The 49,980-nt window shown below is 37.5% G+C and carries 50 protein-coding genes and 1 tRNA gene (1 of these 51 cut by a window edge); 14 read left to right on the top strand and 37 right to left on the bottom strand.

Annotation, left to right across the window (positions count from 1 at the left end; genetic code table 11):
* Nucleotides 1-566: 566 nt before the first annotated feature.
* The gene (locus NXS11_RS07650) at nucleotides 567-788 is read right to left on the bottom strand and encodes a hypothetical protein (protein ID WP_259200311.1); all 222 of its coding nucleotides are present in this window, start codon (nucleotides 786-788) and stop codon (nucleotides 567-569) included.
* Between the two features lie 431 nt (nucleotides 789-1,219).
* Between NXS11_RS07650 and NXS11_RS07645 the strand changes: the two genes are divergently transcribed.
* The 3 genes from NXS11_RS07645 (at nucleotide 1,220) to NXS11_RS07635 (ending at nucleotide 4,292) form a co-directional block, all read left to right on the top strand.
* Nucleotides 1,220-1,951, top strand: a complete 732-nt coding sequence (locus tag NXS11_RS07645; RefSeq protein ID WP_259200309.1) for an XRE family transcriptional regulator — start codon at nucleotides 1,220-1,222, stop codon at nucleotides 1,949-1,951.
* 22 nt (nucleotides 1,952-1,973) lie between these two features.
* Nucleotides 1,974-2,945, top strand: a complete 972-nt coding sequence (locus NXS11_RS07640) for a DUF6414 family protein (protein ID WP_259200307.1) — start codon at nucleotides 1,974-1,976, stop codon at nucleotides 2,943-2,945.
* A 297-nt stretch (nucleotides 2,946-3,242) separates the two neighbouring features.
* A complete protein-coding gene (locus NXS11_RS07635) occupies nucleotides 3,243-4,292 on the top strand; it encodes a tyrosine-type recombinase/integrase (RefSeq protein WP_259200305.1) in 1,050 nt (349 codons plus the stop codon).
* Between the two features lie 62 nt (nucleotides 4,293-4,354).
* On the opposite strand, the gene NXS11_RS07630 is transcribed toward NXS11_RS07635, so the two are convergent.
* Nucleotides 4,355-4,428: transfer RNA gene (locus NXS11_RS07630), tRNA-Arg, on the bottom strand.
* Between the two features lie 203 nt (nucleotides 4,429-4,631).
* On the opposite strand from NXS11_RS07630, the gene NXS11_RS07625 reads away from it, so the two are divergent.
* Nucleotides 4,632-5,090: a VOC family protein gene (locus tag NXS11_RS07625; RefSeq protein WP_259200303.1), complete on the top strand. Its 459-nt coding sequence runs from the start codon at nucleotides 4,632-4,634 to the stop codon at nucleotides 5,088-5,090.
* Nucleotides 5,091-5,389: 299 nt separating this feature from the next.
* On the opposite strand, the gene NXS11_RS07620 is transcribed toward NXS11_RS07625, so the two are convergent.
* The 12 genes from NXS11_RS07620 to zapA all read right to left on the bottom strand — a co-directional run bounded on the left by NXS11_RS07620 (nucleotide 5,390) and on the right by zapA (nucleotide 18,454).
* A complete protein-coding gene (locus NXS11_RS07620) occupies nucleotides 5,390-5,890 on the bottom strand; it encodes a YfcE family phosphodiesterase (RefSeq protein WP_259200302.1) in 501 nt (166 codons plus the stop codon).
* Nucleotides 5,891-5,892: 2 nt separating this feature from the next.
* Nucleotides 5,893-6,474: an XTP/dITP diphosphatase gene (locus tag NXS11_RS07615; protein ID WP_259200300.1), complete on the bottom strand. Its 582-nt coding sequence runs from the start codon at nucleotides 6,472-6,474 to the stop codon at nucleotides 5,893-5,895.
* A 12-nt stretch (nucleotides 6,475-6,486) separates the two neighbouring features.
* The gene (racE, locus tag NXS11_RS07610) at nucleotides 6,487-7,284 is read right to left on the bottom strand and encodes a glutamate racemase (RefSeq protein ID WP_259200299.1); all 798 of its coding nucleotides are present in this window, start codon (nucleotides 7,282-7,284) and stop codon (nucleotides 6,487-6,489) included.
* 360 nt (nucleotides 7,285-7,644) lie between these two features.
* Nucleotides 7,645-8,454 carry a succinate dehydrogenase iron-sulfur subunit gene (gene sdhB, locus NXS11_RS07605; protein WP_259200298.1) on the bottom strand — a complete coding sequence of 270 codons (810 nt, stop codon included), beginning with the start codon at nucleotides 8,452-8,454 and terminating at the stop codon, nucleotides 7,645-7,647.
* Entirely contained in the window at nucleotides 8,454-10,220 is a 1,767-nt protein-coding gene (sdhA, locus tag NXS11_RS07600; RefSeq protein WP_259200296.1) for a succinate dehydrogenase flavoprotein subunit, read from the bottom strand. Before sdhA ends, sdhB begins: the two co-directional genes overlap by 1 nt.
* A gap of 33 nt (nucleotides 10,221-10,253) precedes the next feature.
* On the bottom strand, nucleotides 10,254-10,865 hold the full coding sequence (locus tag NXS11_RS07595; protein WP_259200294.1) for a succinate dehydrogenase cytochrome b558 subunit: 612 nt from the start codon (nucleotides 10,863-10,865) through the stop codon (nucleotides 10,254-10,256).
* Between the two features lie 169 nt (nucleotides 10,866-11,034).
* A complete protein-coding gene (gene uvrC / locus NXS11_RS07590; protein WP_259200293.1) occupies nucleotides 11,035-12,822 on the bottom strand; it encodes an excinuclease ABC subunit UvrC in 1,788 nt (595 codons plus the stop codon).
* A gap of 188 nt (nucleotides 12,823-13,010) precedes the next feature.
* A complete protein-coding gene (gene trxA, locus NXS11_RS07585) occupies nucleotides 13,011-13,325 on the bottom strand; it encodes a thioredoxin (protein WP_259200291.1) in 315 nt (104 codons plus the stop codon).
* Between the two features lie 76 nt (nucleotides 13,326-13,401).
* A complete protein-coding gene (locus NXS11_RS07580) occupies nucleotides 13,402-15,750 on the bottom strand; it encodes an endonuclease MutS2 (RefSeq protein ID WP_259200290.1) in 2,349 nt (782 codons plus the stop codon).
* A gap of 16 nt (nucleotides 15,751-15,766) precedes the next feature.
* A complete protein-coding gene (polX, locus tag NXS11_RS07575) occupies nucleotides 15,767-17,479 on the bottom strand; it encodes a DNA polymerase/3'-5' exonuclease PolX (RefSeq protein ID WP_259200288.1) in 1,713 nt (570 codons plus the stop codon).
* Nucleotides 17,480-17,667: 188 nt separating this feature from the next.
* Nucleotides 17,668-18,186: a CvpA family protein gene (locus tag NXS11_RS07570; protein ID WP_259200286.1), complete on the bottom strand. Its 519-nt coding sequence runs from the start codon at nucleotides 18,184-18,186 to the stop codon at nucleotides 17,668-17,670.
* 1 nt (nucleotide 18,187) lies between these two features.
* The gene (gene zapA, locus NXS11_RS07565) at nucleotides 18,188-18,454 is read right to left on the bottom strand and encodes a cell division protein ZapA (RefSeq protein WP_259200285.1); all 267 of its coding nucleotides are present in this window, start codon (nucleotides 18,452-18,454) and stop codon (nucleotides 18,188-18,190) included.
* Between the two features lie 153 nt (nucleotides 18,455-18,607).
* On the opposite strand from zapA, the gene rnhC reads away from it, so the two are divergent.
* Complete coding sequence (gene rnhC / locus NXS11_RS07560) at nucleotides 18,608-19,543, top strand: ribonuclease HIII (protein ID WP_259200283.1); 936 nt, start codon at nucleotides 18,608-18,610, stop codon at nucleotides 19,541-19,543.
* Nucleotides 19,544-20,617: 1,074 nt separating this feature from the next.
* On the opposite strand, the gene pheT is transcribed toward rnhC, so the two are convergent.
* The 5 genes from pheT to NXS11_RS07535 all read right to left on the bottom strand — a co-directional run bounded on the left by pheT (nucleotide 20,618) and on the right by NXS11_RS07535 (nucleotide 26,074).
* Nucleotides 20,618-23,023 (bottom strand): phenylalanine--tRNA ligase subunit beta, encoded by a 2,406-nt coding sequence (gene pheT / locus NXS11_RS07555; protein WP_259200282.1) that lies wholly within the window; start codon nucleotides 23,021-23,023, stop codon nucleotides 20,618-20,620.
* Nucleotides 23,017-24,081, bottom strand: a complete 1,065-nt coding sequence (pheS, locus tag NXS11_RS07550) for a phenylalanine--tRNA ligase subunit alpha (protein WP_259200278.1) — start codon at nucleotides 24,079-24,081, stop codon at nucleotides 23,017-23,019. The genes pheT and pheS overlap by 7 nt, the downstream gene beginning before the upstream one ends.
* Nucleotides 24,082-24,432: 351 nt before the next feature.
* Complete coding sequence (locus NXS11_RS07545) at nucleotides 24,433-25,179, bottom strand: TrmH family RNA methyltransferase (RefSeq protein ID WP_259200277.1); 747 nt, start codon at nucleotides 25,177-25,179, stop codon at nucleotides 24,433-24,435.
* A 131-nt stretch (nucleotides 25,180-25,310) separates the two neighbouring features.
* The gene (gene rpmF / locus NXS11_RS07540; RefSeq protein ID WP_044359826.1) at nucleotides 25,311-25,484 is read right to left on the bottom strand and encodes a 50S ribosomal protein L32; all 174 of its coding nucleotides are present in this window, start codon (nucleotides 25,482-25,484) and stop codon (nucleotides 25,311-25,313) included.
* A 50-nt stretch (nucleotides 25,485-25,534) separates the two neighbouring features.
* Complete coding sequence (locus tag NXS11_RS07535; RefSeq protein WP_259200274.1) at nucleotides 25,535-26,074, bottom strand: YceD family protein; 540 nt, start codon at nucleotides 26,072-26,074, stop codon at nucleotides 25,535-25,537.
* Nucleotides 26,075-26,200: 126 nt separating this feature from the next.
* On the opposite strand from NXS11_RS07535, the gene NXS11_RS07530 reads away from it, so the two are divergent.
* Nucleotides 26,201-27,334, top strand: a complete 1,134-nt coding sequence (locus tag NXS11_RS07530) for a nucleotidyltransferase (RefSeq protein ID WP_259200317.1) — start codon at nucleotides 26,201-26,203, stop codon at nucleotides 27,332-27,334.
* A gap of 47 nt (nucleotides 27,335-27,381) precedes the next feature.
* Here NXS11_RS07530 and coaD read toward each other — a convergent pair whose 3' ends face one another.
* On the bottom strand, nucleotides 27,382-27,876 hold the full coding sequence (coaD, locus tag NXS11_RS07525; protein WP_259200271.1) for a pantetheine-phosphate adenylyltransferase: 495 nt from the start codon (nucleotides 27,874-27,876) through the stop codon (nucleotides 27,382-27,384).
* Nucleotides 27,869-28,420: a 16S rRNA (guanine(966)-N(2))-methyltransferase RsmD gene (gene rsmD / locus NXS11_RS07520; RefSeq protein ID WP_259200268.1), complete on the bottom strand. Its 552-nt coding sequence runs from the start codon at nucleotides 28,418-28,420 to the stop codon at nucleotides 27,869-27,871. Before rsmD ends, coaD begins: the two co-directional genes overlap by 8 nt.
* A gap of 60 nt (nucleotides 28,421-28,480) precedes the next feature.
* On the opposite strand from rsmD, the gene NXS11_RS07515 reads away from it, so the two are divergent.
* Nucleotides 28,481-28,870, top strand: coding sequence for a DUF7147 family protein (locus tag NXS11_RS07515; RefSeq protein WP_259200266.1), 390 nt, complete (start codon nucleotides 28,481-28,483; stop codon nucleotides 28,868-28,870).
* Here NXS11_RS07515 and NXS11_RS07510 read toward each other — a convergent pair whose 3' ends face one another.
* Nucleotides 28,871-29,122, bottom strand: coding sequence for a DUF2129 domain-containing protein (locus tag NXS11_RS07510; RefSeq protein ID WP_259200265.1), 252 nt, complete (start codon nucleotides 29,120-29,122; stop codon nucleotides 28,871-28,873).
* Nucleotides 29,123-29,219: 97 nt separating this feature from the next.
* Here NXS11_RS07510 and NXS11_RS07505 point away from each other — a divergent pair, with 97 nt between their 5' ends.
* Entirely contained in the window at nucleotides 29,220-30,146 is a 927-nt protein-coding gene (locus tag NXS11_RS07505; RefSeq protein ID WP_259200264.1) for a lysophosphatidylglycerol phospholipase D, read from the top strand.
* 46 nt (nucleotides 30,147-30,192) lie between these two features.
* Here the strand turns inward: NXS11_RS07505 and NXS11_RS07500 are convergent, their stop codons facing one another.
* The 6 genes from NXS11_RS07500 to lacA form a co-directional block, all read right to left on the bottom strand.
* Entirely contained in the window at nucleotides 30,193-30,630 is a 438-nt protein-coding gene (locus tag NXS11_RS07500) for a YlbF/YmcA family competence regulator (RefSeq protein WP_259200314.1), read from the bottom strand.
* Nucleotides 30,623-31,690 (bottom strand): CAP-associated domain-containing protein, encoded by a 1,068-nt coding sequence (locus NXS11_RS07495; protein WP_259200263.1) that lies wholly within the window; start codon nucleotides 31,688-31,690, stop codon nucleotides 30,623-30,625. Before NXS11_RS07495 ends, NXS11_RS07500 begins: the two co-directional genes overlap by 8 nt.
* 298 nt (nucleotides 31,691-31,988) lie before the next feature.
* A complete protein-coding gene (gene lacD, locus NXS11_RS07490; RefSeq protein ID WP_259200262.1) occupies nucleotides 31,989-32,966 on the bottom strand; it encodes a tagatose-bisphosphate aldolase in 978 nt (325 codons plus the stop codon).
* A gap of 15 nt (nucleotides 32,967-32,981) precedes the next feature.
* On the bottom strand, nucleotides 32,982-33,908 hold the full coding sequence (gene lacC / locus NXS11_RS07485; RefSeq protein WP_259200261.1) for a tagatose-6-phosphate kinase: 927 nt from the start codon (nucleotides 33,906-33,908) through the stop codon (nucleotides 32,982-32,984).
* A gap of 12 nt (nucleotides 33,909-33,920) precedes the next feature.
* A complete protein-coding gene (gene lacB, locus NXS11_RS07480; RefSeq protein WP_259200260.1) occupies nucleotides 33,921-34,436 on the bottom strand; it encodes a galactose-6-phosphate isomerase subunit LacB in 516 nt (171 codons plus the stop codon).
* Between the two features lie 20 nt (nucleotides 34,437-34,456).
* Nucleotides 34,457-34,885: a galactose-6-phosphate isomerase subunit LacA gene (gene lacA / locus NXS11_RS07475; RefSeq protein ID WP_259200258.1), complete on the bottom strand. Its 429-nt coding sequence runs from the start codon at nucleotides 34,883-34,885 to the stop codon at nucleotides 34,457-34,459.
* Between the two features lie 246 nt (nucleotides 34,886-35,131).
* On the opposite strand from lacA, the gene NXS11_RS07470 reads away from it, so the two are divergent.
* Genes NXS11_RS07470 through NXS11_RS07460 form a run of 3 tightly spaced genes read left to right on the top strand, consistent with a single transcriptional unit; the run spans nucleotide 35,132 to nucleotide 37,412 of the window.
* Nucleotides 35,132-35,623, top strand: coding sequence for a PTS sugar transporter subunit IIA (locus NXS11_RS07470; protein ID WP_259200257.1), 492 nt, complete (start codon nucleotides 35,132-35,134; stop codon nucleotides 35,621-35,623).
* 42 nt (nucleotides 35,624-35,665) lie between these two features.
* A complete protein-coding gene (locus tag NXS11_RS07465) occupies nucleotides 35,666-35,968 on the top strand; it encodes a PTS sugar transporter subunit IIB (RefSeq protein ID WP_259200256.1) in 303 nt (100 codons plus the stop codon).
* Between the two features lie 43 nt (nucleotides 35,969-36,011).
* Nucleotides 36,012-37,412 (top strand): PTS galactitol transporter subunit IIC, encoded by a 1,401-nt coding sequence (locus tag NXS11_RS07460; protein ID WP_259200255.1) that lies wholly within the window; start codon nucleotides 36,012-36,014, stop codon nucleotides 37,410-37,412.
* Nucleotides 37,413-37,683: 271 nt separating this feature from the next.
* On the opposite strand, the gene NXS11_RS07455 is transcribed toward NXS11_RS07460, so the two are convergent.
* From NXS11_RS07455 to cyoE, 3 genes are all read right to left on the bottom strand, one after another.
* Nucleotides 37,684-38,436: a DeoR/GlpR family DNA-binding transcription regulator gene (locus tag NXS11_RS07455; RefSeq protein ID WP_259200253.1), complete on the bottom strand. Its 753-nt coding sequence runs from the start codon at nucleotides 38,434-38,436 to the stop codon at nucleotides 37,684-37,686.
* A gap of 145 nt (nucleotides 38,437-38,581) precedes the next feature.
* Entirely contained in the window at nucleotides 38,582-39,043 is a 462-nt protein-coding gene (locus tag NXS11_RS07450) for a DUF420 domain-containing protein (protein ID WP_259200252.1), read from the bottom strand.
* A 25-nt stretch (nucleotides 39,044-39,068) separates the two neighbouring features.
* Entirely contained in the window at nucleotides 39,069-39,980 is a 912-nt protein-coding gene (cyoE, locus tag NXS11_RS07445) for a heme o synthase (protein ID WP_259200251.1), read from the bottom strand.
* Between the two features lie 257 nt (nucleotides 39,981-40,237).
* Between cyoE and NXS11_RS07440 the strand changes: the two genes are divergently transcribed.
* Entirely contained in the window at nucleotides 40,238-41,146 is a 909-nt protein-coding gene (locus NXS11_RS07440; protein ID WP_259200250.1) for a COX15/CtaA family protein, read from the top strand.
* A gap of 188 nt (nucleotides 41,147-41,334) precedes the next feature.
* On the opposite strand, the gene NXS11_RS07435 is transcribed toward NXS11_RS07440, so the two are convergent.
* The 5 genes from NXS11_RS07435 to NXS11_RS07415 form a co-directional block, all read right to left on the bottom strand.
* Nucleotides 41,335-41,700, bottom strand: coding sequence for a hypothetical protein (locus NXS11_RS07435; RefSeq protein WP_259200249.1), 366 nt, complete (start codon nucleotides 41,698-41,700; stop codon nucleotides 41,335-41,337).
* Between the two features lie 128 nt (nucleotides 41,701-41,828).
* The gene (locus NXS11_RS07430; protein ID WP_259200247.1) at nucleotides 41,829-42,230 is read right to left on the bottom strand and encodes a methyltransferase domain-containing protein; all 402 of its coding nucleotides are present in this window, start codon (nucleotides 42,228-42,230) and stop codon (nucleotides 41,829-41,831) included.
* 250 nt (nucleotides 42,231-42,480) lie between these two features.
* Nucleotides 42,481-45,933 carry a pyruvate carboxylase gene (locus NXS11_RS07425; RefSeq protein WP_259200246.1) on the bottom strand — a complete coding sequence of 1,151 codons (3,453 nt, stop codon included), beginning with the start codon at nucleotides 45,931-45,933 and terminating at the stop codon, nucleotides 42,481-42,483.
* Nucleotides 45,934-46,538: 605 nt separating this feature from the next.
* Nucleotides 46,539-47,762: an FtsW/RodA/SpoVE family cell cycle protein gene (locus tag NXS11_RS07420; protein ID WP_259200244.1), complete on the bottom strand. Its 1,224-nt coding sequence runs from the start codon at nucleotides 47,760-47,762 to the stop codon at nucleotides 46,539-46,541.
* Nucleotides 47,763-47,869: 107 nt separating this feature from the next.
* Nucleotides 47,870-48,145: an Fpa/YlaN family protein gene (locus NXS11_RS07415; protein ID WP_259200242.1), complete on the bottom strand. Its 276-nt coding sequence runs from the start codon at nucleotides 48,143-48,145 to the stop codon at nucleotides 47,870-47,872.
* Between the two features lie 136 nt (nucleotides 48,146-48,281).
* Between NXS11_RS07415 and NXS11_RS07410 the strand changes: the two genes are divergently transcribed.
* Nucleotides 48,282-48,764, top strand: a complete 483-nt coding sequence (locus tag NXS11_RS07410) for a hypothetical protein (protein ID WP_259200240.1) — start codon at nucleotides 48,282-48,284, stop codon at nucleotides 48,762-48,764.
* A 3-nt stretch (nucleotides 48,765-48,767) separates the two neighbouring features.
* A complete protein-coding gene (locus NXS11_RS07405; protein WP_259200238.1) occupies nucleotides 48,768-48,956 on the top strand; it encodes a DUF2197 domain-containing protein in 189 nt (62 codons plus the stop codon).
* A gap of 25 nt (nucleotides 48,957-48,981) precedes the next feature.
* On the opposite strand, the gene NXS11_RS07400 is transcribed toward NXS11_RS07405, so the two are convergent.
* Nucleotides 48,982-49,980 carry the 3' portion of an NADH-dependent flavin oxidoreductase gene (locus NXS11_RS07400; protein ID WP_259200236.1) on the bottom strand. Its footprint extends 126 nt past the window's final position, so the window shows 999 of its 1,125 coding nt (coding positions 127-1,125); its start codon lies beyond the right edge, outside the window; its stop codon occupies nucleotides 48,982-48,984.

The following is a 49,980-nucleotide window of genomic DNA, read 5'->3' as shown; positions in this document are numbered from 1 at the left end:
TGTTACTTGGTCTTACAACAAGCTCCATTAATGTTGGAGACTCACGATACATTTCTTTCATTTCACCTAAGATTTACTGTACACACTTATATATCCTTTTTCGTTCCACTACTTATCTTTCTATAAGCTGCCGGGTATACCCGTTTTCTGTACATCGTAAATCTATAACCTCCATTCTTTACTTTGTATGAATATTGTTCAGTCCTTCAGTATTTCTACCTATTATGACCTCTGCTGACTTCTCATCATTCGTTGTTACTACGACTTCCATCGCTGATGAGACCTCCCCGGGTAAGCGTAATCACTTTCCACTCACGTCACTGCATCATTTACTATATAGAACTCGGGTAGTATCGGACTTTATCTTGTTAAGCAGATTCGTCCATTCTACATAGCCTTATATGATATTTCTGTTCGTCAGTGCGAGTGTTTGCGTCCGACTTCCTTCAGATTCCACTTCACAATGGACACCCTTGTCTTTCGCTAACAGTTCCTACTACCAAGCCTGTAACAGACTTTCACCGTCAAGTTATTACCCATGCCGGGAGCACTTATATAAACCCCACCTATTCACCAGGTGGGGCTGTGTTTTCTTCCAGGTGTTTTTGATACTCATAAAGTGTTTTGGCATTCTTCAAAGTCAAATTCTCTATGCTTCTTTCACCACGACGCATAGCATTTATATTGCCATAACTTACTCCAGTATCTTTATTTATTTGATAACTGGATATTTCTTTGCTATCAATGAGTTTTTTTATTGCATTGTATAATTCATTGTAACTGTTCATATTTTCGGAATGAGGCTGTAATTTTATAAAGTCAGTAATAATATAAGATTAATTACTGATAATATCAAAGTCAATATGAATATTACAAAAATAACTTTCTCTTTTTTTATGTTTGCCATCTTTAGTACCTCCATTTATAATGAGGTAAAGGGCTTACGCCCTTACCTAGTTAGTATGAGTGTTGCAATGAGTGTTAGTATTTGTATGATGAGCCCTGCGACGGCTATCATCAACATTTTTTCATTGTAACGCTCTTTTTTTCAACCTTTTCACTTATCATCTAGCCTCCTCCTTTGTTTCGTTTGCGATAACTTAGGTTAAGAATACAATATAAAAGTTTCGATGTCAACAACTTTATTTAGAAAAATTTCTTGTGTTTCGAAAACGAAACTCATATAATAAAAGTATCTTATAATATGGGGGTTTTTGACATGGGAATTGGCAAAGGTCTTAAAATGTTGAGAAACAGCAATAACCTAACTATGGAAGAGTTAGCCAATGATTTAAACAAAAAATATCCTGAATCTATGAAACTAACTAAAGGAAAAATATCCAAATGGGAAAATGAAAAAGAAGAACCTCGTTTATCCACTGCGAAAATATTAGCAGAGTATTTTGATGTTATGATAAATGATTTATATGATGATAAGCACAAAGAAGAACACACCAAGTCAATCACTACTATATATAATCAATTAACACCCTATCGTCAAAAACACGTTCTCACATACGCTAAACATCAATTGGAAATACAGAACGAGCGCACAAATGATGTAATCGACCTAGACGATTATAAAGGAGACATTATCCAAGAAACATCTATTAACGGTTATGCTTCCGCTGGTATTGGAGAACAACTCTTTGATGAACCAAGATTTAAAGTTAATGTCAAAGGTTATATACCACCACACGACTTAGCACTTCAAGTTAATGGAGATTCGATGGAACCAATGTTTGAAAACGGAGAGATTATCTTTGTTGAAAAAACACACGACATCAAAAATGGGCAAATTGGGGTTTTCATCATTAATGGAGAATCCTTTGTAAAAAAAGTGCGTGTTGAAGATGATAGACTCACTTTAATATCATTGAACAAAAAATACAAAGACCTTCACTTTTATGAAAATGAAGGTGTGAAACTTGTTGGCAAAGTGATTTTATAGCAAATAAAAAGGAGTGATCGTGATGAAAGATTTTCTATATTTAGATACTGATTCTATTTCAAGTATCTCAGCTCAATTATTTGAAGGTAATATACTTGAAATAATTGATGAGAAAGCAGAAGTTAGAGGTGAAAATATAACTGATAACTATGGTAGCAATGAAAAGAAAAGTAACTCTGCGAAATTAGGAATCAGTGCTACAAATGTTAGTGGAACTGCTGAAAATTCTACGTTTGAAAATAAAACTGTTCAATTCATGAATAATGACACTTTCAAAATGGGGATAAAAAAAGCTTACGATGACTTCTTATACAATAAAGTACATGATGAATTGAAATCAAAAAAAGCAATAAAAAAATTAAAAGATAGCAATCAATTTGATTTTGTTGCTATTGACGATAGTTACAGCGTATTAGATCTACACACTTCTTCTAAAATATTTGACACAGATTTACTTCGACAACTCCCATACATTAATGATCGACTTGAATTACCGAGTATTAAATCTTTAGAAGATAAATTTAAAAGCGCAGAAAAGTACCTTTCAAATCCAGGATCAAATAAAATTCCACGCCACTTTCAAAACTCAACCGAGTTAAAAAGTTTTTATAATAGCTTTAAGGAACTGTATGCAATGAAAACTTTTAATGAGATGACCAAACATTTAAATGTCACTTTGGGTCATAAAATAATTTTAAACAAAGATAATACCATACTGATTGGAGACAGAGAACATTTGCGTATTCCAGGTGAAACCATATCTTTAGCAAACAAAATAAATTTAAAAGGTTTTGGTAGAAAGATAACTATAACAGAAAAAATATCTAGTGTAACTGACTTTCAAAACAAAAGTTCTGATAAACAAGGTTTTCTTTCAGAAGGAACTCAAGGTATGTTAATGATATACCTTAGCTCAATATTAAACTTAAACGAAAAGGACACCTTTGATATAATCCAACCAATTGGTTTAGAATTCTCAAAAGTGCCTGAATAGTTCTTTTTCAACATGTTTCTGAAGATTGCTTTTGTTCTCATATAACCTATGCTTTAAGTTTCTTTGTTTCATAGTTTCATAGTTTGTTCGGTGACTTTTTGACATACTTATGCGTTCTTTTTCAATTAGATTGATTTTACTTTTAACTAATTTAATCATAATTAGCACCACCTGTCTTTAGTACGATTATAACACAATTACTGTCGATATGTAATTTTAGATATACTGGGTAGCCCGCCTACCCTATATATTTTTTACAAATAAACAGAACATACGTTCTTAAAAGGAGTGATACGAATGACTTCATTCACAGTATCAAAAAGGAAAAACAAAAAATCGACTAGCTGGCAGTATGACGTAAAGCACCCCTCTTTCAAATCAGGCAAAAAGAGAAAGTCTGGTTTTAAAACTAAAGCAGAAGCAATCAATGCTGCACAACAACTTATTCGCGACTTAGCAGATGGTAATTTTGTAGAAGATAATAAGACATTTTCTGAGTATTATACTGACTGGTTAGAAATAAAAAATAAAAAACAAGTTTCGTCCAAACAGTACTATTGGTATGAGCGCTCTCTAAAGCTATTCAATGAATACTTCGGTTATGATTTTTTAATCAAGAATATCAAACGTTCTGAATACCAAAAATTTTTGAACGAATTTGGTCAGGGAAGAACGACAGAAACAGTGAGAAAAGTACACGGATGTTTATCACGTTGTATAAAAGACGCAGTATATGACGGTTATTTAAGAAAAGACCCGACTTATCAAATAGATTTGAAAGGCACAAAACAACCTAAACGAGAAGAAAAAAAGTATATAAGTACTAAAAATTATTTAGATTTAATCCAATACTTTAAAAACCGTGATGAAGAAAGTTATATTTTTCTTTTTATTTTAGCGATAACAGGCGCTAGATTTAGCGACGCAATCAATATGGTTCCTATAGATTTAAATGAAAAAGACGGGCTCATTCATTTGAGAGGCACTAAAACCAATAATGCGGATCGATTCGTGGAAGTTCCTAAAAAAGATATTAAAACTATAAAGTCTAAATTAGCTAAACTCCCTAAACAGGTTGATGGTAAAATTTTCAAACTTAGCCATACCGCAGTGAGTAAATCATTTAATTATGCTAAGAAAAGCGTAGGGCTAAATGATGACGGCATAACACCTTACTCACTAAGACACACTCACACCTCTTACCTACTTTCTAAAGGAATACCGATTGAATATATCAGTAAAAGGTTAGGGCACTACAACATCTCAATAACTTTAGACGTGTACTCACATTTGTTAGAAGAACATAAAAAAGAGCAAGGTCAACGTGTCAGAGAAATTTTTTCTTGACACTTTTTTGACACTTGCAAATACAAAAACCTTTAACATCAAGGGGTTTCGGTTTTAAATAACGTCCTGGGAGGGATTCGAACCCCCGACCGATGGCTTAGAAGGCCATTGCTCTATCCAGCTGAGCTACCAGGACTTTTAACACAAAGTTAATTATAACTAACTCTCATAAATAAATCAACAACACACTTTGGAAATTTATTTTCTTTTAACCTATATCAAGGAATTTTACAATGATTTGCATTCAATGAGTTTCAGCAATGCATTAAATACAAAAATATATCAATTAATCCTCAAATCAGTTATAGTATAAAAGAATTCAAAAAAAGGAGATTGATTATGACAAACTTATATCCATATTTAGCTTTTGAAAATACAAAAGAAGCATTAACGTATTATGAAGATGTTTTTGGTGCAACAGATGTAATACGTTTACCAGTTACTAAAGAACAAGCTAGTCAATTTGGTTTAGATGAAACACAAGCAGAATCAGCAACGATGCATGCCGTATTTGTAATCGGTGGTACACAACTGTATGCTGCCGATTCATTTGGTAAAACAGGACAATTGAATGGTGCAATTTCTTTGATGTTAGATTATGATATTACAAATGAAGCGGACGCAAAAGAGATTCAAGCTTTGTACGACCGTGTGAAAGACCATGAAAGTATTAATATTGAACTGCCATTTGAAGAACAATTCTGGGGTGGCAAAATGGGTGTGTTCACTGACAAATATGGCGTTCGTTGGATGTTACATGGTACAGATTATGAAAAAATGGCACAACAACATCAATAGTATTCATTTGCTATCGCTATGCACATATCAGTTAAATAAATAATATTGCTTTTATTTTCTTATTATTTTTTTAAATAAAAACGCAGTAAAAAATAGCCATCAAAATGGATTAAAGTAAATGATGGCTATTTTTGTGCACTTTTTTAGGCTGTTCAGCTTCTACAGTAAAAAGGCAGAATGGCTTATCATGCCACCCCACCACAAAAGATATAGCGCCTGATTTTGTTAGTTCAACTACTGATGTACATAGTCTTTGGGCAGTTTCTTTGTTGTATTCGATGCCTATTTTTAATGACCTTCTATTTTAACTCTATACTTTGTAAAATCTGATGGTCACGATTTCTAAAATTCACTACACCATGTGCATCATCGTATTTGATTTCTGCATAGGTTTCCTCTACATGACTACGTGATTGTGAAATACTTCCTGGATTGATGACGTGGATTCCATTTATTTTTTCATAGCGCGCCACATGCGTATGACCATACAATGCAAATTGTGCGCCTTGTTGATGTGCTTGGTCAGCAATCATTTCTCTAGAACGGTTCACCCCAAATAGATGACCGTGTGTTAAAAATAATGTTACATCATCAAATTGTGCAACTGCTGTTTCTGGAAATTCGGGATAAAAGTCCATATTCCCTTTCACACGTTGATAAAGTGCTAACTCAGTATCATCATATTTAAATTCTGAATCACCGAGATGAAAGAAAGCATCTGCATCATCATGATGTTCATAGATATTATATAAAATGCCAGTTTCTGAGTGGTTATCACTCACTGCTATATACTTTTTCATACTTACTCATCACCTTGAATAAATGCTTGTAGTTTGTCGATAGCTTTGCGTCTATGGCTGATTTCTGCTTTCTCTTCCGCAGTTAATTGTGCCATTGTTTTATTTTTGCTTGGCACATAGAAAACAGGATCATACCCAAAGCCATTGTCTCCATTGCGTTGTAGTGTAATTTCTCCATCAACTGTCCCTTTAAATGTGTGTGTCTCACCTTCAGCCGTCGTCATACTAATCACACACACAAAACGTGCAGAGCGCTGTGTTTCTGAGCCTAACTTTTCCAGCAACTTATCGATATTGGCATCATCATCCTTTGCTTCGCCTGCATAACGCGCCGAATAGATACCAGGTTCACCATTCAATGCAACTACTTCCAGACCGCTATCATCAGCGATTACTGTTTTGCCAAGTTCTTTGGCAGCTGCTTCAGACTTTAAACGTGCATTTTCTTCAAATGTTGTCCCTGTTTCTTCGACGTCAAAACCAGTGATAAGTGAATCGATACCCACCACTTCATCATCACGAAATATCATTTTAAAATCATTAATTTTTCCTTGATTTGATGATGCAATGACAATTTGTGCCATTGTGCATCCCTCCTATTTCAATGTTATTTTTTGAACTTCTGCATCGATTTTTAACCATTCTTTAATAATATACGTCATATGTGTCACATCACCATTTGCAAAGAAGCGATGTTGAGGATTTGGATGATAATGTGCATGCTCATGACTAAATGTCAATAAAGCACTCACTTCACGCGCAGTTTCAAGCCCTGAGGAAATGACAACTTTACACTTACCAAAATAATCATAAATCGGCTGATACAACAATGGATAATGCGTACATCCAAGAATGACCGTATCCGCATCATACTGACGCCAGCGTTTCAAAGTTTGGTGCATAATAATACTTGTTATCGTCGGATCTTTATATTTCATCTCTTCAACCAGAGGCACAAACCCGGGGCATGCAACACCACGTACTTCTACATGTGGATTGATACGATTAATCTGATGACGATATGCTTCTGACTTAATCGTCCCTTCTGTTCCTAAGACTAATACTTTTTGATTTTTAGTAGTCATAATAGCTGTACGTGCACCTGGTTCTATCACGCCAATTACTGGTATTTTTAATTGCTTTTGTAATGGTTCTAGTGCGACAGCTGTTGCTGTATTACAAGCAATAACCAACAGCTTGATATTGTACTGGGTAAGAAATTCTGCCATTTGTATCGTGAAATCTCTCACTTCATCCGCACTTCTTGGACCATATGGGCAACGTCCTACATCCCCAAGATAATAAATCGTTTCATTAGGAAGCTGACGTATGATTTCCTTTGCAACAGTTAATCCACCCACACCTGAATCCATGACACCAATTGGTCTTTCCATGGCTATTCCCTCTTCTCTACATGTCTTAATGACCATTTTATCATTGATGTTACATGTATGCTAGAAAGTCAAACCTTGAAATAGCGCTCTATTAACACCTTTTCATTACTTGTCTGTCCGTGATAAAAAAATACAAGCCGGAATATTAATAGAAAACAATATCAAAAGTAAGGAGCATGTTATAAAAAGCAGTAGCTGACTGGCATGAAAGTACGTTTTTTACTCTTTCTTAGTCTAGCTAGATAAGATAGCAAAAGCTTTTTAACAAATACGATGCCTATGCTCGTAAAATTTGACCAAAATCCATAAAGTAAGGCTGGAACAGCGCTATGCTCCAGCCTTACTCATCTATTCTTTCTATTAATCCACTAAATGATCAGAACCAAAGAATGATTTGAACATGTGGAAAGTTGTTTCTCTATTAAGTGCTGCGATTGATGTTGTCAATGGAATGCCTTTTGGACAAGCTTGTACACAGTTTTGTGAGTTACCACAAGCTTGCAGACCTCCCATATCCATTAGTGCATTCAAGCGCTCATCTTTTGTCATAGAGCCTGTTGGATGCAAGTTGAACAAACGCACTTGTGAAATCGCTTGTCCGCCAACAAAGCTGTTATTACGTGTAACGTTCGGACATACTTCCAAGCAGACACCGCATGTCATACATTTTGACAATTCATATGCTGTTTGACGTTTCTTCTCAGGCATACGTGGCCCTGGACCCAAATCATACGTACCATCAATAGGTACCCAAGCTTTCATGCGTTTCAAGTTATCGAACATGCGCGTACGATCCACTTGTAAGTCGCGAATAACAGGGAACGTACTCATTGGTTCCAAACGAATAGGCTGTTCAAGTTGATCAACGATTGCTGAACATGATTGACGTGCACGACCGTTAATCACCATTGAACATGCGCCACATACTTCTTCTAAACAGTTCATATCCCAAGTTACAGGCGTTGTTTTTTCCCCTTTATCGTTATATGGGTTACGTTGAATTTCCATCAAGCAAGCGATGACATTCATGTTATCGCGATAAGGAATCACGAATGTCTCTTCATAAGGTTGTGAGTGCTCATCTTTTTGACGCTTGATGATTAATGTTACCGTTCTATTCGTATTTTGGTTGGGTTGTTGTGCTGTAACTTGTTCTTTTGTGTTAGTCATTATTTTTTACCCCCTTTTGACTTACTTGTGTAGTCACGTTTACGAGGTGGGATTAAGCTAACATCAACAGGCTTATACGTAAAGGCTGGTTTTTCGTGCGGACCTTGGTATTGCGCCAATGTATGCTTCAACCACTCTTCATCGTTACGCTCTGGGAATTCTGGTTTGTAGTGTGCACCACGAGATTCGTTACGGTTGTATGCACCGATTGTGATAACACGTGCCAACACAAGCATGTTCCACAATTGACGTGTGAAGAAAACAGCTTGGTTACTCCATTGTGATGTATCTTCCATATCGATATCTTCATATCGTTTCATCAATTCAACAATTTTCTTGTCTGTTTCTAACAAACGCTTATTATCACGAACAACTGTTACGTTAGCTGTCATGATTTCACCCAGTTCACGGTGTAATTTATATGCGTTCTCTGTCCCTTTCATATTCAAAAGCTTATCAAAGCGTGCTTGTTCTTCATCAACACGTTGTTGATACATTTTATCATCCATATCAACATAAGACTTTTCAACGTTTTGAATATACTTCACAGCATTTGGTCCTGCAACTGTTCCACCGTAGATTGCTGATAGTAATGAGTTTGCACCCAATCGGTTACCGCCGTGTTGTGAGAAATCACATTCCCCAGCTGCAAATAGACCGTCGATATTAGTCATTTGGTCATAATCTACATATAAACCACCCATTGAGTAGTGAACTGCTGGGAAGATTTTCATTGGTACTTTGCGTGGATCATCACCTGTGAATTTTTCATAAATTTCAATGATACCACCAAGTTTGACGTCCAACTCATGTGGATCTTTGTGTGATAAGTCAAGGTATACCATGTTTTCACCGTTGATACCGAGTTTTTGGTTCACACAGACGTCAAATATTTCACGTGTTGCAATATCACGTGGCACCAAGTTACCATAGTCAGGATATTTTTCCTCTAAGAAATACCATGGCTTACCGTCTTTATATGTCCAAATACGTCCACCTTCACCACGAGCTGATTCTGACATAAGACGTAGTTTGTCATCGCCAGGAATTGCTGTTGGGTGGATTTGGATAAACTCACCGTTCGCATATTGTACCCCTTGTTGATAAACAATAGATGCAGCTGAACCTGTATTAATCATTGAGTTCGTTGTTCTGCCGAAGATAATTCCTGGGCCTCCAGTTGCCATAATAACTGCATCAGAGCCAAATGACTTAATCTCAGATGTTGTAATATTTTGTGCAACGATTCCACGCGCTGCATTGTCGTCATCTTTAACAACACCTAGGAATTCCCATCCTTCATATTTCGTTACAAGTCCGTCTACCTCAAAGCTACGCACTTGCTCATCTAATGCATACAATAATTGTTGTCCTGTCGTCGCACCTGCAAATGCCGTTCTGTGATGAAGTGTCCCACCAAAACGACGGAAATCTAATAAACCTTCACTCGTTCTATTAAACATAACACCCATGCGATCAAGTAAATGGATAATCTTAGGTGCAGCTTCTGTCATCTTCTGAACAGGTGGCTGGTCAGCTAAGAAATCGCCACCATATACCGTATCATCAAAATGAATCCATGGTGAATCTCCTTCACCCTTTGTGTTGACTGCCCCGTTGATACCGCCTTGTGCACAAACTGAGTGAGAGCGTTTAACTGGAACGATTGAGAACAAGTCAACGTGTGCACCTTGTTCTGCTGCTTTAATTGTTGACATGAGCCCTGCAAGGCCACCACCGACAACAATAATTTTCTTCTCTGCCATAAAATAGTCACTCCCCTGAAATGATTAAACCGCTTATAAGAACGCTAAGATCGCACTTACACCGATGTATGATACTACTAAGAAAATCACTAATGATACCCATGTAAAAATACGTTGTGACTTTGGTGACTGTAGAATACCCCAAGTCACTAAGAATGACCATAAGCCATTCGCAAAGTGAAATACTACTGCTACGATACACACGATATAGAAAACTAACCACAATGGATTTGTCACAATATCATGAATCATATCGAAGTTTACTTCATGTCCCATTAACTTTTGGATACGTGTTTGCCACATATGAACCATAACGAAGATGAACGTTAACAATCCAGATAAACGTTGGAATAAGAACATCCAGTTACGCATATATGAATAATGGCCAATATTATGGCTCGCGGTAAATGCAATATGCACACCGTACACCGCATGATATAAGATTGGAATATAAATCATAATAATCTCCAAAGCATACAAAAACGGTAATGAGTCCATAAAGCCTGCCGCTTTGTTAAATGCTTCTACCCCCTGAGTAGCTTGATGGTTAACCATTAAATGTACTAATAAGAATGCACCTAGTGGCACAACACCAAGCAACGAGTGTAGACGTCTAAGGTAGAATTGGTTCTTTGATTGTGTCAAAGGAAGTCCCCCCTGCGATACTATTAATTTTTGACTTCTTTTTTGGCGAATGCCCTTGCCTTTAGAAAACGTTTGCATAAACGTGTAAAAAAAAGAAATCAATTCACTATTATTGTAACACTAAATGTGACAAAATTGGGTATGAGAATGATTCTCACACCCGATTTTGTCATGATGTACTGTGCAATGCATGAAACACATTCTCCGCTGCTTGTTTAGGGAGCCCTGCCCCTTGCAATTCTTCAATACTTGCTTCTCGCATTGTCTTTATCGAACCGAACTTACGCAATAAGTTGGCTTTGCGTTTTGGACCGATGCCTTCTATATTATCTAACACCGATTGCATACCTGTTTTACGACGTGTTTGACGATGAAACGTAATTGCAAAACGATGGACTTCATCTTGTATTCGCTGAAGTAAATAAAAAGCTTGACTGTTCTTTTTAAGAGCAATTATTTCGGCTTCATGGCCATACAATAATTCTGCTGTTTGATGTCTGTCGTTCTTCGCTAAGCCCGCAACGGGTATATCTAATCCCAGTTCATTTTCCAATACATCTATGACACCAGACATATGTCCCTTACCACCATCGACAATAATCAAGTCAGGTAATGGAAGCCCTTCACTCAAGACCCGTGTATAGCGTCGTCTCACAATCTCTCGCATTGTCTTATAATCATCCGGACCTTCAACTGTTTTGACTTTGTATTTACGATAACCTTTTTTGTCTGGTTTACCATCCACGAATGTAACCATAGCAGAAACAGGATCCACACCTTGAATATTAGAGTTATCAAAAGCTTCGATACGAATCGGCGTTTGAATCCCCATCGCTTCACCAAGACCTTCAATCGCTTTAATTGTTCGAGATTCATCTCGTGCAATAAGTTCAAACTTGTTGTCGAGTGCGATATGTGCATTTTTATTCGCCAAGTCTACTAGTTGTTTCTTCTGACCACGCTGTGGCATCAATATCGTAGTATCAACAACTGAGCGGATCATTTCTGTATCCAGTCCTTTTGGTACATGTACCTCTTTCGGTACAAAGTGCTGGTTTATTTGATAGAACTGCCCAATAAATGTATAAAATTCTTCTTCTGGCGTTTGTTGTAATGGAAACATCGTTGCTTCTCGTTCAATGAGATTGCCTTGACGCACAAAAAAGACTTGAATACACATCCATCCTTTATCTACACTATAACCAAAAACATCACGAATCGTTTGATCTGTGGATATGACTTTTTGCTTATTCGTTAAGTTTTGAATATGCTGTATCAAATCGCGATACTCTTTCGCTTGCTCAAATGCCATCTGTTCACTAGCTTCTTGCATACGTGTCTCTAAATGACGCAATATCGTCTTATCTTCTCCATTCAAAAAGTCCGATATTTCACGTGACATGCGCTCGTATTCTTCATTTGCTACAGGATAAACGCAAGGACCGAGACACTGACCAATATGATAATATAGACACAAACGATTCGGCATATGATCACATTTGCGAAATGGATAGATGCGATCAAGCAACTTCTTCGTTTCATGTGCTGAATAGGCATTGGGATAAGGGCCAAAATATTTCCCGCTTCCTTTGCGCACTGTGCGTGTTACAATCAATTTCGGATGCCGCTCTTTTGTAATTTTAATAAACGGATAACTTTTACCATCTTTTAATAAAATATTATACCGTGGTTGATACTTTTTGATTAAGTTCAATTCAAGCAATAGTGACTCCGTTTCACTCGATGTGACAATATATTCAAAATCGACAATCTCACTCACAAGACGTGTCGTTTTCGTGTCATGTGACCCTGTAAAATATGACCGCACACGATTCCGCAGGCGTTTTGCCTTACCGACATATATCACTTGATTCTGACGATCTCGCATCAGATAACACCCTGGCTCCATAGGTAATACACTTAACTTTTTCTTAATATTCTCTTTAACATCTTCCAAAAATTATCACCTTCTTACTTGAACAGCAAAGTCCTCAGATATTCTTTACCCTCTTGAACGTGTTTTTTGCAGTCAACCACTAAAAATATACGTATGAAAAGCCTACTCGTATTGTATTACGAATAGGCTTAATGCGTGTGCTGTCATAATGTACAATTGATTATTGTTACACGATCGACTTTAACATCTTATAAATGTTTATCTAAAACTTGTGCTAAGTTTTCTTTAGGTTGAAATCCAACAACTTTATCTACTGGTTGACCGTCCTTGAAAACGATAAGTGTTGGGATACTCATTACTTCAAATTTTGCAGCTGTTGCTTGGTTTTGGTCAACATCTAGTTTTAAGATGTCTGCTTTACCTTCATAGTCTGCTGCTAAGTCTTCTAATACTGGTGCAATCATTTTACAAGGTCCACACCAAGTTGCCCAGAAATCTACTAATTTAACGCCTTCATTTATTTGTTGATCGAATTTTGCATCTGTTGCTTCAATAATAGCCATAATATACAGCCTCCTCGATATTTAATGATGAACAAATTATAACAAATAGGTATATGCCTTTCACTTTTAATGCTCATTAACGTAAAGTGGCGACTGTAACACCGAATCCACCTTCACTTGGCATACCACCGCGATAGTCAGCAACACTTTTATGGCGTTTGAGATGTTGTTGTACACCTTTCTGCAAGGCGCCTGTTCCTTTACCATGAATAATATAAACATCTTCATAGTTACTCAATACAGCTTGATCTAAATATTGATCAAGTGCCACCATTGCTTCGTCATAACGATAGCCACGCAAATCCAATTCCATTTTAACAGTGGAACGATTCGTTCGTGAAATCATCTTGCTAGGTTGTTGCTTGGTCTTCTCTTTCTTTTCTAAGTCTTTCAATGGTAGCTTCATCTTAATAATCCCCATTTGGACAACTGCTTCCTCATCGTCAAGCAGCTCTAAGACTTCACCTTTTTGACCGTATGATAAGACTTTCACTTCATCGCCAGCTTTAATTTCATCCCAACGCTGTTTCTTCACATCTTGTTTAATAGACTTCGCTTCGTATTGATTTTCAAGTTGTTTTTTCTTATCAATCAATTCATGTTCTTTCACTTCTGCACCTTTTTGGTCACGCATTTGACGCAAGGACTTCACAATATCATCCGCTTCTTGTGTTGCTGCTTTAACATGTTGGTTCGCTTTCTCTTTTGCTTCTTCCATCAAGCGTGCCTCGAAGTTTTGATACTTGTCATACTGTTTTGTTAAGTCGCGATGAATCGTTTCTGCTTCACGTACAAGGCGATCCAATTCAATACGTTGGTCATCAACGCGTTTTGCATTGTATTCTAACGATGCAATCATCTCATTAATTTCTTGCTCATCTTGTCCAATCATCGTTTTGGCATGATTAATAATCTTCAAACCGAGTCCTAAACGTTTTGAAATATCAAAGGCATTCGAGCGCCCTGGTACACCCATCAATAATTTGTATGTTGGGCTCAACGTATCCACATCAAATTCTACACTGGCATTCATCACACCTTCTCGATTGTAGCTATATGCTTTCAATTCTGGATAGTGCGTCGTTGCCATCACTAAAGCACCTAATGAATGTACATGGTCTAAAATACTCATCGCTAGCGCAGCACCTTCACTCGGATCTGTACCAGCACCCAATTCATCAAATAAAATTAAACTATTCGCATTAGCTTCGTCTAAAATACCAACAATTGTTTTCATATGAGATGAGAATGTTGACAGTGACTGTTCAATCGATTGTTCATCTCCAATATCACAGAACACATTGTCAAATACACTCAATTGACTGCCATCTAAAGTGGGAATGAGTAGACCAGACTGCGCCATTACAATGATGAGCCCCAGTGTTTTGAGCGTAACTGTTTTCCCGCCTGTATTGGGACCAGTAATAATAACCGTTTGAATATTATCTTCAAATTCAATTGTATTGGCAACGACTGTTTCTCTATCTAATAACGGATGAAATGCCTTTGGTAAATATACTTTGCGCGTTTCTGAAAATGTCGGCTTCGTGCCTTTAATTTTAGCTGCATAACGTGCTTTGGCGATTAAAAAATCCAAATGCCCCATAATCTCTTCAGCAATCAGACACCCTTCTGCTTCTACGGCAACTTCCGCTGTCAGTGCCATCAAAATACGATTGATTTCTGTCGCTTCTTCACTGCGCAAACGACTGACTTGGTTATTCATCTCAACAACCGATGACGGTTCGATATACAGTGTTTGACCAGAGGCAGATTGGTCATGCACAATCCCATTGAAGTCTTGTCGGTACTCGGCTTTTACAGGAATAACGTGACGCTCATTGCGCACAGTTACTAACGTGTCAGAAAGTTTCTTTTGATTTCCTGTTGATTTTACAATGCGATCTAGTTGCGCTTTGACACGTTGATTCGTCTTAGAAATGCGACTGCGAATTGCTTGTAGTTCTGTGCTCGCTGAGTCAAACAAGTCATGACTATCACACGTTTGATGAATCGATTGATAAAGTGGTGTTAATACCGGTAATCGTTGCATTTGTCCATCTAGAATCTCATAATAAACCGCTTCCTCATCTTCAACAATCTGATTATAAAATGTTTTAAATTGGTTCTGTACTTGTATAAGACGTTTAATCGCATTCAACTCTTGGACATTCAATGTACCACCTATTTGAGCACGCTTAATATAAGTTTCTACAGCTGATAAACCACTCAAACTCGGAATGCGGTATTGATTATAAATTCGAGAAATTTCATCCATCTCATCCATTTGAAATGTAACCGTCTCATAATCAGTCGCCGGTGTGAGTGCTCGAACCTTCTCACGACCTAGATCACTGACCACTTCTTGTGCGATGCTGTCTTTGACCTTATCGAACTCTAATATTTCTAAAGTTTTTGTTTTCATAAAAACCCCTCAATCTCTATTTGCCTTGCTTTGGTTGCGTTATAAACGTTTGAAATGCTTCTCGAGACATCGCATTTAAGACATGTTGCCGCTTCACCCATCCTTTTTGTGCTGTTGCGACACCATACTTCATAAAATCTAAATGCGCTCGATGGTGGGCATCGGTATTAATCGTTACCATTAAATCAGGATTTTGACGTAGTACATCTGCGCTCAAATCCAGGCGTTTCGGATTAGCGTTAATTTCTAATACCGTGCCTGTTTCACGACAGAGGGCTATTAATTGTTCCATATTCGGTTCATACCCTTTACGCTTACCAATGATTCTCCCCGTTGGATGCGCGATGTGTCGCACATACGGATTACGGCATGCGACTTCCAAACGTTTCATAATCTCTGCTTCACTTTGATTAAAACTTTGATGAATTGCCGCAATCACATAGTCTAATTGGGCGAGTACTTCATCATCATAATCTAAAGTGCCATCTGGTAAAATATCCATTTCTATACCCGAATAAATGTCGATTTCATCATATTCTGCATTCAAAGTATGAATTTCATCACGCTGTTTTAAAAGGCGTTCGACAGATAAACCATTTGCGACACGCAGACTTTGGGAATGGTCAGTAATACACATATAGTCGTAACCTTTTGCGATATTCGCTTCAACCATTTCGCGCAAACTGAATGCCCCATCACTTGCTGTTGTATGCATGTGAATATCACCACGCATATCTTCTAACGTAATAATAGCTGACAAGTCTCTATCGAATTCTGAACCATCTTCGCGCATGCTTGGTGCAATCCATGGTGTATTAAAATGTCTATAAATCGCTTCTTCACTCTCTAATTGCAACAATGAACCATCTGGTTGTTCAATACCATACTCACTGACCTTTTCACCTTTATCTTTTGCAAGTTGACGAATGCGAATATTGTGATCTTTAGAACCGGTAAAATGTTGTAGTGTATGATAGAACGCATCAGGCGCAATCATGCGAAAATCGACACCGATTGTTTCATCATCATATGACAATGTTAATGAGACTTTTGTTTCACCCACTGCTACTTTTTCAACAAGCTGCGGGATTTCTAACAGTTGTGCTTGAACTTTTAAAGGCGCTTCTGTACTAATAATGTAATCCAAATCTTTGCTCATTTCTTTCATACGTCGGAAACTACCAGCCACTTCAAAACGTTCAATATCAGGAATTTGCATTAAATAATCGCTAATCACTTTATTTAAACCAATCATTTGATCAATTGGATAACGGTCTTTTTTCGCACCTAGTTCTTTAACCGCTACTAAATATTTTTCTTCCGTCTTTTTACCAAACCCGCTCAGTTCTGACACTTTACCGGCTTCACATGCTGCTTGAAATGACGCTTTATCGGTAATATCTAGTTCTTTGTATAGACGTGCAATTCGCTTGCTACCAAGTCCAGGAATCTTCAATAGTGGGATTAAACCACTTGGGACTTCCGCTTTTAATGCGTCTAACACAGGTGCTTCTTGTGTTGCAATATACGTATTAATTACTTCACCGACCCCTTTTCCAATGTTTTTAAGCGTCGTTACATCTTCAATTTCATCAAGCGTACGCTCATCCGTTTCTAAACTTTGTGCCGCTTTTCGGTACGCAGAAATCTTGAACGCATTTTCCCCTTTTAGTTCCATATATGTCGCAATTTCTTCTAATAAACGTATAATCTCTTTTTTCGTTAACATCTTATTCACCTCAATAAAAAGGAAATGGGACAGAAACCTCTGAAGATTTCATCGTCCCACCTTGGCACAGCTAATGTGAAGTACATATACTTCAAATGATCTACTTCTGCCACTATCCTTCATTTTATATAGATTGCCTCTTGCTGATTGTACACCTTCAACTGTCAATCACACTATCATTTGCGCTATCATAAATTCAATGTCACTTCAGATAACAGTGGCACGTTAAAGACTAACCATTGTCCAATACATGACTGTGCAATGTGCGTTTGCAACTGTACGTCTGGTATTAAAACCGCAACATAGCTCGCCAAATGTAGCACCACAATTGCAGACACTACACTGACGAGAGCACCTAGCAGCCGCGTTATGACATCACGTCTTCTTGAAACAAATAGCGGCGCTAAACTATTCAATACTAAGTACATCAAAGTTTTGACGATGAGCACTATAAAGATAAAGCCACATATACGATCAAAGCGTATTTCGGGTTGATTCAGTGATAACACATAATGCACATCATATGCTAGCGTTTTAGGAAATGGTAAAAATAATCGCAAATAATCGCTGAACGGTTGGTAGAATTGTTTGGCAATCCACAAGCCAAATAGCGTGCTACTCAAGTGCAAGACACTCGTAAGCAACCCGCGATGAAAACCAACCATCATAAAGACGAATACAACGACACCTACTCCCAACGCAAACATACTAGTTACCTCGATGCTTTAAGCGCTGAATTTCTTCTCTTAAACGTGCGTTTTCTTCCTCCAACAACACCAATTCATGCATAACATTCACAGCAGTTAACACAGATTTGCGCACGGAGTCTAACCCTGCATTGCGGCTTCCTAACTCTCGAATTTTACTATCCACAAGATCTGCAACATAGCGAATGTGTTCTGGATCATCTTCGCCAACAATCGTATAGTGCTGATCATTTATCGTTACATTGATTCGGTTTTTGAACTCACCCATCTACATTCACCTAACCTATTGTCAATAATTTTGTATATCACGATACATTATACACGACTTCATTTGTTTTGTGTATGATTCCTTTATCTATTCAATTATTTTCCTAATTTATGTTAGTATGTATAAGGATACGATTAGAAAGCGGTGAAAATAATGTCAAATCTTGTACTCGAGTTGTCAAAAGAAGAAATACTTTTATTAAGAGGCACACTGAAAGCTGATCCCGGCAAATTACCACCAGGCATGATATTCCGTTCCAAATACCAAGGCGTAACCATCAGCATTTACAACTCAGGAAAAGGCATGTTTCAAGGTACAAATAATGACAAAGTGGCAAAAGAATTAATCGGCAGAAATACACCAGACTCTGAGCCAAGAATGATTATGGGATCTACTCAAAATAAAACCATCAATTATAATAACTACAGCTGTATCGGCAGTGATGAAGCTGGTAGTGGTGACTACTTTGGTCCACTAACCGTATGTGCATGTTATGTCTCAAAAGAAAACATCGCTGTCCTAAAAGCATTAGGCGTTGATGACTCTAAAAAGTTAACAGATACCAAAATTGTAGCATTGGCAGAACAACTTGTGACGTTCCTTCCCCATTCACTACTGGTATTGGATAATCCTAAATACAATGATCGTAAAGCATTGGACTGGTCGCAAGTTAAAATGAAGGCAGTATTACATAATGAATGTATTAAAAATGTCTTACAAAAAATTGATGTCGACACACTAGACTATATCGTTATTGATCAATTTACCCCGAGATCCACGTATGAGCGTTATGCGATGGGCGATGTACCTTTAAAAAACAAGACATGCTATGAAACAAAAGGTGAATCAAAATCACTCGCAATCGCTGCCGCAAGTATTATCTCACGCTATGCTTTTGTAAAACATATGGATGCCTTGTCTAAGAAATATCACACAACTATCTTGAAAGGTGCCGGTCCAAAAGTTGATCTCGCCGCAGCAAAACTTATTGTCAAACACGGAATAGATGTGGTCGATAACATCACCAAAAAAGATTTTAAAAATCGTGATAAGGCTTTGAAACTTGTAAAAGGCTACAATCGTAAATAACTATAATGTATAATGACGCAATGGAACCAGAATTCTAATGGTTCCATTGCGTCATTTTTGCATTTTACTTACCGCCCATGTGATAAAGTAGCTGCTTGAAAATGAATCAGATTGATATTACTAATCACCTTTATAATAAGTCTCTAAATATAATTACAATAAAAACTTAATTGTGATAGAATGTTAAATGAGCAAGTTGGATAGTAGTGGCTAATCCCAATCAAAGGGGTGATGCCTATGATAATTGATTATAGCTGTAGCACCCAGAAAGGAATAACAGCATGTCGGATTATGAAATACTAATGATTGTATTAACGATCATTGGTTTAGTAGTAGTTTCGCTTAATAGTCAAAAAAAATAACCTTCCAACTTTAGCAGGATGTAAGGTTATTCTAAAACTTACAAAGCTACCGTCTTTTCAACGGGCTCTGAGAGACGTGCTACCAACATGTCTCTCTTTTTTTATAATATAACATACTTATGATACTTATTCAATGTTACAGTCACAAGAACCATATTCAACAATATCTAAACAATACTCTGAGTGTCTTTTTCTAACTTTATTTTTAATTTTTCGTATGATATCGTTTTTTACACTGTAGCTTAGTATTAAGCACCACAAAACAAACGAATAAATATAATTAAAATCAAAACTTAATTGTGGCAGAATAATAACTGAGCAAGTTGGATAGATGGTGGCTAATCCCAATCAAAGGGGTGATGCCTATTATGATTATAGTTGTGATCCCCAGAAAGGAACTGCAGTATGACGGATTACGAAGTGTTGATGATCGTACTAATGGTCATTGGTCTAGTCGTAGTTTCGCGCAACAGTCATAAAAAATAACCATCTAACACATACTTTGACAAGTAATTTAGATGGTTTAATATACTCTAAACGAAAGTCACCGTCTGTTTAACGGGCTTTGAGAGGCATGCTCCAACACGTCTCTCTTTTCTTATAAAATAACACACTTATGACATCTATTTCAATATTACAGACACTAAAAAGCCCATTCAGTAAACACCTAATCAAACGTCTACCGAATGGGACTTTCATATGTCATAACACCTTATCCACGTAATGTTGCACCTTGTGCTTCAAGTGCTGATAAGATATTGTTGTGTACTTTTGTGACTTGTTCTTCTGTTAATGTTTGTTCTGTATCTAAATATGCAAGTCGGATGGCTACTGATTTTTTGCCTGCTTCCATATGTTCGCCTTCATACACGTCGAACACTGTTGCATCTTGTAAAAGTTTACCACCGTGCGCATGAATTGTTCCGACCAATGTTGCTGCTTGTACTTCGGAATCTACTACAAGCGCAATATCACGTGTTACACCCGGGAATCTTGGAATTGGTTGATAGTTGATGTAACCAACAGCTTGTTGCATTAAATAATCATAGTTCAATTCAAAAACATATGTGCGACCAAGATCATAGTCTTTGGCAACGGTTGGATGTAATTCTCCAATGAAACCAACACGCGCACCATTTAGTACAACATAGGCTGTGCGTCCAGGATGTAAACCATCAACAGTACCTGCTTCATAATCAAACTTCAATGCCAATTTATCAGCTACACGGTCTACAATACCTTTCACGAGATAAAAATCAACGTCTTCTTTCTTACCTTGCCATGCATTCGCAACGTATTCACCAGTCATAATACCACTTAAGTATTCCACTTCATCTGGCATTGCGCTATCGGCTTTACCAAAGAATACATTACCAATTTCGTACAAGGCAATGTCATTATTTTTACGTGCCACATTGTATTGTGTTGCATCGATTAAATGTGGAATTAAGCTTTGACGCAGTGTCGCATAGCTTTCACTCATTGGCATTAATAATGAGATTGTGTCATGTTGTTCCGTTGTAAATGCTGTTGCACGTGCTTTATCAACAAGTGAGTATGTGATAGCTTGTGATAAACCTGCCCCTTCCAAAGTAGTGCGTACAACACGTGTTTTACGTTGACGATCTGTCAGTACACCACTTGTTACGTTTTCAAAGACAGGTAATGATGATGGAATGTTATCATAACCATAAATACGTGCCACTTCTTCAATCAAGTCTGCTTCAATTGTAATATCACGACGACGTGAAGGAACACAAACTGTTAATGTTGAACCATTTTCCTTCGTTTCAAAGCCTAATTGTTCAAATATCGCTACAATGTCCGCTTGTGATAAGTCAAAACCAACTGTACGATTGATACGGTCTACTGTGATATCGATTTCTGTTACGAATTGACCTAAATCCCCGCTTGACACACGCCCCGCAAGTGTTTCACCAGATGCAAGCGTCTCTAGTAAATAACATGCACGGTCTACTGCTTCATTCACAAATTCTGTCGCAATACCTTTTTCAAAACGACTTGAAGCTTCACTGCGCAAGTTCAAGCGGCGTGATGTATGACGGATAGATGCCGAATCAAAAATCGCCCCTTCAATCACAACGTTTTGTGTACTATCTGTTACTTCAGAAAAGTCTCCACCCATAACACCACCTAATGCAATTGGTGCTTGACCATTTGTAATAACAATGTCTGATGCAAGTAATGTGCGTTCTTGGTCATCAAGTGTCGTCATTTTTTCGTCTGGCTTTGCTTGGCGCACAACAATTTCTTTTGAACCGATTTGATCTTGGTCAAACATATGTAGCGGTTGACCATATTCTAATAAAATATAGTTTGAAATATCGACAACGTTATTGATTGGGCGAATGCCAGCTTTCATTAATCTGGCTTGCATCCATTCAGGTGATGGTGCAATTCTAACGTTTTGAACGACACGTGCACTGTAATAAGGTACTTTATCTTCGTTTTCAACAGTTACTTTTAATACATCACTTGCTTGTGTCGCTTGTTCTGTTGGCGTTGCTGTTGGACGTTGCACCGGTAAGTTATATAAAGCCCCCACTTCATAGGCTGTACCAATCATGCTCAACGCATCTGCACGATTTGGCGTTAAATCGAACGACATTACGTCATCCTCGAAATATAACGCTTGCAATGCATTCGTACCTGGTTCAACCGCAGTCGCAAAGTTATAAATACCTGCTTCATACGCTTTTGGTACAACATTGCTTGATAGACCGATTTCTTGTAACGAACAAATCATCCCTTCTGACACTTGTCCGCGTAATTTGGCACGTTTGATTTTAATGCCACCAGGTAAGCGACCGCCTACTTTAGCTACAATTACTGTTTGCCCTTGATTGACATTAGGTGCACCGCAAACGATTTGTACAGGGGCTGCTTCACCGATATTCACCTGACAAATGTTTAATTTATCTGCATCAGGATGCTTTTCGACGCTTTCCACATAACCCACAACAAGATTTTTAATGCCTGCTGTTAAATCGATTACTTCATCTACTTCAATCCCTGTACGCGTAATTTTTTCTGCAAGCGCATCGATGGGCGCATCGACTGCGACATAATCTTGTAACCATTCTTTAGATATTAACATGTTGTTTCACCTCGATCTTCTACACCTTTAAATTGATTTAAGAATCTAACGTCGTTTGTATAGAAATGACGAATATCTTCAATACCATATTTCAACATTGCGATACGATCAGGCCCCATACCGAATGCGAAACCTGAATATTTCTTAGAATCAAAGCCTGCCATTTCTAAGACATTCGGATGTACCATACCAGCACCTAAAATTTCAATCCACCCTGTTTGCTTGCAGACGTTACAACCTTGTCCTTTACATTTGAAGCAAGATACGTCCACTTCAACAGATGGTTCTGTAAACGGGAAGTAACTTGGGCGCAAACGAATTTCACGATCTGCACCAAAAAGTGACTTCGCTAATAATTCAAGTGTCCCTTTCAAATCACTCATTTTAATATTTTCATCCACGACAAGCCCTTCAATTTGTGTGAATTGGTGACTGTGTGTCGCATCATCTGAGTCACGACGATATACTTTACCTGGACAAATGATTTTCACAGGGCCTTGACCGTTGCGTTGTTCCATCGTTCTCGCTTGAACTGGAGATGTGTGTGTACGCATTAAAATATCTTCTGTGATATAAAAGCTGTCTTGCATATCACGTGCCGGGTGTGACTTCGGTAAGTTCAATGCTTCAAAGTTGTAGTAATCTTGTTCCACCTCATAACCTGTCACGATTTCGTAACCAAGTCCTAAGAATAGATCTTCAATCTCTTCAATCGTTCTTGTTAATGGGTGTTTTGCGCCATTTGTCACTTTACGACCTGGTAACGTCACATCAATGGATTCCTGTGCCAATTGTGCATTTAACGCCGCCTCTGTCAAAGTAACTTGGCGCGTTTCAATCGCTGCTTCAATCGCTTGGCGAACTTCATTCACTTTCTGACCATACGCAGGTTTTTCTTCTTTTGGTAAATCTTTCATATGTTTCATCAAGCCAGTCACAAGCCCTTTTTTGCCTAAATACTGCACTTTAACTGCTTGTAACGTTTGTGCATCTTGCGCCTGTTCAATGGCTTCTAATGCATCTTGTTTGATTGTTGTCATTTCATCTGTTTGCACCATTACAAATGCCTCCTTATTTTCATTGATCACATGTCGATGATGATTGTTTATATCGCCGTGGCATGAAAAAAGACTTCGCCCCTCAAAATATGGGACGAAGCCTTGCCGTGGTACCACCCAGTTTTATGCACAGAAATATGCATACACTCTGACGATATGTTGATAACGGATCATAACACCCGACTTAAATCTCTTTAAGTAGCCAAAAAGGTGAAAAAAACTATGTAAGCTGAGGACGACTCTCAGTCATAATCATCCTTCCCTGCGCAAGCTCCAATAATAGTTTATGCCTTTTTATAAGCACATGTTTAATTATTAATAAATCTATTATATACATCTCAAATATGCCGGTCAACCTTTTAAATGAAACATCAAAATTCCCGCTGCAATTGCAACATTTAAACTTTCTGCACGACCATAAATGGGAATCGTGACATTCTGTGTTGTTGCTGCTAAAAGTGTTTCTGACATACCCTGTCCTTCGTTACCCAAGACAAGCGCAAAAGTTTCTTGTTTGGATGGAATATCATGATACGACACGGCATTCTCTAGCGCTGTACCATAGACAGGTCCTGCAAAGTTTTGGACATAATCTACCAAGTTTTCCACTTCAATCGTAGGTATATGGAACACGCTACCTTGACTCGCACGTAAAACTTTTTCTTGATACACATCTGCCGTCCCTTTGGCTAACACGACTAAATCAAGTCCTGCTGCATCTGCTGTACGCATTAATGTTCCAAGGTTCCCCGGGTCTTGAATGCGATCTAAAATAAGAACTTGTTGTGCATTATCTACCGTAACAGTTGCCTTTTGAATGACCGCAAAAATCCCTTGTGGTGTCACTGTTCCTGATAATGCTTCTGCTACCTTTTGATTGATAACAAAGCATTCTCGTGCTGCATTTTGCAATTTTTCTGGCACACGTGCTGGCTCAATCATGAAAAGTTGCTCAACTATAATGTCACTATCAACCGCTTCCTCAATCAAGTGAAATCCTTCAATGATGGCACGTTGTTGCTTATCACGCTCTTTTTTCTTTTTCAGCTTATTATAATTTTTAACTTTCGCATTTTGGATAGATGTAATTTCTTCCATAATTAACCTCTTTTTATCAAATATTTCCTCATCTTTTATCATAACAGATATAGTAAAAGACCCAAAGTCACCATGTGTGCTTTGAGCCTTTGACATAAAACAACTATTCAAATATCGAAAAGTGTTCTCTATTATTTAGAAACGACTTCTTCGCCTTTGTAAGAACCGCAGCTTGGGCATACGCGGTGAGCTAATTTTAATTCACCACAGCTTGGGCATTCTTGCATACCTGGTACTGCTAATTTGAAGTGTGTACGACGTTTGTTTTTTCTTGTTTTAGAAGTTCTTCTTTTTGGTACTGCCATGATTAATCCTCCCTTTTATTCGATTCCTTATGACACATTGCCACTAAAGCTTAGTGTGCGTCATCATTCTCATCGTATAATTGTTGTAATTTTTGAAGCCTCGGATCGACTTGCACCTTTGATTCGTCCTGAGATGGGTCATTATCCAAATCATCTTCGTCAATAACTTCCCAACCTCGACCACCAGTTAACATCTCATCGCTATCTTCAGCAACGACACGCATTGGTTTCTCAAGCATGACAATCTCTTCGGCAATACTGCGCAAATCAATCATGCCATCCGTAACAAGATGATAATGTTCATCATCCTCATCTTCGTACAAACCATCTAAATCAAACACTTCTGTTGTTGTTGTATCGAATGGCACTTCCACTGGGACAAGCGTCCTAGCACATGGCATCGTATATACGCCTCGCAAGCGCATATCTGCTACAACTTCTGTTGATTTAATATTCAGCACACCGTCAATATGCACTTCTGACAAATTAATAATGTCTAACTGACGTACCAAATCATTAAATTCAACGGTTTGATCAAATTTAAAAGGTTGTCCTTGATATTTTCTCAATTGTGTTATTGACCATTTCATATGGCTTCACCTCTAACAAGCACAAAATTTATTTTAACTTTTGCTAAGTAAGTTGTCAAGATTTTTTCTTAACATGTTAAGTTTTGGTACAATACTCATAATGATAGATGAAAGGACAGAATGCAAATGAAAAGTGTTGCCTTGATTACAGAATATAATCCTTTTCACAACGGGCATCTTTACCATGCTCAGACGGCTAAAGCTTTGACTGAAGCAGATGTAACGATTGCATTGATGAGCGGTAACTTTGTCATGCGTGGGATGCCTGCAATGTTCAATAAATTTCAACGTGCACAAATGGCGCTTGCAGGCGTCGATCTTGTCGTTGAACTGCCCCTTGTTGGCTCACTCTCTTCCAGTGATTACTTTGCCAAAATGGGTGTGCGTTTAGCGGATTACTTAGCTGCAGATGCATTATGCTTCGGTAGTGAATCTGGTGATATTACAGCTTTACAACAAACCGCCACACAATTGTTAACTTTTGAAGAGACACCCGCTTTTCATCAAGCTATCAAACAAGGTAAACCATATGCACGCATCGTCTCGGAACATCTCGATGATACTTTGTTACAAGAACCAAACAACATTCTTGGCATCGCCTATCTGAAACAACTTCATACAACAAATAGTAAGATAGTGCCCTACACGATTCAAAGAACTTCTGCTAGTCATCGCCAACGAGACATCACACACGACACTTATGCAAGTGGCTCAGCAATTCGTCAAGCAATAAAAAACAATGAAGCAACATGGCAACAAATGGTTCCAGAAATGAACATGGCACTTTTTCATCAACCCTTTGCAAATAAGCAGCGTTTGTTTCACTTTTTACAATTAACAGTCTATCAACAAGATGCAGCAGCACTTCGCAAAATCTATACGATGACAGAAGGGTTTGAACACCGCCTTATCAAGTGTATGCAAACTGCTACATCATACGATAATCTGATGGCAGGGCTAAAAACGAAACGCTATACGTATACACATATTCAAAGATTGCTGATGAATGTCTTGCTCAACATTTCATATGATGCTGTCCATGATCACATTGAGGCTGCGCGTATACTGGCTATGACTTCACAAGGACAGGCTTATTTAAAATGGCTCAAGCAACATGCATCCGACCGACGAATCATTACAAATGTGAATCAGCAAAATGCATCATTAATTGCCAATGAAATTAAAGCAACACGTATTTATAATCTATTAACGCAACAAACTCAGCATGACTTTAATACCCCTGTGTTCATACAACGCTAAAAACATACTAAGATTATTTCATCACTACTAATCTTAGTATGTTTCAGCTAGTCTTTAGACTGTTGAAACTTTGCAAGCAAGGCAGTTTCGACGTGTTTTGGTACAAATTCTGAAATATCGGCATCATATTGTGCGACTTCTTTGACAACACTTGAACTTAGAAAAGAATATTCTGTTGAACTCATCATATAGAGCGTTTCCACTCGATGATTCAACTTTTTATTCATAGATGTTAGTCGCAATTCATATTCAAAGTCACTGACCGCACGCAACCCACGGATAATTGTTGTAGCACCTATTTTGTCACAAAAATCAACAAGCAAGCCGCCAAATGAATGTACATGAACATTCGGCAGGTGTGCGACAGAGTCACGAATCATCGCAATGCGTTCATCCACAGTGAATGTACCGCTTTTCTTCATATTTCGTAATACACAAACGTGCAACTCATCAAATCGATCTGAACTTCTTTCAATAATATCGATATGGCCATTGGTTATGGGATCAAAACTCCCAGGGATGACCGCTTTTGTATTAACCATGACTTTCCCCTTTTCGTAAAATACATGTATCTGTAAGACCATAGTGATAACGTTTCATTTCTTCAAAAGGCGCTGTTTGAATAACTTCACGATGGCTAAACTCACAGACGATCATACCATTGTTTTTCAATAAATCAAATGCATGAATCTGTTCCAAGGCTTTATCAATAAGTCCTTTGTCATATGGAGGATCCAAAAAAATAATGTCAAACTGGATTTCTCGTTTGCTCAAAGCTTTAAGTGCACGATCCGCATTATTACGATACACTTCTGCTTGCGTATCTAGTCCGAGACGCTGTAAATTTTGATGAATCACTTTAATAGCACGACTATTTTGATCGACAAAAATCACTTTGTCCATTCCTCGTGAGAGTGCCTCTATCCCAAGACTCCCACTGCCAGCAAACAGATCTAATCCAAGACCTTCAATGTGTTGCAAGCTATTAAAAATCCCTTCTTTTACTTTATCCATAGTTGGACGGGTATTACGTCCCTCCAAAGTTTCTAAAGTTTTACTTTTATGTTTGCCCGCAATAACGCGCATTCTCTGACACTTCCAATCTCATTTTATTTTTACTATACTTTAGGATAAGGAGGTAGAATTATGCAACAATCTTTTATCGTATTGGGCAATGGACTAACGGACTTATATGAATTCCAAGCACTCATTGATTACAACCATGAACGCATTGATCGTCTCGTTTTTTTTCACACACCCAAATCTAAGCACCAGCGCTCTTCTGTCGCATTGATTATGCAACCAACCACTAATCGGAAGTTCCAAGCAATGTATATTATGTTAGATGCTGTGAACTATCCTTACCCAAATAGCAACAAAAAATATGCGCTGATTCAATCCTTTGCAACACCCTATCAAATCGAAATGGTTGGCATCGATGTTCATGCACCTGACGATTATCCGGAGCTAGACTTATACTTCAATTATCTTAAAAGTGTCCTTAGATTACAGCGTTGGATACCTCCACTTGAATGATTAAAACCACTCATGTTTTTCTTTGTCATATACTTTTTTTAGATGTTTATATGGTGAGCCACTAATGTCAGTTACATATTTCAACTTAGACAACTTGTTCACAATATCGTCTACACGATCGTTATTTACATACATGTAGACGTATTTACATTTTTTATTACTGTATATAATGTGCCCATACTTACGAATATGGCGTTCATGCTTCATATTTTTTAAATAAATAATGAGTTTTTCTCGTTGTACGATTTCCAAATTATTCACCTCGCACTCTATCTATTATCGTACCATGAGTACAAGTATTGAGAAAAGATATAATATCGCTTTACTTAAGTTTTTAGGAGTGAATTTTATGACGAAAACACGCAAAATTTTAACCGGCTCTATTATAGGTATCGCAGGATTGTTCAGTGGTTCTATGTATATCACTAAACGCAATAACACAGGTTCACAACGTGACATTAAACCATTTTTCCAGCACAAAGCACCTTATGTTTTTAGTCACCGTGGTGGCATGCAAGCGCGTCCGGAATCAACACAACTTGCTTTCGACCATTCGACTGAAATGGGGTTAACGGGATTTGAAACAGATATTCGCATAACTAAAGATGAACAAGTAGTTGTCTTTCATGATGCAACTGTTGACCGCACGACAAATGGTACGGGTTACGTTGCTGATCATACATTAGCCGAATTACAACAACTAGACGCTGGCTATCGCTTTACAGACATCAATGGTCATAAGCCGTTTCAAGCGCATCCACAAGCCAAAATTATAACGATGGATGCTTTATTACAACAATATCCAGATCAGCTCGTTAATATTGATATCAAAGATCACCCAGATAGTTATGAAGGTCAGATTGCACCGTCACGACTTTATGAGGTTATCAAACGTAACAATGCAGAATCTCGGGTGCTCGTTACAAGTTTTTACAAGGAGCAGATTACACGTTTTACCGCCTTGAATCAAGAGCGCAAAATTGCAATCGGTGCAAGTCAAGCTGAAGTAACAGAAGGTATTTTGAAATGTTATAGCGGGTTGGGGCATTTATATCGCGGACAAGCAGACACATTCCAAATGCCAACCGTCTATAAGGGACTAACATTGACTCAACGCAAACTTATCGCATGGTTGAACAAACAAAATATTGCACCTGGCTTCTATGGTGTGAATAACGTTGATCAAATGGTTGACCTCGTCGCAATGGGCGTTCATACAATAGTTACTGATCGACCAAAAGTTGGCAAACAATTTCTGAACTTTTATCATCAATAACCGCAAAATAAGCACAATCGCCTCTATTCCGTGATTGTGCTTATTTTTATCGTTTTTGACATTGACAGGCATTGCCTGAACCACAGCCACAACCTGGCTGATTGAACAACGGCGTGCCTGCATCAACTTTGACATGTGCCGAGACACTCGATGCAAGTATAGTAACAACCTCATCTAGCAAAAGTTGTAGTTCATATTCACATTGTTTAAAAATAACGACCGTTTCATGCATATCGTAGACACGCTTTTGACGTCGTGTTTCGAGCATAACTGCCTGATAATCTGGGTGATAGCGACCGAAACGCATCACTTCATCATATTGTTCTTTGGACTTTAAAAAAGTTAGATAGTAACGCTGAGCAACTTCATCATTGTCCAAATTCTTTTTGGCACTGAGATAATTTTGATAAATATCTGACTGTTGTATCATCTCTGCCAGCACATCTGTTTCATCTAAAACTTTTACGAGGTCTTCATCAAACATCATCTTGATCATCTCCTCGCTCCGCAAAGATTAATAAGAAATAATTGTCACTTATTTTGCCACCCATTTCATCATATTGTCCGCTTAGTAAACGCGAACGATGTGTATCAGAATTCATCCAGCTATTAACCAATGTTGGAATATCACTAAAATTATATCCAACGTTTTGCGACAAAGTCTGATATGTGAATGGTGTTTCATTAACCAAACTTACTAAATTATTTTCTGTAAACTCTGCAGACGACTTATTCGTTGCTTGAAATAATTGTACAGTCGCTACATTTTCTAATGCTGAATTGATCTTCAACGGTTCACGTTGATGCAGTTTCCGCATTTCATTAGTAAGTTCGTACAATGTTAACAATTGGTTACTATTTTGATCTGGATTTTGTTCTTCAGACTGTACCATATTTTCTTCTGATTCTTCATTAGATGAATATGGATTAATCGCTACTAAAGCTTCTTTATCAAGATAACGTACACCCGTAATTTTATTGCTCTGCTGATCAATAAACACTTGAGCAAAACGGTTATCGAACTGCATAAGCGCTTGCGTTTTTACATCTGTATCCGAGAGTTCATAGTGGTAATGTTTCCCATCCAAATCAAATTCACACTCTGTTATCAATGAGAGATTATCATATAATTTTGCGGCATCTTGACCTATCTCAATCGGTCCACTTTCATCTTTTGACGGTTGCCCTGTCATATAGACTGATTTCACAGTATCCCCTTTTGCCATCACTAAAATATACGCTTTCTGGCGATGATAGACAAATGTCCGATAATCTTTAAAATAGTGATACGTGCGATCGGCTTGACCATACTTTTTCGTCACTTGTCCCATCGATTGGCCAACAAGTGTTCCAATGCCCTCTTTTAACTTCGGATTATCTATATCTGATGTCCGTACAGGGAGATTCGCTTTTTGGTAACGCTGCTCCACTTGTTTGTTGGGGTTTTCTAACACATCGAATTCAAGTCGAGGGGCATAGAATAAATAAACTAAAAAGCCGATAAACAGAAATACACCAAATATTTTGATTAATAGTCGTTTCATAGCACCCTCCTTTTAAAAATGACTTTGAGTAGCCGAGCATGCAGATTTTCACACTCAAGCTACTACCTGTTATATTATTTTTACACATAGATGAAATATTTCTGCTAATATCCCAGCATTATTATTGTAACGTATTTTCAATATAAAGATAAATGGACTGGCTTACTTTTCTAAAAAAGCATACCAAAAGCAAAAATAGCTGACGTTACATAGAATAAATCCTAACATCGAAACCTTCAAGTCTGTTAGATTTCAATGCTAAGCCCATGTCAGCCAGCTATCTTATTATATATAATCGTTATTTAATTTCAATCGCAGTTGCTGTCTCAGCTAATACACGATTCAATGCTTCAATATTTTGTCTTCCTTGCGTCTTCATCCATGCTCGAGCAGCTTCTGATCCTTGCGCAATATATTGTTCAACACCATCTGCCCATGTCGCACGGCCACATAAAACGCCATTGAAAGTAGATCCTGCTTCTTTCGCAAAGCGCAATGTTTCTTGGAATAATGAGGCTTTGACACCTGCACTCAAGAAGATAAATGGTAAGTCTGTCACCTCTGATTGCGCTTTAAAATGAGCAATCGCCTCTTCTTTCGTATAAACAAACTCATCTTCTGCATAACCCTCTACATAGTTCATATTGACTGGTACTTCAACTTTCAACACATCGACACCATAACGTGGATTAGAGAATTCTTTCATCATCATGTTGACTTTGTGCGGTTTTTTTAATGCATATGCTTTCGACTTCGCATCTGCAATCTGTGCATCATAAGAGACTAATTCCAAAAAAAATGGTAGATTCTCAGCTTGGCATTCTGAACCAATACGCTCAACAAAGGCTTGTTTTTGATGATTGATTTCATCTGGTTCATCCACATCATAATATAACAAGAACTTACAAGCATCCGCCCCCTCTTCTTTGAGGCGTTTAACTGACCAAATTGACAATAAATCTGGCAAACGTCCAGGTGTCGACGCATCATAACCTGTTTTCTCATAAGCTAATAGTAATCCCGCATGAGATGCTCTATCATTCGCTGCTGACAAACCATATTCAGGGTCTAATAAAATAGAAGACGCATATCTTGTTAACTCTGATGACACAATTCGTTTAAACGCCACAATTTCTGCATCATCAGCGCCTTCTCCTTTCACTTGAGTCATCATCTTTTTTAATGCCCCACGTTGGTCAATAGCTAAAGCACTAATAATACCTTGTTCATTGCACAATCGTTTTAAAAACTGTGTCTTTTGCCCATTTGTTTTCATGTCTTAACGACTCCTTTATACACTTTCAACTTTGATTTGTTCGTATAATGTTTGATAATGTTCTAATTGCACATAACCTGTTGTAGCTTCTTGTGCATTTAACATGCCTAAAACATTCCCTTGTTTCAGCAATGCTTCGTCTGATAACCCTTCGACTAAAGCTGCCGTCATGCCCGCTACAGTTGCATCTCCTGAACCGACTGGATTCACGACATCGATCGTCGGTATAGTCACACGATAAAAAGTATCAAAATGCTTGGCAAAAGCACCATTTGCCCCTAAAGACACAACAATCCATTCAATATCTGCAAACAATGGTTGTGATAATGCTGCCTTTAAATCTGCAATCTGAGTAGTTACCGTTCGCCCTAATAGTACCGACAGTTCCTCAATATTAGGCTTAATAAGCTGGGGTTTATTTTTTTTGTTTAGCACTTGCACCAAAGAATCACCCGCACAATCTAGCACTACTGGTTTGTTAGGGCATGCCGAAATCATCTGATGATAAAAATCCGTCGGCAATCCTTTAGGCAAACTGCCAGAAAACGACAAAATATCAGCTTGATCTGCTAATTTTTTTAGATGCTTAATAAACGCTTCCGCTTCACTTTCTTGAATCACAGGACCACTTTCTAAAATCTCAGTTTGTGCACCATCGTGTAACAGCGCAATACAGTTACGCGTAGCACCACTAATAGACCAAAAATCATGTTGAATGCCATCTGAAGTTAGTTCATTCTTAATTGCATCGCCAAGTACACCACCAAGCAAGCCAGTCGCTACCACATCAGCATTTAACTGTTTTAAAACTCTCGTAACATTCAAACCTTTGCCTCCTGCTGTTTTTCGCACATCCTGTACTCGATTCACATTGTCAATTGTTAATCCAGTCATTGTATATGCAATGTCCACAGAAGGATTCATAGTAACCGTTAAAATCATCTTGTCACCTACTTAATCGTGATATTCTCCACGATTCCATTTCTCAATAAATTCATCAAAAAAGTGAGGATCGGCTTGTTGTTCACTTGCTGCTTCCACATGTGCTATCTTGGCAATCAACTTTTTATTTTCTTCCGTTTCTCGATACTCAGCTTTGATAAACGCTTCAATAATGTCACAAATTAAAAATTCTCCTGTGATACGTGCTCCAAAGCCAATAACATTCGCATTCAATTGTTCTTTCGCATAGATTGCTGAAGTCATATCACGTACAAGCGCACTACGAATGCCCGGCACTTTATTAACGGCATTGTTAATTCCAACACCTGTCCCACACAAACAAACCCCTAGATCTGCTTCGCCATTCGTCACCGCTTCACCGACTTTTTTCCCAAATATCGGATAGTGTGTACGTGTAAAATCATAGGTTCCTACGTCAATCACTTCATATCCTTTTGCTTTTAAGAAATCCGATACTGCCATTTTTGTATCAGTGACAATATGGTCACAGCCAATTGCGATTTTCATTCTATTCATCCTTTCTTGATTTATGCCATTTTATTCAACATATCGACACGAATTTGATGACGACCACCATCATAATTCGCCGCCAAAAATTCTTTGACAATATTCAATGCCAATGCTTTGCCGACAATCTCAGAACCTAAAGTAATCAAGCAAGCATTATTGTGCTCTCTTGTCATATATGCAGAGCGTTCATCAGACACTTCTGCTGCGATGATGCCTTTGACTTTTGTTGCAGTCATAAAGCTACCCACACCATATCCATCAATAGCGATGCCCATACTTCCTTCACTTTGTTTCAAGTCATTAACAATCGCAAGCGTAGATTCTACAAAATCAACTGCTGGTGTCTCACTTTTGTCTACAACTGAAAAGCCTTGCTCAATTAACGCTTCCTTAATAAAATTCTTCAGTTCCATTCCTTCATGATCTGAACCAATTACGACACGCATGTTCAATTCCTCCTAAATTTTTAATTGTTAAGCACATCTCCTCATTCAAACCTAAAATGGGTTTTGTATCACTTTTTTAAACATTTAACCTTGTTACACTCACATAATAAATCATTAACAAACATTTATCAACATATTATGTTTGTTTAGTTTCGTTTTTGTGTTGACACTCTTGTTGTAAACGGTTATTCTAAAAGTGTAATCTAATAAATAAACATTATTAAACTTAGAGAGGGGCTGTTCTGTTTGAATCACTTATTTGCTGAAGATACCGTGTATGTTTCTAACAAGCAGACACAAGCAGACGTTTTTAAAGAAGTTTATACTGATTTATTGAAGAAAAACCTAGTCACAGAAGCTTTTTTAGAGCATTTGTTGGAACGTGAGCAAAACTATCCAACTGGTTTGGATTTGTCACCTGTTTCCGATAGATTGCCTAACATTGCGATTCCACATACGGAGACGTCATTTGTTAAGACATCACGGATTATTCCTATAAAGCTGCAACAACCGATCACATTTCACAATATGATAAAGCCCGATACAACAATTTCTGTTTCATTTTTGTTTATGATTTTGAATGAGAATAGTGAATCTCAAGCAGGATTGCTTGCTCAAATTATGGACTTTATCAATGCAACTGACAAAGAAGCATTACGTACTTTTTTCGATTTAGAAGATACAACAGCCATTTATCAATTTTTGAAACAACATTACCATATAGAAACTTCTGCATAATTTGTAGATGATATATTACTTTTACTAAGGAGAGAAATGATTATGATTAAAATTTTAGCTGCTTGTGGTGCCGGGGTTAATTCAAGTCATCAAATTAAAAGTGCTTTAGAAACTGAATTGAAAAATCGTGGTTATCAAGTCACATGTGATGCCGTCATGATTAAAGATGTCAATGAGGAAATGTTATCTCGCTATGATATTTTTGCACAGATTGCCAGCACTGACTTAGGTTTTGATGTGAACATTCCAGTGGTTGATGCTGGAGCGATACTCTATCGCATTCCATCAATGGCAGAACCTGTTTATCAAAAAATGGAGGACGTTATTAAGTCATTAAATAAATAATTTCATACTAATGACTTTCAGTGTTTCAGGAAGGGAGGAAACTATGAATACAATTGTTGATATTGCAAATAACTTATTCAATCCGCTAATTACTTTGGGTGCAGCGCCATTAATGACGATTGTACTGACAATCATTGCCCTATTCTTCAAAGTAAAACCCGCTCGTGCTCTAGAAGGTGGGATCAAACTAGGAATTGCACTGACTGGTATTGGTGCTATCATTGGGATTTTAACAACTGCCTTTTCAGAAGCAATGACTGCCTTTGTTGAACGCACTGGCATCTCATTAAATATCACTGATGTAGGTTGGGCACCTTTAGCAACAATTACTTGGGGCTCACCTTACACACTTTATTTCTTGTTAGTGATGGTGATTTTGAATATCATTATGCTTGCATTGAAAAAAACAGATACACTTGATGTTGATATTTTTAACATTTGGCACTTAGCCATCGTTGGGTTATTCGCTATTTTCTGTGGGGCTAACTTATTCACTGCAACATTGCTAGTACTCTTTATAGGTGTATTAAAGATTTGGAACTCTGACTTGATGAAACCGACATTTAACGACTTATTAAATGCACCTAGTAGCAACCCAATGACAACAACTCATATGAATTATATGATGAATCCAATCATCATGGTTTTTGATAAAATTTTTGACAAAGTATTTCCATGGTTAGACAAGTATGATTTTGATGCAGCAAAACTTAATAGTAAAATTGGTTTTTGGGGATCAAAATTTGCGATAGGGATTTACTTAGGGGTTTTTGTTGGCTTACTTGCAGGTCAATCACCGACACAAATATTTACACTCGCTTTTACAGCTGCGGTCTGTTTGGAATTGTTCTCTTTAATCGGTTCATGGTTTATTGCAGCTGTTGAGCCATTATCACAAGGGATTACAGACTTTGCGAATAAACGACTAAAAGGACGTGCAATCAATATTGGTTTAGACTGGCCGTTTATCGCAGGTCGTGCAGAAATATGGGCAGCCGCAAACGTATTAGCACCTATCATGCTATTAGAAGCAATCTTTTTACCTGGTAATAAACTACTACCACTCGGAGGAATCATTGCTATGGGTGTGACACCTGCACTATTAGTTGTAACACGCGGCAAACTTATTCGTATGATTGTCATCGGTGCTATTGAATTACCATTATTCTTGTGGTCAGGTACATTGATTGCGCCTTTCGTAACAAAGACAGCCAAATCAGTAGGTGCCTTTCCTTCTGGTTTGAGTGAATCTGTAATGATTTCACATACAACTATGGAAGGGCCTATCGAAAAATTCTTAGGCTATCTCGTTGGTAATATGTCTCAAGGAGAGATCACATTCGTACTCTACACAATTCTTGCATTAGCTGGTTATCTACTCATTTTTGTATGGTACGCACATCAAATGAAAAAACGAAACGCTGAATATTCAAAAACTGAATAACATACACACTAATATTTAGGTGAAATAGTCATTGCACTGTTTCACCTTATTTATATGTCAGCTACATTTTTTGTTGTGGCATCGCATGATGTGCTATTCTGCCTTTTCTTATTAGTATGTAAAAAGCGCACAATCACCGAGGACTGTACGCTAAATGAAGATTGCTATTTCAACTTAACTGGAACTATATTATACACAGAAGTTAAACAGCTCATAAAAAAGGGGCTAACTACAACACTATGCTTTGTAGTCTATGCCCCTTTTTAGCGTGCTATACAATATATTGATTATCTGTTTCAATTTTTTCATAAAGCTTCTGGTCGTCTCCATTAGTAATCACTGCTGTAATATCTTGTAAGTTATAAAAAACAGAAAAATCCTTCTTGCCGATTTTTGAATGATCAATTAATAAATAACGTTCTACTGAATTGTCTAATGCCAGTTTCTGTGTCTGTCCTTCTTCAAATGTCGAGGTCATAATCTTCTGTTCACTCAAGGCATTACAACTAAAAAACGCTTTGTGAAAGTTCATATCTTTTAATGAAATATTGGTGATTTCTCCAACAAAACACTGCGTGGATTCGCGTAATTCACCACCTAATAAATAAACGGTATGATTCCCTTTATGCTTGTTAAGCTCTTGAAAGACTGGTAAACAGTTGGTTACAATGCGTAATGCATTCCCACAAATCACCTTAGCAAGGAGTTCTAACGTTGTACCCGGTCCTAGAAAAATCGTATCTCCATCATGAATCAACTGGTTCGCTTTCTCGACAATTCGTTGTTTTTCTTCTTTGTACATAATTTGTTTTTCAATATGAGAAAGTTCAACCTGACGATATAAATCTTTCAATCTTGCACCACCATGAACACGTTCCAGTAAGCCTTGCTTCTCTAACTCATCTAGATCACGTCGCACAGTCATATCTGATACAGAGAGCTTTTCCATGATATCACTTACTTTAACTGTCCCGCTTCTTTCTAACAAAGACATAATAGCCTGGAATCGATCTGTTTTTAACATCTTGTCACCTCTTTTCTCACATAACATAAGAAAGTTTGCATTTAGCGTATCAAATTATTCAATATTATTCTAGCATCAGTTATTGAGGAAATACGTAAAAAACTGACCAACACGTTCGTAGTCAGTCAGTTTTGAATCGGTTTATTTAAAAACCAAATGTGGCTTTGATTAATGAAGTTGTTTCTCCACCTGGATACAATACATATAATAGTACATAAACAGCTACACCTGTAATGGCTGTAAAGAACCAAATAACAGATGCAATCGGTCCTGTTTTACGGTGTACTTTGTATTTATCTTTGATACCAGTGAATATCTGAATCAAACCAAAGACAGCGCCAATAGTGGCAAGTGTAATATGGAAAAACAAGAAAATTGTGTAATAGATGCGTACGGAATCTGGTCCACCAAACGCAGTATTACCAATAAAAATTGTACGAGTTGCATAAATCGCAAAGAAGAGCACTGCAAAAATCGCTGCCCACAACATAAACTTTTTATGTTGTTCAATTTGGCGCTTCCAGATTAGACGCCAGCCAATTGCCACAAGAATAGCACTGATTACAATGCATGTCGTGCTAATGGTAGGTAAAATAGGTAAGCTCATATTCTCATCCTCACTCAATTATCATTTAAATCATTTTAATCAATGAAATTACAACGACTAATGCAAAAAATACAACGAGATAATTCAAGGAATAAACGAACATTTTCGTTGCCCATTTTGTTTTATCAGTCGATACTTTAAAGCTCGTTAAACCTAATCCAATCCAACCGAGATTCAGTAAAGTCGCTAAAACCATAAATGTTGTACCAAGTTCATGCATAATAAAAGGTAATGGCAATAGTACCACTAACCAAATAAACATGCCGATACGTGTTCGATTGAAGCCCTTGACTGATGGTAGCATTGGAACATTTGCCAATCTATACTCATCACTGCGTTTGATAGCTAAGGCATAAAAATGAATAGGTTGCCATGCAAAAACAACTGCAAATAGTGCTAATGCCATCATGCTTATGTGACCTTCTATCGCAACCCAACCAATAAGTGGTGGTACTGCGCCGGGAAAACTTCCAACAACCGTATTCCAAGTCGTATGGCGTTTAGACCAGATTGAATAGAATGATACATACCCAATAATACCAGCTAAACCAATGACGCCAGCTGGGACGTTAATCATAAACAAGAGCAATTCGCCTACAATCATCATACCAAGACTGAGCATGATCAGCTGACGATCCGTTATACGATCATTAACTGTTGGTCGATTCTGTTTGCTTGGCATTACTGCATCTACATCTTGATCATAGTAATTGTTAATCGCACAAGAACCGCCCATAACAAGTGCTGAGCCTATCAACATGATAATCAGTTGTGGCATGGATGCTAAAAATCCTTGATGCGTCATAACAATCGCCAACCAAGCACCCGCGAAAGCAGGAATTAAATTCCCCTGCACAAGTCCTAACTTAATCACTTGTTTAAGCTCTTTGTATGAAATACGTCCAGTAGTTTCGGGAACTACCTCTGATTTCGACATTGATTTACCCCCCTTTTTTGTCATATATATTCATGATATATGAAAGTTTCATGATTGACTAGCTTTATTCTGAAATTTTTGTGACACTTTAACGACATTCAAAAAACGTTGCGATTTGTTGCACATGAGCTGAGTGCTTTTTGCTATAATGTATAGGGAACTAACACATACTGAGCGGCAGCATAAAGTATCTAACAACACTGCGAGGTTAACAACCGCTCTGTAAATTAAAAAATAGCATATCGAGGTGTTTAGCATTGTTTAAAAAGCGCAACCTAAAATGGTTATCAGTTCTTGCAACACTCATGATGATATGGGTGCAACTCGGTGGCGCGCTTGTTACCAAAACAGGATCGGAGGATGGCTGTGGTTCAGATTGGCCGCTCTGCAATGGTGCATTATTGCCTCAAAATCTTCCGCTTGAAACAATTATCGAATTAAGTCATAGAGCTGTTTCTGGCTTATCACTACTCATTGTGACATGGCTAGTGATAACAGCATGGAAAAATATTGGTCATATTCGAGAAGTAAAGCCACTTTGTAAGATTAGTATCGGATTTTTATTAATTCAAGCTTTAGTTGGTGCAGCTGCGGTTATGTGGCAACAAAATGATTATGTCTTAGCATTACACTTTGGTATCTCATTAATCAGCTTTTCTTCTGTTTTTGTCTTAACACTCATTATTTTCGATCTTGATCAGAAATATGAAGCCAATATTGTGCATATCAAAAAACCATTGCAAATCTATACATGGATTATGACAGGTATCGTTTATGTCACAATCTATACAGGAGCGCTTGTCAGACATACGGAATCAAGCTTAGCATACGGTGCATGGCCACTCCCGTTTGGTGATATCGTTCCTCATGGTGTTCATGATTGGGTTCAATTAGCCCATCGCATTATGGCAATGCTCGCATTCATTATCATCTTAATCACTTATGTGCATGCCGTTAAAAATTATCCAAATATCCGAACTATCCATTTTGGTTACACAGCTAGCTTCATTTTGATTATTCTTCAAATAACGACCGGAGCGCTATCTATCATTACTGAAGTGAATCTTATTATTGCTTTACTACATGCACTGTTTATTACATTACTCTTTGGGTTGATCAGTTATTTCATTCTACTTATTTTGCGTTCCAATCGAGGCGAACAATAGAAAAAAGCTTGTCATCTGAATCGGTGGCAAGCTTTTTCTATGCCTGTTCAACTTCTATGGTGGAAAGATTTATCATATAGTTCTAGCTAAGTTGAAATAGCTGGTTTCATTTAGCATACAGTCCGTTATGATTGGTGTTTTTGGCATACTAAAAACATAAATTCATTTCATTAATTTGAATACACACATCATTGACTTAATGAGCTGCCCATATCAGATTTTATATTGTTTGCTAGCACTTGTAATTCAGGAAAATAATTATTAGCAAATCCAATAATTATTTTATTTTTTACAAACGTATTAATCTCTCGCTCTTCTGGAATCGTATTGTCTATTAAGTCTAAAAGTTCCCTATGACTTATATCATCTATACGCACTGTATTTAAATATTTTAAAATCGCTAAATACAACTCATCAAATACCTCATGTTCAAAATCAAAGTCTAATAATAACAAACTAACAGAATTAGTTTCTAACTGGTTATCTCCAATTTTATCTGCGAGTTCTCTTATAGCTTGATAAAGCAACCTAAAACTTTCTTTTTCTTTTAGCATAATAAACCTCCTCAATCTATTAAAATAGCCAAGATATAGCTTCTTTTAAAGTCACACCTAAAGTATGCGCTTGAGATTCTGATAAACCAGCAGCACGACCCGCTCTAATACCAGAATCTCTTACCGCATTAGAGGGAAATATTAGTTTTATTTTTATTTATAAGTTCTGTGAATTTGAGTATCCCTATGTATTCGATTATCATGTTTGCTATTAGTAAATCTGTTGCAGACAAAACAAAATCTTTTTGCGTAAAGTCTTTTTGAATCAGGCTTAATTTGTCTTGCATATAAGAAAATCTTCTTTGGCATATATCTAAATAATTTTTATTAATATCGAACCCATATACTTTATTTATATTAGCTAATTCTATATGTTCTAAACCATTTCCTCCAGCAACTCCAAGAATTCCAATTGTTTTGTTGTTATATGCATTCACTTGTTCTTTTGTTATTAAATTTAGGGTCTGGAGTTGAAAAACGTTATCTGATTGCATGTGTTTTTCATATATTTCTAAATCTATATTTCCCAAGGGTTATTCATATTGATCCATCTTTTTTTCTTTATTTTACATTTTTTGAAAAGAATAACAAAGGGACTTTATTAGGTTTTAAAAAACGAGTGAAACGGGTTTCTTCTTGTCTTGGTACTATATAGAAATAACTTAAAGATACTAAATTTGAGCTGAACGTTGATAAAACAGCATTTAATGTGTTTTTTAGAGTTGGTATTAAAAAAGGCGGAATGGCTCAGCATGCCACTCCACCATAAAAATATAGAACCTATATTTCTTCAGCTTCAATTTCTATCAATAGGTCTCCTGTTTCAATACCATCGTTATTTTGAACATGAATCGCTTTAACTGTCCCTTTAAACGGTGCTTGAACAGTTGTTTCCATCTTCATAGCTTCTGTAATAATCATGGATTGTCCCGCTTCAACAGACTCATTCTCAGCAACTTTCACATCAATAACCGTTCCAGGCATTTGTGCACCAATATGACTCGGGTTCCCTTTGTCTGCTTTTGGTTTTGCCATATGCGTTGCTTGAATATTTTCATCTTTCACTTGTATGCGACGAGCTTGTCCGTTCATTTCAAAGAACACTGTGCGCATACCTTTATCATCTGGTTGTGTAATTGTCTGTAATGTAATAACAAGTACTTTACCTTTATCAATTTCAATCTTAATCGTTTCATTATCACGCATACCAAAGAAGAATGTCGGTGTATCCAGCAGTGAAACATCACCAAAACGCTCGAATGTCTGGATATACTGCTCGTACACTTTTGGATATAGCGCATAACTAATCAAATCTTGATCTGTCACTTCACGTTGTTGCTTCTCTTGTAATTCTGCTTTCAATGCTTCAAAGTCGACCGGTTCCAAGTATTCACCTGGACGTTCAGTCAATGCTGGTTGCCCTTTCAAAATGACTTTCTGTAATTCTTTATTAAAGCCATTGACAGGTTGTCCAATCTCTCCTTTAAAGAAAGACACAACTGAATCAGGGAAGTCGAGTTTATAACCTTCTGATAAGACTTGTTGTTCATCCAAGTCATTTTGAACCATATAAAGTGCCATATCTCCTACAACTTTAGATGATGGTGTCACTTTTACAATATCACCAAACAATAAGTTAACGCGGCGATACATGTCTTTTACTTCCCCAAAGCGTTCGCCCAAACCTAAACTTTTGGCTTGCTGACGTAAGTTCGAATATTGCCCCCCTGGCATCTCATGTTGATAAATTTCTGTATGTGGAGACTTCATATCACTTTCAAAATCACGATAATATGGACGAATGGCATCCCAATAATGTGACAAGCGTTCATGACCATCAATATCCATACGAATGTCACGTGAAAAACCGCTCATCGCATAGTACAGCGAGTTACTGCTCGGTTGACTTGTTAAACCTGACATAGCTGCAACGGCTGTATCAATAACGTCTACACCCGCATTAATCGCTTGGTTGTATGTCAAAATACCATTACCACTCGTATCATGTGTGTGGAGGTGAATTGGTAAATCAACGGCTGCTTTGAGTTCTCCAATCAATTCATAAGCCGCACGTGGTTTTAATAAGCCGGCCATATCTTTAATCGCTAACATATGGAAGCCTTCACGTTCTAATGTTTTTGCTAAGTCCACATAGTATTCTAGCGTATAAACATTCGAACGCGCCGTATCCAAAATATCACCTGTATAACAAATTGCCCCTTCTGATATTTTACCTGCACGTTGCACAGCTTCATTGGCAACTTTCATCTGTTCTACCCAGTTGAGTGAGTCAAAAATTCTAAAAACATCAACACCCGCTTTAGCACTTTCTGCAACGAACTTTTGAATCACATTGTCAGGATAGTTTTTATAACCTACCGCATTAGAGGCACGCAACAGCATTTGGAACAGCACATTCGGGATTGCTTCTCTTAAAACTTTCAAACGATCCCATGGGTTTTCTTTCAAGAAGTTATAAGCAACATCAAATGTTGCGCCTCCCCATAACTCGAGTGAAAAGTTGTCTTGCATGACACGTGCGGTTTCAGGCGCAATTTGTAATAAATCATGCGAACGCACACGTGTTGCCAATAATGATTGGTGTGCATCTCGGAAAGTTGTATCTGTAATCAGTACCTCATCTTGCGCTTTTACCCATTTGGCCACAGCCTCTGGACCTTGTTCGTCTAACAATTGTTTTGTACCACTTAGTTGTGCAATGTCGCTCGATTTAACAGTTGGAATATCTGCCGGCTCAAAGTAAGGTTTCGGACACTTTTCAATACTTGGAAACCCATTAATTGTGACATTACCAATATATTCGAGCGTTTTCGTACCACGGTCTCTCGATGGTTGAATAACAAAGAGTTCAGGTGCTTGTTCCAAAAACTTCGTCGTATAGTCGCCAGAAGCAAACTGCGCATGTTGGATTACATTGTATAGAAATGGAATGTTCGTCTTAACACCGCGAATACGCATCTCTTGAAGTGAACGTGCCATCTTCTCACGTGCTTCTTTATAATTAATAGCATGTGTAGAAATCTTAACTAAGAGTGAATCGTAATATGGTGAGATTTCAGCACCTTGGAAAGCATCTCCGGCATCTAGACGCACACCAAAACCACCGCTTGAACGATATGCCACAATACGACCTGTATCTGGCATAAAATCTTGTGTTGGGTCTTCTGTTGTAATACGGCATTGAATCGCATATCCTATCGTTTTAATATCCGACTGCTGTGGTAACGCAATTAAGTCACCGTGCAATGATTCACCATCAGCAATCAATAATTGTGTTTTTACAATATCAATCCCTGTAATCATCTCAGTAATCGTGTGCTCTACTTGGATACGTGGATTCACTTCAATAAAGTAAAAGTCCTCACCCGACACTAAAAATTCAACAGTTCCTGCATTCACATATTTAATCTGTTGCATTAAATCAACGGCAGCATGACAAATTTTCTCACGCAATGTTTCAGATAGACTAACAGATGGTGCCACTTCTACCACTTTTTGATGACGTCGTTGAACAGAACAGTCACGCTCATATAAATGAATGATATTACCTACTGTGTCACCAATGATTTGTACTTCAATATGTTTAGGTTCATCGATAAACTTCTCTATATAAACTTCACTGCTACCGAAAGATTTTTCAGCTTCTGATTTCGCTCGTGTGAAGGCTTCAAAAAGTTCAGATGCTTCACGTACGATACGCATCCCTTTACCGCCACCACCGCTCGTTGCTTTAATCATCAACGGGTAACCTGCTGCCTCAGCAAATGCTTGCGCTTCAGTGATATCTGCAACAGGTCCATCTGTGCCAGGAATCACGGGCAAGTTAGCACGAATTGCTGTAGCACGTGCTTTCACCTTGTCACCAAACATATCTAAATGCTCAAGTTCAGGACCAACAAATATAATGCCTTCTTCTTTACAACGTTTTGCAAACTGCATATTTTCACTTAGAAAGCCATATCCTGGATGAATTGCATCTACATTTGCATCTTTCGCAATTTGGATAATGCGCTCAATATTTAAATAAGACTCTGCAGGTCCCAAGTCTTCTCCTAATAGATATGCTTCATCTGCTTTGTATCGATGTAAGGCACGCATATCTTCTTTAGAATAAATAGCTACGGTTTGAATTCCTAACTCTGTCGCCGCTCTAAAAATTCGAATGGCAATTTCTCCACGGTTAGCGACTAAAATTTTGTTGATACGTTTCATTACATTAGCCCCCTATTTGATGAGTGATTGAAAAGTGATGCTTGCTGAAGCGTAACCTTCACTTCCCTATGTGTGTCATAATTTTGGATAAGGAATTATCAATATAGTGATAAGTTTTAGTTATCTTTATTGATAATGTTAAATAATCAACACCCTTATTTTAAAACGCATTTGTTTAATTGTCAAAATTTTATATATACAAGTGTAAGGTGAGTCGATAATTGTTTTTAGATTCCAATTAATATATTTGTTCGTTATAACACCAACCATAAATAATACAACTATAAATGAATCATTTTTAGCGTAAAGGAGGCAGGACATTAATAGAAACATTCCATTTAAATTTGAGATTTTATGTTGAAGACTGAAAATGAGATGCCTGTCCCACTTTAAACAGATAATTAACTTAGTCCTTAACATATACTCAGCAACGTCCTTTTATAACATTTTTCAATTGGAATAGTACTTGTCTATTAATAACCCATCTTCTCTGGAATAGTAAAGTGAAAAACACGACATCACAAATGTATCTGATACACTTGTAACATCGTGTCTGTCGCTTAAAGATGTTCAACTTCTATCATAAGAGAGGTGAAACACCTTATTTAATATTTTGAACGTTGCTTAGCATAATATCGTTCTCTTGCTTCTTCGTACTTAATCTGCTTAGCTATCAACAATAGCAAGCCCATAGCAATACTCAAGCTCATCATAGACGAACCACCAAAACTAATGAATGGTAATGGAACACCTGTTAGAGGGATAAGCCCTGAAATACCACCTAAGTTAACAAATGCTTGTATACCGATATAACTAGCAATACCAACACACACAAGCTTATAGAAATAGGAGTCTGTATGTGATGCAAGGCTCAGCGCACGATAGACGATATAATATATCAATACAAGAACGACTAACGCGCCAACAAAACCTAGCTCTTCGCAAATAATCGCAAAGATAAAGTCTGTATGTGGTTCCGGCAAATATCCTAGCTTCATCACACTATTGCCAAGTCCTCGACCGAAAAAACCACCGTTACCAATAGCTAATAATGAATTTGCCAAATGATAACCAATTCCTGATTCGTAGTTAAATGGATTTTCCAATGCGCTGAAACGTGCCGTTAAATAGGCGGGCAAAATATTTACGCGAAAAATAATAATAAAGATGAGTACTGTTATCAATCCCAGAACAGCATACATAATAATTTTCAGCAGATTCTTAACGCCTATTCCTGAATATACGATAATACAAAAGAAAATCGAACCAATCAATAAGGTTTGTCCGATATCTTTTTGAAGCAATACAAGGCTTATAATAAAACCAACAAAGATAATCGGCCCAATGATGACCATTGGATTTTGTTGTATTTGAATTTTTTTACGATCAATAATATATGGCACATATAAAATGATTCCAATCTTTAACAATTCTGATGCCTGTAAGTTCATAAATCCTAAGTTAAGCCAACTCTTGGAACCATTAATCTCACTACCGAATGCTAATGTCGCAAATAGTAAGAATAAGATAATCCCCATCATACCAAGCTGTGCGCTACGATTTTTTATAATACGAACGTCCATAATATATGACATAAAAAATACAATCGCAAATCCCACAAGAACATAGACGAGCTGACGCATATAAAAGTATGTACCAGATACCGGCACACCACCTGTGAGTGTTCCTCGAGTTGCAGCGACCATACTGGCACTATACACCATCGTTAGACCAATCAAACAAAGTGCTACATATGTGATTAATAATGGAAAATCGATATATTTAGAAGATCTCAAAATATATCGAAAAGAATTCTTTATTCGATTCATAGACTCAATACATCCAATTCTTGACATTTATTACACGTGACACAAATAAAAATGGGACAAACTTAAACGTTTATTACATCATTGTTTATGTTGTCCCACTCCTATCATTAAACGCGTAAAAATGCTTCGTGTAATTTTGATAATTCTCTTTCAAGATGTTGCATCAATGCCTTACCATCTTCTTGGTCAACTAAGCCCAGATTAACAGCAAAATTGACTTCCTTCTGTAAACCATACATTTGTGTATCCAATACTTCCTCATACAATGGACATTGTGGTAGCGTTAAATTATCTATTTGAACTTTGATTAATTGTAAAATTCGCTCTGCATCTTGGTTCAATTGGTCATATGCAGCAGTTCTATAATCATGTTGCATGCTCATGACAGACTCCCCCCATTAATTTATCTTCATGTAAAAATTCTATCTTATCCACTGTTAAAAAGCAAGTAAATTCCAAACGACCTTCCCTTCATCTATGATAAAATAGAACTAGCTATAACAAGGGAGTGCATAAACTATGATTCAAATAAAAGGTGCTGTCAAATTTCCAATTACACTGGATAGTACGACTTGGATTTTTGATGATCGCAAAATCTCAATTGATGATTTAGAAAAAGGGGTATTTGAAGGTGAAAAACCGATTAAGTTCGAGGACAATCATGAATGGAATCGCGCTATTTTAGAGGGACAAACGAATCCACCGACACTCAATTCAGAGATTGCATACAAAAAACGCGCTGTCTTAAATGGTTCTTTTGTCATTAATATGATGCCATTTTTCAAAAATGCAGAGCCCCATGATGAAGCGACAACAATTCGCTTATCGAATGATTCAGCTCATATTGATGTGCCATTCTCATTGCTACCTTATTTGTTCTTCCAATTCGCTAAAGATGGTAAACGTCTTTATGAAGATAGTGGCGTAGATAGCTTTATTTACACATCGGATGAAGGTTACCAATATCAATTCCAACATGTGACACATATTGAGGTGCTATAAATCATGCGCAAAGTCACTTGTATCATTTGTGACACTGATGTGATGCTTGACGAAAATACATTACTTGCCAAACAGTTACAAAACAATCCGATTAGAACCTTTATGTGCGATGAATGTAAAAGTCGTTTGGATACGCCTAGACAACGCCCCTCAAAACCTTATTATCACGAAACAAAAAGCCATGATGCCTGAACGTGTGCATCATGACTTTTTATTTTTAGCTTTTTTTCTGCGGTGATGGATAATGACCTGTCGCAAATGCTTGCCAGAGTTCTTCGGGTAACTGATGTTTATCTTCTCTGTCAGAATCAAAATAATCAATAATGTCAGCTTCTTGTCCTGCTTCAATCTTTTCAACAAATGCTGGATCAAATAACATACCACGTCCTAATGCAATAAGCGGCACACCTGTTGCATGTGCATCTAATACATCTTGCCCGTTAAATATAGAGCCGATACCAATCAATGGCATACGATTATCAATCCAGTCTAACAACAATGAGATACGCTTCTCACCTTGATATTCTCCCTCACGTGTTAACGAATGGATATCTCCTAAAGATACATGCAAATAATCTATCGGTTTCTCAATTAATGCATTCACCAAACACTTTGTACGCGACATGGTAATACCTGGGGATTCCGCTTCTTCCGGTGAGAAGCGGTAACCAATAATAAAGTCTTCAGGGTTTTCTTCATTCACAACACGTATCACTTCATCTACTACAGCTATAGGGAATCTAAGTGGCTCGCCCCACATATCTTCACGACGGTTATAGTATGGAGAGAAAAATTGGTGAATCAAATAATGATTAGCGCCATGTATTTCAACGCCATCAAAACCTGCTTGAATTGCTAATGACGTTGCACGACCAAAGTCTGCAATCGCTTGATAAATCTCTTCACCTGTCATAGCACGTGCATGATGTGACACACTTTGACCAAAGCCAAGCGTCTCAACCTCACTAGGTCCTTTGACATCTCCATTAGGCACAAACTCAGGTAACGCTTTGACACCACCATGATGAATCTGGACAATTGCTTTCGCACCATTCCGTTTAATCGTCTCTGCAATGCGTCGTAATCCTTCAATATCATCTTGTTTAGATATAGAGGGTTGCCCTGGAAAAGCTTGCCCTTCAACATTCGTATAACTTGCAGCTGTTATCGCAAGTCCGATTCCTTTTGTACGTGAATCCATATAAGCAACTTCACG

Origin of the sequence: Staphylococcus americanisciuri (assembly GCF_024814435.1) — a bacterium.
Classification (GTDB): Bacteria; Bacillota; Bacilli; order Staphylococcales; family Staphylococcaceae; genus Staphylococcus; species Staphylococcus americanisciuri.
The sequence above is the reverse complement of the archived record's forward strand: the minus strand, read 5'-3'. Positions and strand labels throughout refer to the sequence as shown.

Excerpts from the sequence above, each read along its gene's own strand:
- NXS11_RS07650 (WP_259200311.1), bottom strand. The coding sequence starts at position 788 with ATGAACAGTTACAATGAATTATACAATGCAATAAAAAAACTCATTGAT.
- NXS11_RS07645 (WP_259200309.1), top strand. The coding sequence starts at position 1,220 with ATGGGAATTGGCAAAGGTCTTAAAATGTTGAGAAACAGCAATAACCTA.
- NXS11_RS07640 (WP_259200307.1), top strand. The coding sequence starts at position 1,974 with ATGAAAGATTTTCTATATTTAGATACTGATTCTATTTCAAGTATCTCA.
- NXS11_RS07635 (WP_259200305.1), top strand. The coding sequence starts at position 3,243 with ATGACTTCATTCACAGTATCAAAAAGGAAAAACAAAAAATCGACTAGC.
- NXS11_RS07625 (WP_259200303.1), top strand. The coding sequence starts at position 4,632 with ATGACAAACTTATATCCATATTTAGCTTTTGAAAATACAAAAGAAGCA.
- NXS11_RS07620 (WP_259200302.1), bottom strand. The coding sequence starts at position 5,890 with ATGAAAAAGTATATAGCAGTGAGTGATAACCACTCAGAAACTGGCATT.
- NXS11_RS07615 (WP_259200300.1), bottom strand. The coding sequence starts at position 6,474 with ATGGCACAAATTGTCATTGCATCATCAAATCAAGGAAAAATTAATGAT.
- racE (WP_259200299.1), bottom strand. The coding sequence starts at position 7,284 with ATGGAAAGACCAATTGGTGTCATGGATTCAGGTGTGGGTGGATTAACT.
- sdhB (WP_259200298.1), bottom strand. The coding sequence starts at position 8,454 with ATGACTAACACAAAAGAACAAGTTACAGCACAACAACCCAACCAAAAT.
- sdhA (WP_259200296.1), bottom strand. The coding sequence starts at position 10,220 with ATGGCAGAGAAGAAAATTATTGTTGTCGGTGGTGGCCTTGCAGGGCTC.
- trxA (WP_259200291.1), bottom strand. The coding sequence starts at position 13,325 with ATGGCTATTATTGAAGCAACAGATGCAAAATTCGATCAACAAATAAAT.
- NXS11_RS07580 (WP_259200290.1), bottom strand. The coding sequence starts at position 15,750 with ATGAAAACAAAAACTTTAGAAATATTAGAGTTCGATAAGGTCAAAGAC.
- polX (WP_259200288.1), bottom strand. The coding sequence starts at position 17,479 with ATGTTAACGAAAAAAGAGATTATACGTTTATTAGAAGAAATTGCGACA.
- NXS11_RS07570 (WP_259200286.1), bottom strand. The coding sequence starts at position 18,186 with ATGTTTGCGTTGGGAGTAGGTGTCGTTGTATTCGTCTTTATGATGGTT.
- zapA (WP_259200285.1), bottom strand. The coding sequence starts at position 18,454 with ATGGGTGAGTTCAAAAACCGAATCAATGTAACGATAAATGATCAGCAC.
- rnhC (WP_259200283.1), top strand. The coding sequence starts at position 18,608 with ATGTCAAATCTTGTACTCGAGTTGTCAAAAGAAGAAATACTTTTATTA.
- pheT (WP_259200282.1), bottom strand. The coding sequence starts at position 23,023 with ATGTTAATATCTAAAGAATGGTTACAAGATTATGTCGCAGTCGATGCG.
- pheS (WP_259200278.1), bottom strand. The coding sequence starts at position 24,081 with ATGGTGCAAACAGATGAAATGACAACAATCAAACAAGATGCATTAGAA.
- NXS11_RS07545 (WP_259200277.1), bottom strand. The coding sequence starts at position 25,179 with ATGGAAGAAATTACATCTATCCAAAATGCGAAAGTTAAAAATTATAAT.
- rpmF (WP_044359826.1), bottom strand. The coding sequence starts at position 25,484 with ATGGCAGTACCAAAAAGAAGAACTTCTAAAACAAGAAAAAACAAACGT.
- NXS11_RS07535 (WP_259200274.1), bottom strand. The coding sequence starts at position 26,074 with ATGAAATGGTCAATAACACAATTGAGAAAATATCAAGGACAACCTTTT.
- NXS11_RS07530 (WP_259200317.1), top strand. The coding sequence starts at position 26,201 with ATGAAAAGTGTTGCCTTGATTACAGAATATAATCCTTTTCACAACGGG.
- coaD (WP_259200271.1), bottom strand. The coding sequence starts at position 27,876 with ATGGTTAATACAAAAGCGGTCATCCCTGGGAGTTTTGATCCCATAACC.
- rsmD (WP_259200268.1), bottom strand. The coding sequence starts at position 28,420 with ATGCGCGTTATTGCGGGCAAACATAAAAGTAAAACTTTAGAAACTTTG.
- NXS11_RS07515 (WP_259200266.1), top strand. The coding sequence starts at position 28,481 with ATGCAACAATCTTTTATCGTATTGGGCAATGGACTAACGGACTTATAT.
- NXS11_RS07505 (WP_259200264.1), top strand. The coding sequence starts at position 29,220 with ATGACGAAAACACGCAAAATTTTAACCGGCTCTATTATAGGTATCGCA.
- NXS11_RS07500 (WP_259200314.1), bottom strand. The coding sequence starts at position 30,630 with ATGTTTGATGAAGACCTCGTAAAAGTTTTAGATGAAACAGATGTGCTG.
- NXS11_RS07495 (WP_259200263.1), bottom strand. The coding sequence starts at position 31,690 with ATGAAACGACTATTAATCAAAATATTTGGTGTATTTCTGTTTATCGGC.
- lacD (WP_259200262.1), bottom strand. The coding sequence starts at position 32,966 with ATGAAAACAAATGGGCAAAAGACACAGTTTTTAAAACGATTGTGCAAT.
- lacC (WP_259200261.1), bottom strand. The coding sequence starts at position 33,908 with ATGATTTTAACGGTTACTATGAATCCTTCTGTGGACATTGCATATACA.
- lacB (WP_259200260.1), bottom strand. The coding sequence starts at position 34,436 with ATGAAAATCGCAATTGGCTGTGACCATATTGTCACTGATACAAAAATG.
- lacA (WP_259200258.1), bottom strand. The coding sequence starts at position 34,885 with ATGCGTGTCGTAATTGGTTCAGATCATGAAGGAATGGAACTGAAGAAT.
- NXS11_RS07465 (WP_259200256.1), top strand. The coding sequence starts at position 35,666 with ATGATTAAAATTTTAGCTGCTTGTGGTGCCGGGGTTAATTCAAGTCAT.
- NXS11_RS07460 (WP_259200255.1), top strand. The coding sequence starts at position 36,012 with ATGAATACAATTGTTGATATTGCAAATAACTTATTCAATCCGCTAATT.
- NXS11_RS07455 (WP_259200253.1), bottom strand. The coding sequence starts at position 38,436 with ATGTTAAAAACAGATCGATTCCAGGCTATTATGTCTTTGTTAGAAAGA.
- NXS11_RS07450 (WP_259200252.1), bottom strand. The coding sequence starts at position 39,043 with ATGAGCTTACCTATTTTACCTACCATTAGCACGACATGCATTGTAATC.
- cyoE (WP_259200251.1), bottom strand. The coding sequence starts at position 39,980 with ATGTCGAAATCAGAGGTAGTTCCCGAAACTACTGGACGTATTTCATAC.
- NXS11_RS07435 (WP_259200249.1), bottom strand. The coding sequence starts at position 41,700 with ATGCTAAAAGAAAAAGAAAGTTTTAGGTTGCTTTATCAAGCTATAAGA.
- NXS11_RS07425 (WP_259200246.1), bottom strand. The coding sequence starts at position 45,933 with ATGAAACGTATCAACAAAATTTTAGTCGCTAACCGTGGAGAAATTGCC.
- NXS11_RS07420 (WP_259200244.1), bottom strand. The coding sequence starts at position 47,762 with ATGAATCGAATAAAGAATTCTTTTCGATATATTTTGAGATCTTCTAAA.
- NXS11_RS07415 (WP_259200242.1), bottom strand. The coding sequence starts at position 48,145 with ATGAGCATGCAACATGATTATAGAACTGCTGCATATGACCAATTGAAC.
- NXS11_RS07410 (WP_259200240.1), top strand. The coding sequence starts at position 48,282 with ATGATTCAAATAAAAGGTGCTGTCAAATTTCCAATTACACTGGATAGT.
- NXS11_RS07405 (WP_259200238.1), top strand. The coding sequence starts at position 48,768 with ATGCGCAAAGTCACTTGTATCATTTGTGACACTGATGTGATGCTTGAC.